Raw genomic sequence first — 57671 nt, 5'->3', positions numbered from 1 at the left:
TTCGTTTCGCCTGTTAAAAGGCGAGCATATCGGCTTGATCGGTGCTAATGGAGAAGGGAAATCAACCTTCATGAATATTATAACCGGAAAGCTGATGCCTGATGAGGGGACCGTTGAATGGTCGAAAAAAGTCCGCGTCGGCTATCTCGACCAGCATACGGTGCTGGAGCGCGGGATGACGATGCGTGATGTGTTAAAAAGCGCCTTTCAATATATGTTCGACCTCGAAGCCGAAATGACGGCAATGTACGATAAAATGGGCGAAGCCGACCCCGCTCAGCTTGAAAAGCTCCTGGAGGAAGTCGGTATCATTCAGGACATGCTGACAAACAATGATTTTTATACAATTGATGCCAAGGTGGAGGAAACCGCCCGGGGACTCGGGCTTGATGAAGTCGGTCTCGACCGTGATGTAGCTGATTTAAGCGGCGGACAGCGGACGAAAGTACTGCTGGCCAAGCTTCTGCTCGAAAAGCCGGATATTCTGCTTCTGGATGAACCGACAAACTATCTTGATGAACAGCATATCGTCTGGCTGAAGCGCTATTTGCAGGACTATGAAAATGCGTTCATTCTGATTTCGCACGATCTCCCGTTTTTAAACAGCGTCATCAATTTAATTTATCATATGGAAAATCAGGAATTGAATCGCTATGTCGGGGATTATCATCACTTCCGCGAAGTATATGAAATGAAAAAGCAGCAGCTTGAAGCAGCATACAAAAAACAGCAGCAGGAAGTCGCCCAGCTCAAGGATTTTGTCGCCCGTAACAAAGCGCGCGTATCCACGCGAAACATGGCGATGTCCCGGCAAAAAAAGCTTGATAAAATGGATATGATTGAGCTCGCCAAGGAAAAACCGAAACCGCAATTTCATTTCAAATCGGCCCGGGCAACAGGAAAGCTGATTTTTGAAACGAAAGACCTTGTTATCGGCTATGATGAGCCATTATCAAAGCCGTTACATTTACGGATGGAGCGCGGCCAAAAAATCGCCTTAACAGGAGCGAACGGAATCGGAAAGACGACGTTATTGAAAAGTCTCCTCGGGTTAAACCCGCCGCTTTCCGGTCAGGTTGAGCGCGGCGATTACCAGGAAATCGGTTATTTCGAACAGGAAGTAAAGGACCCGGACCGCACTTGTATTGAAGAGGTGTGGCAGGAATTCCCTGCGCTCAGTCAGGCAGAAGTGCGCGCCGCCCTCGCCAAATGCGGCTTAACGACAAAGCATATTGAAAGCAAGGTAGTCGTCTTGAGCGGTGGCGAGAAGGCCAAGGTCCGGCTCTGTAAGCTGATTAACCGTGAAACGAACATTCTCGTGCTCGATGAGCCGACAAACCATCTCGATATTGATGCCAAAGCCGAATTAAAACGCGCGCTCAAGGATTACAAAGGAAGCATCCTCCTCATTTGCCATGAGCCTGAATTTTACGAAGGTCTCGTAACCGATGTCTGGAACGGGGAAACATGGACGACAAAGCTTGTGTAAACAGAGCTGCAGAAAAAGAATGGGTTTCACTTTTTCTGCAGCTTTTCAACCTCCGCGATAATAAAACTCTCCGGCTTGAATCAAGCCTTTGCTTGATCCGAGCTCTTCAAGACTGTCCTCCCCGCGATAGGTCACCTGCTCATAAGGGGCTTCCATTTGATTGCGGGCCAGCTCTTCCCTTCCGCGCTTAAAGTTTTTGATCAGATCCTCCAGCTGTTCCCGCTCAATAACCGTTACTTTGGCGGCTGAAGCCAGCTTACGGCACGATTCTGTCAAGGAAGGTGCCGTTGTAATAATGAGCGCCTTATCCGCCTCATAATAAGCCTTGGCGGCAAACACCTCCTGGACAGCCGTCAATCCGAGCGGATCCGCTAAGCGCTTCGCCTGGACAACTGTTTTTTGCTCGTATGTATCGTAAAAAAGCAGGTCAGCTCCGAAATCACGGCTTTTTTTCGTCAGAAATGTTTCGTAGTCCAATGCCGTCAGCAGGACATATAAATACTCTTCAAACTCATGCCCGGTCATAAGGTCGATATCAGCGAGCGTGATCTTCGCGACATCAAACTTTCTTTTACGGCGAAGCCGCCAAAAGAGTACCCCGAGAAAAAGCAATGCGATAAGCGCGAGCACAAAAAAAAGACTCTGCATAAACCATGGGGAGAGAGCTTCCTTCATTTTTTTCGCCTCCTTCTTCCTATATTTTATGCGTTTTTCAGCAGTGATGCAAACATTCGTTTGCCAAAATCTCAGCTCATATTCTGACTAAGACTGGGCACACTACCAATAAACGCTAAAAGGAAGTGAGATTATTGGTTGGCTATTCATCACGTAAAAAAAAGGCAGCTCTTCTTCCTGTCGTGCTGTTTATTATGACATTCCTCCTTGTCCAGCTGTTTCATCTGGACTACACGATATTTGGATTAACGCTTTCTGCTCTTTTGACCTTTCTTGGCCTTCGACATATAGCGAAAAATGGAGCCCGGATCAAATTGCTTGATCCATCCGGCTCTCTGCTCGATATTGATGAGATGACAGAACAGGAATTTCAGCAGTTTCTTGTTCCCCTTTTTCAAAGTCAGGGCTATTCGGTTACCCGCCCGAAAAAAAATGAAAAACGAACTGCTGATCTTATTTTACGAAAGCGGGGCGTAAAAGCGGTTGTCCATGCCAAACGGCAAAATGGCCCGCTCGATAAGCAGGCCGTTTTAGAGGTAATGTCATTAAAGCAAAAATACAAAGCTACACGGCTCGTTATTGTGACGAACCGTTCGTTTTCCTTAGCGGCGATTAAACTCGCCCGGGCGAATAAAATAAACTTGATTGATCGGACTTCTCTCGAAGCGATGTACGACGCTTACATCGGACAAAAACAGAATCACCGCTTCATTCAACGGGTCCGCACTCTTTTTTTCCGGGAAGAGCCGGGTCAGTAAAAGGACAATGTCCTTTCCTCATTTTCCAGCAAACTAAGCAATGCTCCACTCGCCACAAGTTCGTGGCGGTTCCTCTCATTGCTTAAAGGAGTGTTTGACAACACTCCTTTACCTTCCCATCCAGCCGCCGTCGACTACGATGACTTCTCCGTGGACGTAATTGGCAGCTGGTGTTGCTAAATAGAGTACGGCTCCGGCGATGTCTTCCGGCTGGCCCCATCTTCCGGCGGGAATCCGCTCCAGAATCTGACGGCTTCTCGTTTGATCGTTGATCAGTGCTTCATTCATATCCGTCGCAATATAGCCTGGAGCCACTGCGTTGACATTGACACCCTGACTTGCCCACTCGTTTGCGAGCGATTTCGTAAACTGGGCAACGGCTCCTTTGCTGGCGGCATAAGCGGGAACGGTAAACCCTCCTTGAAACGAGAGCAACGAGGCGAGATTAATAATTTTCCCTTGCTTGCGTTCAAGCATCGCTTTGCCAAATGCCTGACATAAGAAGAAAACCGATTTTGTATTGACCGCCTGAACCAAATCCCAATCTTCTTCACTGAATTCCACTGAAGGGGCACGCCTTTGCACACCGGCGTTATTGACAAGAATATCAATATGACCGGCTTCCTTATTCACTTTGTCGACCAGCTCTTTCATGTGGCTCGTATCGCTCAGGTCATACTGGATTGAAACCGCTCGTACTCCTTTTTTCATTGCTGCTTCCACAACTTCTTCCGCCCGGCCTGATTGGCTGACGACAACAATGTTCGCCCCTGCATCGGCAAAAGCCAAAGAAATCGCCTTACCTAGTCCCCGGTTCCCCCCGGTAATTAAAGCTGTTTTTCCTTTTATATCGAACATACTCATATGAATGATTCTCCTTCCCCGGCTCGCTTTATTCAGAAAATGAAATCAGAGCTTTGACCATGTCACCGCCGGCTTTTAATTCTTTAAATAAGCGGGCAGTCTGCTCGACAGGTTCGACATTTGTAATCAGCTGCAACGCTTCTTCATGCTGATGGAGCAACGCGGCAGCAACTGTAAAATCTTTGTCCGTATAAACTCTGGCTCCTTTAAGGGTAAGCTCTTTAAAGTTTACATTTTGTAAATCGAGCGGCGTCGGCTTTTTATACGTGCCGATCAGCATAATTTCTCCCTTGACGTGAGTGACATCCACCAGCCTCTCAGCTACGGAAGGATGAGCAGCGCAATCAAACACCAAATCATTTTTAGGGATAGTCGCGGTCGCCGGATCGACTGTGTGGAAGCCGAGTCTCTCTGCAAGCTCCCGTCTGAACTGATTCACTTCCACGACGGTAACACGCTTCGCCCCGAAAAATTGCAAAACGAGCGAAATACAAAGGCCGATTGGTCCCGCTCCAAAAACAGTAACCTCGTCCCCTCCTTTAAAGCGGGACTCCCTCACAGAATGAACGGCGACAGCAAATGGCTCCACCAGTGCACCTGCCTTCAAGGACATCCCTTCAGGCAATGGAATCACCTGTTCATTCGGTACCGTCACATATTCAGCCATTCCCCCGTCCCGATCAATTCCGACAAGCCTTAGCGATTCGCAGACATGGGGAATTCCTTCACGACAAGGCTTGCATTCCCCGCAATATAAAAGAGGATTAACCGTTACCGCCCTGCCATCTGCAATCGAAGGGTGATCATAAATATGGCCGGCCAGTTCATGTCCCATAATAAGCGGCGCCGTCGCCCGCGGATGTCCCCCTCCGTAAATATTCAAATCCGTACCGCAGATCCCGCAATAAGAGACTTTCATCAAGCACCAGCCTTCTGGCACATCAGGAAGGTTTACCTGCTCAGTCGTGATCGATTCCGGTCCTTGATAAATCGCGGCCTTCATTGTTTTTGCCATCACTATCATCCTTTCTCTCTACACCCATTAAGATAACGCTTTCATAAGCATACTTTTTAATTTTACGCCTGATCAATCCCTTCGTCAACGAAACAATCGGAAAACTCTTATTTATCAGACGCTTTATCTATAAATACTGTGATTCGAATGTTTAGTTTCAGCAAAAGAAGGGATAGTAAGAACTAAGTACATTTTTTTACAAGGAGGCGCTCCCATGAGTGAACAGCACCACGTCGTCACAAAAGAAGGGAAAGTAAAGCTTAATAAGGTGGATAACGCAATTGAGCGTATGGATCAAGAACGCGTCGAAGATATTTTAGCCAGCTTTGAAGACTTTAAGGCCTATTTAAGCAAGCGGGTCGATTTAGCAAAAAAAATCGGTTTAAATGAAGAGCAGCTTGCTTTATCTGCCGAAAAAATCGGCGACTATCTCTCCAATCACGTCGAGCCACAAAACCGTGAGGAAAAATTGCTGCAGGAATTATGGAGAGCCGGCAACAAGGAAGAACGTCATATGCTCGCCCATATGCTGGTCAAGCTCGTGGATTAAAGACCAGTTAGCGTTCAGGAGCAATGGCTCCACTCGCCACAATCCCGCTGTGAGAAACCCACTCACACCGGGATTTAAAAGATCGTGGCGGCTCCTCATTGCTTAGAGGCTTGGATAAAAGGTAAAAAAACAACCTTTTATCCAAGCCTCATTTATTCACTTACATTTTCTTTCTTATATAACGCGCCGTTCTCTACATAATGATGAGCACCGTGTTTCGCCCGTTCAATATTCTCAGGTGAAAGCTGACGGATCGCTTTCGCCGGTACCCCGGCGACGAGCATTCCAGGCTCGATGACCTTTCCTTCTGTAACAAGCGCCCCGGCTGCAACCAATGCACCCTCTCCAATGACCGCGCCATTTAAAATTGTCGCGCCCATTCCGATAAGCGCTCCATCCTTCACTGTGCAACCGTGCAAGATGACGTTATGGCCGATCGTCACGTTTTCACCAACGTTCACTGGATAACCCGGATCGACATGAACGACCGTGCCGTCCTGGACATTCGACCCTTTTCCAATTGTGATCTTTTCATTGTCGCCGCGCATGACAACATTAAACCAGACAGTCGTGTCCTCCTGTAATTCAATATTTCCGATTAACTGGGCTCCTGGTGCAATATACGTGCTCGGATCAACGCTTGGATAATGTCCCTTAAGTTTATGCAGCATATGCTTACCACCTTTTCGAATTAATATGAAAACGGATTAACTCTTTACTTCTTCTTTGCCGCTGTTGATAATTCCTTTCTCTTCAAGCTCTTTAATTTGCTCCGGCGTGTAATTTAATGCTGCTAACACTTCAGCAGAGTGCTGGCCAAGAGTAGGGGCAGCTGATTTAATTTGTCCAGGCGTTTCAGAAAACTTCGATGCCGGACCAATTGTTTTCATCTTCCCAATTACCGGATGTTCCACCTCTTGAATCATATCTCTTGCTAAATAATGTTCATCTTCAACCGCCTGGGCGAAGTTATTAATCGGGCCGGCCGGCACCTTCGCTTCTTCACATTTTTTCACCCAATAATCCGTTGTGTTGACGGCAAAAATTTCTTCAATCATTTCTTCAAGCTCTTCGACATTGTCATGCCGGTCTGTATTCGTTTTGAAGCGCGGGTCTTCGATCCATTCCGGCTTTTCAATGACAAGGCGGCAAAACGCTTCCCATGTCCGTTGATTCGCGCAACCAAGCATCAAATAGCCGTCTTGTGTTTTTAATGCCTGATACGGAGCTGATACACGGTGTCTCCAGCCTGTTGGTTCTGGAAGCGTTCCGTTGGCAAAGTAAGCCGCTGCTTCCCAGATAAACCATGGTAAGCCGGACTCAACAAGTGAAACATCAACATGCTGTCCTTTACCTGTTTGCAGCTTATGAACGTAAGCAGCGAGAATCGAATAAGCCGCTGTGATACCGGCACCGATATCATATACCGCGATACCGGATTTCAATGGGCGCTTTCCAGGTTCACCGGTCATGCTCATTAAGCCTGTCATCCCCTGAGCAACTAAATCAAAGCCGCCTTTATGGGCATATGGACCACTTTGGCCATAGCCGGAAATCGAGCAATAAATAATGCCCGGATTGATTTCTTTAATCGTGTCATAATCAATTTTCAATGATTTCGTTACGCCGGGGCGGTAGTTTTCCACAATGACATCGGCTTCCTTCGCGAGCTTATAGAAGATTTCCTTTCCTTCCTGCTCTTTTAAGTTCAGACCGACGCTTTTCTTATTGCGGTTAATTTGGAAAAAGCATGTTGATTCGCCGTTCACATATGGCCCCATCTGGCGCGAATCATCTCCACCGTTTAATTTTTCAATTTTCGTTACCTCTGCTCCTAAATCGCTGAGCACCATTGTACAATAAGGTCCTGCCATAATTTGCGATGCATCTAAAATTTTCATTCCTTTTAATGCTGACATTTCTGTCACCTCCACTTTTTTTGGGAACGCTTACCTTCTTGCTATGTTTCTCTCTATCTATTAGTTCGACTCTGCCAAATCTTCTTTTTTCGTGAAAATAATCCGGCCGCGATTCATATCATTATTCACATGAGTTTCAATCGCTTCGATTGCTTTATGAACATCCCGTTCTTCAACCGCTTCAAGGATCTTCGCATGCTCTTCGGTTACTTCGCGATTGTAGGCTGTGTATTTCAGAGCATTCGCCCGATAAATGAGAAGCAGAGAACGAACATGTTCAAGCATTTGCACTAATCTTCTATTAGAACATGTATGATAGAAGACTTCATGAAACTGGGTATTCAACGTTAAAATATCCAAATGGTTTTCATTTTTCAAAGCGTTACGTGCCTGAGCCAAAATTTCTTCCGCTTTCTCTAAGCTCTCAGCTGTTATTTCGTCGACCACCATACTCATCACTTGTTTCTCTAATAATAACCGGCAGAAGTAAAGCTCTTCATAATCGGTTAAATTAATCGAAACCACTCTCGTACCTAAATGATTTTGAATAAGAAGCCCCTCTTTTTGGAGCTGCCTTAATGCTTCGCGAAGCGGTGTTCTACTAACCTGATATTCTTTAGCAAGCTTTGAAACAATTACCTTTGATCCTGGCTTCAATTCGCCTGTTAAAATCAGATGTTTAATTCTGTCATATGCCTGTTTATATAAAGGCTGCGCCAATTCAAACTGCACTTGTCATCCTCCTTCCCCAAACCACTGAACACTGGATCCAGCTTGGTTTCTATGATAAAAAATACTCTGATAACAGTCAAACTTTATCATAGAATCGAGATCAACACTGTAATCGTTATAATACTTACTAAAGTCGTAATAAATGTCGTACCGGAAACTAACTTCGCCTCTGCATTAAATTGAACAGCAAAGATTGTAGCTGCTGAGGCTGTCGGCATCGCCGCCGTTAAAATCAACACCTTCTGTAAAAGCGGATCCAGCGTAAACAATTGGGTCAACCCGAAGGCGAATAGCGGTGCGACGACAAGCTTCATAACCGTAGCAAATGAAATGTATTCCCATTGAAGGCTCTTCACTTTTATTTGTGCAAGCTGCATCCCCAAAATAACCATCACACATGGTATTGAGGCGTCAGCGACAAATGATACCATCGAAAAAATATTCTCCGGCAATTGCAAGCGAAACAACTTGACCAATGCCGCAGCGAGCACAGCATAAATCGCTGGTATCGTAAAGACGGCCTTCACCGCTAATTTCATATTCATGTTTCCGCGGGCGGCATAATAAAGGCCAACGGAATTTAAAAGAATTGAAGATAAAATATAAAAGGAAATGGCATAATCAAATGCAGTGGTTCCATACGCAAACAAAATGATCGGCGAGCCATAATTTCCGGCGTTCATAAAAGCGGTCGATAAAATCAATCCACTTTCCACCGATGACGGCAGTTTGCGTATTTTCGCATACAATTTCACCGTTACGATTGTTAATGTCAACAGCAGCAGGCTAAAGGCGATCAAATAAACGTATTGGACGGTCACTTCCGTCGTGTATAAAGTCCGAAAAACGAGACATGGCATGAATATATACACAACGAGAGTTGAAATAGCCTTCGTATCGATTTTTTTCGCCTTTTGTAAAACAAAGCCGACCGCAAACACTAACAACACTGGAACAATGACTTCAAAAAATATGCCCACCCGTTACCACTTTCTTTCTACAGTCATTCCTATCGCAAATCAGCTTTATTGCCCATCTGCTGCTGGTTTTGATTTTGTGAATAACTTCTTTATCGCTGGAGCAAATAGTGCCAGCACGGCCAACGCCAATAATGTTGCACTGATCGGTCTTGTGAAAAAGACTGAATAGTCGCCGCCCGACATCGTTAACGAACGACGGAATTCCGCTTCCCCGATCGGTCCAAGCACAACACCTAAGATGACTGTCGCCAATGGAAATTTTAATTTTTCAAGGAAGAATCCAATAATCCCAAACACAAACATAACCCAAATATCAAAAATAGAGTTTCTAACCGCGAATGTACCGATAATACAGAGCATCAGGATTAATGGCCCTAATACCGTGTAAGGTACTTTCATTACGTAAGAGAACATTTTGATAAACGGCTTGGCAAACAACAGGATTGAAAGGTTTACAATTAATAGCCCGATAAAGATCGTATAGACAAGCTCTGCCGATGACGTCAGAAGCATCGGTCCAGGCTGAAGCCCATGAAGAACAAATGCACCGAGGATAACCGCTGTCGTTGCACTTCCCGGAATCCCAAGAGCGAGCAACGGAACCATCGCTCCCATCGCCGCCGCGTTATTCGCGGATTCAGGTGCGGCAATTCCTTCCGGCACCCCTGTTCCGAACTCTTTCTTCGGACGCTTTGACCAACGAACCGCTTCACTATAGCTGAGCATCGATGCAGTCGTCGCTCCCACTCCCGGCAGAATCCCGACAAGAATACCTAAAATAGACGATCTGGCAAGAGTACTGCTAATTTGCTTAAAAATGGCCATTTCGAAGATTTTTGTTTTCACCTTTTGGAACTTTTGCTTAATCGTATGATCTTCCGCACTTTTCCGCAGCACTTCAGAAATCGCAAATAATCCAATTAGAATCGGGATTAGCTCCACTCCGGACATAAGATTGCTTGAGTCAAACGTAAAGCGGGCTGTTCCGGTCATGGAATCCATACCGATTGTGGCAATAAACAATCCAAACAATACACCAATTAATCCTCTCGTTAAATCACCGCCACTTAATGAAGCGACGACAGTCAGCCCAAGTACCGCTAAAGCAAAGAACTCAGGTGACGAGAAGTTCAAGGCAAATGTCGCTAACGGCGGCGTCAGGAAAATCAAGGCAATACAGCCGGCGACCCCACCAATGACCGAGCTTAAAATCCCGATACCGAGCGCCTGACCGGCCTTTCCTTTCTTCGTCATTGGATAACCGTCAAACACCGTCACGATCGCTTCAGGAGTTCCCGGCGTTCTAAATAAAATCGCGCTGATCAGCCCCGAGAAAACAGCTGACGCATAAATCCCCGTTAACAGCAGGAAAGCTGGCTCTGTTCCCATGCCATATGTGACAGGCAACAAAATGATAATTAGCATCGTTCCGCTAATCCCCGGCATCGCTCCACCAAGGAAACCAACAAATACAGCGACCAGCAAAACGAACAGGTTCATTGGATCAAGAACACTGACCACACCAGTCAATAATCCCTCTAGCATGAATCTCCCTCCTTATCGCTCATATCTTAATAAAGAAAATAGCTTAACTCTCTGAATATACCAACGCCTCGTGGTAATGGGATGTTCAGCGTGTTTGCAAACAAATAGATGAAACAAGCCGTCCCAAGTACCCCGGTCAAGGCCATCGAGTACCACTTTCTCATTCCGATAATAAGCGCAATTCCAATTAGCATAAATGGAGTTGTCGGTACAAATCCGATAAAGCTCAAGGATAGAATATAAAGAAACAGCGCTACTATAATAATGAGATAACGTGATTTATGCACTTCTTCCACTTCAAATTCTTCTTCTACCTTCTCAGCTTCACTTATGCTTTCTGCAGCAACGACTGAAGGGCGTTTCATCTGACGCAGTGATTTAATAAGGAGGACAATCCCCATAATCGCTAAGGCAATGAGAACGATTCTTGGCCAAAATTCCGGTCCGATAGATGTTGAGGAAGAGGCAGGAATTTGCAAAGTATAAATGAAAAAGAAAACAGAAAAGATAATCGTTGCAATCGACAACACTAAATTGCCCATAAGGTTCATACCTCCTCAAAAAGATCAAGAGGATGTCCTGAAAGGATAGTTTCAGGACAACCCTCAAAGTAATGATCGAAATGCTAGGTTACTTCTAAGAACTATTCGACTTCTACGCCTTCTAGGATTTCTGTAAAGACTTCAATGTCATTTCTTAATTTCTCTGTGTAATCCGCTGAGCCTAACCAGCCTTCACGGAGGTGTAGATAAGAATTCTCTTCATATTGCTGATATTCTTCTGAATCGTAAACCTCTTTTGCAACCTGCTCCAATTTATCGATAATTTCTTGTGGAACTTCGTTGCGAATAAGGAAACCGCGCTCAACCCCATTTGTAATATCCCATCCGTTTTCAACACTTGTTGGTATTTCAGGGAAATCTTCAATTCTTTCTTCCGCGAAGAAGATAAGCGGCTGAATTTCTCCACCTTCAACAGAAGAGATCGTCGGTCCAATTTCCTCTAACATTGCTTCAATATGTCCACCGAGTACAGCTGCGTGCATTTGACCTGCTCCCTCGAAAGGAACAAACTCTAAATCAAGACCCGTTTCACGCTCTAACAATGTGAAGACAACCTGGTCCATTGTCCCTACACCAGTACCGCCAATGCGAATTGTTCCCGGATTGGCTTCTGCCTGGGCAACAAAGTCTTCAATGCTTTCAAATGTTCCTGCTTTTGCTTGTAATGCATACGTGTCACTTTGGAAGCGAGCAAGCGCATTATAGACATTCAATTCGTTATTTGTATTAATTCCTGTTGCGACCTGGATTGGAAGAGCAGAAGTTGCCACGATTGTGTAACCATCAGCCGGAGCCTTTGCTCCCATTTCTTTCGCAATCGCACCACTTGCCCCTTCCTGGTTAATAACGTTAATATTAACACCAAGAATTTCTTCCATTTGCTTCGCTACCTGACGGGCAAAGTTGTCTGTTCCGCCACCGGCACCGTGCCCTACGAGAATTTCAATGTCTCTTTCCGGATAACCGTCAGCAGCTCCTTCAGCAGCTGCGCCATCGTCTCCCCCATCTGCCGCTTCTCCTCCGCCATCTGTTTCAGAGCTTCCACAAGCTGCAAGGCCGACGCTAAGCAATAATGCAAATAATACATACAGTAAGTTTTTCTTCATCATTTTCCCCCACCTTTTTAGTAAAATTCAAATAATTGATAACGGATACATTTTTGATCATTCAATCTGTTTATTTCGCCAATTCGCTTCTTTGCTTTCTTCCTGTGACTAGGCGCACTGCCAGCTTCATCGCCGCCTCCATCGCACCTGAATCCGCTTTCCCTTTCCCTGCAATATCAAAGGCAGTTCCGTGGGCAGGAGTCGTTAACACAACAGGTAAGCCTCCGCTAACTGTTACCCCTCTGTAAAAACCGAGCAGCTTCATTCCTGTCTGCGCCTGATCATGATACATACCGACGAGACAGTTGAACGGTTCCTTATCTCTCCGTAAAAAGAGCGTATCTGCCGGGAACGGTCCACTTACATTGATTCCCTCTGCCTGTGCCGCTTTCACTGCCGGAATAATTTCATCAATTTCTTCTCGGCCGATCATACCACCTTCACCAGCATGCGGGTTCAATGCCGACACAACGATTTTTGGATTTTCCACTCCGGCTGTCGTCATGTTTTCATGAGCAAAATTGATTACTTCTTGGACGCGCTGCTTCGTAACAAGCGAGCTGACTTTACTAATAGGAACATGTGACGTTACACGTGTCACCCAAAGGTCGTCCATGACGTTGATTTCGCCAAACCCTTTCTCGCAATCCAGCAAAGAGGCAAAATAATGAATCTCATCTTCAAAATGATGTCCGCCACGATGAAGTGCTTCTTTGTTTAACGGTGCGTACACAATTCCGTCTAAATCGCCTGCTTTAGCGAGATCCATTGCATATTTTAATGTTTCTCCTGTAACGCGACCTGAATCGATCGAAAGCTTTCCTAACTCATACGTCTCAGGATTTAAGTTTCCGAGGTCAATAAACCAAACGCGATCTTCCTCCGGCTTTACGTCAGCCATCGATTTAATTTTTGTATATTCGACCGATAGCCCAGTGACTGCCTCTCCCTGGCGATAAACTCTCTCATCACCAATTAGTACCCATGTCGCGTGATTTTTGATTTCAGCTTTCTGAAGTGCTTTAATAACAAGCTCAGAACCAATACCGGTTGCTTCTCCAAAAAGCAAGCCCATTGTTAACTTTTCTCCCATTTACGCCCCCCCTAACGTGATTTCAAATGAATAACTGCAACAGTTACAACTGCGCTATGTGAGAACCCTTTCATAATTCATTGTTGCTTTTAAAGGGTATCCTGGATCCAGCACCCAGCTAAAAAAAAGAGGTACATAAACCCGATATTCTGCATTTCGACAAATTTCTCAGCGAGTGCAAAAAAATTCACAAATTTGTAACTGACAAGTTAATAGTAAATTAAACCGTTTACATTCGTCAACATATTTTTAAAATTTTTTTAAAAAGCAGTAAACTCCGGCACCCAACTGATTTTTTAAAATATTTTAATATTGGCAGCTGAAATAACCCACTTTCTTCCTATTTAGTAAACTCATTTTTCAGATTGGAATTCTCCTTATCATTTAACCGCCATATCAGTCAGCGTTTTATAAGAATCATTTCATTCCTGACTCGCTCAATCGATTTTATTCGCCTACTAAAAAAAGGCTGGAACAGAGGAAAAAAATCCCTTCAAATCCAGCCTTCTATTATTCTATTATAACTTCATCGCCGGTCCAAAAAATTCATAATGCTTTTGTTCCTCAGCGATCCCCCAGTTCGTCATTATCTGATCGACGGCTTTCATAAAGCCAACCGGTCCGCAAAAGTAATAATCAGCGTCCTTATTTCCAATAATGGTTTGGAGCCACTCTTCATCAAGATAGCCGCTCTTATCATATTGTTGATCTTCTGCCGCAGGCCGTTCATAACAATAAAAAGCCCGAACATGCTCATGCCCGGCGGCCAGCTGATCAACTTCAGCACGCAACGCATGGTGCTTGCTGTCAATCGCCGCATGGATAAAGGTCACGTCTCTCCCCTTCTGCTCCCGCACCGCTGTTTTCAGCATGCTGACAAGCGGTGTTAAACCGACTCCTCCGCTGATCAATACTAACGGACGTGCGCTCTTTGACAGGATAAACTCACCGGCTGGAGCACTAACTAACAGGCGATCACCTTCATTGAGATGCTGATGGAGATAGGTCGAAACCTTCCCCGCCGGTTCTTGCTGATCCTCGCGCTTCACGCTGATCCGGTAATAATCCTGTCCCGGAGCATCCGACAAACTGTACTGGCGAATATGCGTATATTGTTCCCCTGGAATTTCAAGCTTCACACTAATATATTGCCCTGCCAAAAACGGTGGAAGCACCTTGCCGTCAGCCGGTTTCAAATAGAAGGAAGCAATGACCTCACTTTCCTTCACTTTTCGATCAATAACAAATGATTTGAAGTCAGGCCAGCCTCCTTGTTGTGCCTCTGCCTGCTCATACATGTCCGCCTCAACCGAAATAAAAATATCGGCGATGACCCCATAAGCGTCAGCCCACGCCTGAATAATTTCCTCCGTCGCCGCTTCCTGCAAAACGTCCTTCATCGCTTGAAGCAAGTGCTCGCCAACGATCGGATAATGCTCTGCTTTCACCCCAAGGCTTCTATGCTTATGGGCAATCTGCTGAACGACAGGTAAAATTGTTTCAAGCTGATCAATATGTAATGCCGCGGCATAGACGGCATTCGCCAAAGCGGCTTGCTGTCTGCCTTTCTTTTGATTCGCATGATTGAAAATATTCAATAGCTCCGGATGATTGGTAAACATCGTCTGATAAAAATGTGTTGTGATTTTCTCCCCATGCTCCTGTAACACTGGTACTGTTGATTTAATAACCTCAATTGTTTTCTGATCTAACATTTTAACTCCCCCTACCCCATTAGTTTATGAAGCTAGTTTCATTCTTTCACTAATGGAGGCTAAAAGCAATATTTTAAATACTTCTTTAATAATTTGGACACAAATCTTACGCATTACATGCCATTTCTCTTTTTTGATGATACCATTACTAGTGAGAGAACTTATTAGACAGAAGTTGTCCACTCCTTAGAAAGGAAAGATACTATGCGCTTAACAAATTATACTGACTACTCCTTACGCACTTTAATTTATTTGGCCGTACGCAAACAGGAAAAGCTGGCGACGATTAAAGAAATTGCCGACAGTTACCACATATCGAAAAATCATCTGATGAAGGTCGTATATGAGCTTGGAAAAGCCGGATACCTCGAAAACATTCGCGGGCGCAACGGCGGACTTCGTTTAGGAAAAAGCCCGGAAGAGATTAACATCGGTCAGGTTGTCCGGCTGATGGAAGAGGATTTTCATACGGTTGAATGCTTTGATCCGAATAAAAATCTATGCGTCATTTCACCGTCCTGCCGTTTAAAGGGGGTTCTTGGCGAAGCGATGCAGGCCTATCTTCAAGTGCTCCATAAATACACGTTAGCCGACGTCCTCGTAAATGAAGAGGAGCTATTTCAGTTACTGCGTTTTGAATAGACGAAAACAGGCAGCTGCCCCAAAAAGTATTGGCTTTTTGGGGCAGCTGCCTTACTCTGGACTGACAGCGGTTCCTTTTATGTTCAAACGATGCACAAACGTTCCTCTTTAATTGTTGTTGCCGTTATTGTTGTTATTGTTGTTGCTGTTGTTGCTGTTGGAAGGCTGGTTATTTGAGGAGGAATTTCTTCCGCCCATTTGACCGATCTCCTGAAAATGCTCTCTATCATGCTGACGGGCATTTTCTTCTCCACCCTTTTTTCCAATCTCTTGATAAAAGGAACGATCATGATTTTGGCTTGTCTGTTCGCCGCCTTTTCTGCCAATTTCCTCGAAGTGCTCTCGGTCATGCTGGCGAGCATTCGCTTCTCCACCTTTACGTCCTGCTTCCTCACGTGTCATGTTGCTAGTAGAATTGTTTGTAGCCATTTCCATCATCCTCCTTGAAAAAGTTTATTGGGTGTTACATAACTCTGTGTACCAACATTACCGAAGCACAAAACCCTAAATTTATGATTAAATTGATAATTAGTCCATTTTATCTAGTATTTGTTAATAATTATCTATTTCTTATGATATAAGTTTCCGTCTTCCTCCCTATTCAAACAAAACAATCGTAAAAGGAGGCACATTAGTTTCCTTTCTTCCAAATTATTAGTAAAATAACTACGTGAAGCTTTGCTGATAACCGTATCTTTTTAGAAGAAAGCTGCACAAATGCATTACATATTAGTAACTGCATCTGAAAACTAAAGGAGGAACAAAGATGACACACTTATTTTCCCCGTTTTCCTATAAGGGACTTACATTAAAGAACCGTATCGTCATGGCCCCGATGTGCCAATACTCGGTCGAAGCGAAGGATGGCAAGCCGAATGACTGGCATTTTACCCATTACACGTCACGGGCAGTCGGCGGAGCTGGACTGATTATCATCGAGATGACCGATGTCGAGCCGGATGGCCGCATTACTGATTATGATTTAGGGATCTGGTCTGATGAACATGTTCCGGCATATGCAAGGATTGTCGAAGCGTGTCATAAACATGGCGCAAAAATGGGTATTCAAATCGCCCATGCCGGCCGCAAAGCAGAAGACGCCAAGCTTCCGGTTTCTTCCTCAGCGATTGCCTATGATTCAACCTTCAAGGTGCCAAAAGCGTTAACAAAGGATGACATTAACGCCCTTGTGGAAAAATTCCGTCAAGCGGCCAGAAGAGCCGTTCAGGCTGGATTTGATACGATTGAGCTGCACGGCGCACACGGCTATTTGATTCATCAGTTTCATTCTCCGCTTATTAACAAACGTGATGATGAATATGGAGAGAACCTGGCAAAATTCGGCGTCGAAGTCATTCAGGCGGTAAAAAGTGAGCTGCCGGCGGAAATGCCGCTGCTCATGCGCGTTTCAGCGACTGAATTTGCAGCTGGTGGATATGATGTCAATCACATGATCGACATTTGTAAGCAATATGAAGCAGCCGGTGTCGATATTTTTCATATTAGTGCTGGCGGTGAAGCTCCGCTCGAAGTCGCCGGAATGGGCCCGCACGGCAAACCAGGTACGCACTCCGGCTACCAAGTACCGTACGCGCAGGCGTTTAAGCAGCAATTTGACCTGCCAATCATCAGTGTCGGGAAGCTGGACAGCCCGGAGCTGTCCAATGCCGTCATCGGAAACAATGATGCCGATTTAGTGGCGATTGGCCGCGGACTGCTGCGCGATCCTTATTGGCCGATTCATGCAGCCCGCACGCTCGACCATAAAACCGACATTCCGAAACAGTATTCACGAGCATTGTAGATTTCATGTAACTGGGGGAGATGCTTATCATCTGGTTAACGATTTTACTTTGTTTAATTTGGGGATTTAATTGGGTCGTTATGAAAACGGCCCTTGATTATTTTCCTCCTGTCCTTTTTTCGGCCATTCGTTTCTGTTTAGGAGCCGCTGTTCTTTTAGCTGTTTGCTACTATAAACGGATTCCCTTACCTAAAAAAGGGGACTGGAAATGGTATGCACTTTGCGGCTTGCTGCAAACCGCGTATGTCTTTACGATCAATCAGCAGGCTTTACAGTATATCGATGCCGGGATCACTAGTTTATTGTCATTTACGATGCCGTTTTGGTTCGCCTTCCTCGCTCACTTTTTTCTTGGTGAGCGCTTGACTGCGATCAAAATCACAGCACTCTTTTTAGGTATTATCGGCCTTTTTTTCGTCCTGGAAATTAATCCTCTTCAATTTGAATGGAGCGGATTCGCATTTATTACGCAGCTTCTCGTACTTTCGGGATCAGTCGCTTGGGCGATTTCCAATATTATCGTGAAAAAGATTCTTCAGCACCATAATAAGATTCAATTTACAACTTACCAGATGGCGATTGGCGCTGCTGGTCTGTTAGGCTACTCACTTCTCTTTGAAAGAGGTGAATCGATCCAATGGGGCACCCCCGCTGTTTTATCTTTGCTATTTGCCGGAGTAGTCGCCTCTGCCTTTGCGTTCGTCCTTTGGTTTTATTTACTGGAAAAGGGCGAGGGCGGCAAGGCTTCCCTGTCGCTCCTGCTCGTACCGATGATCGGCGTCCTCTGCGGATGGCTTCTGCTCGGGGAGTCCATTCATCTGATCTCAATCGTCGGAATGGTGCTGATCCTCATTGGAATCGGCCTCGTTAATATAAACGAGACTCAGCGGCTCCGTTCCCCATTTAAACTGAAAAAGAAAGCGATGTAAGACAGTGTAACCAAAAGAGGTTGGGCAAAAGGTTGTTTTTTACCTTTTTCCCAACCTCTTTAAGCAATGAGCGGAACCGCCACGATCTTTTAAAGCCCGTTGTGAGGAAGCTGCTGAAAAAGTACGATTTCCACTTTTCCAGCAGCTTTTTAGTAATGAGCGTAGCCGTTGCCTGATTTTGAAAGCCTCGCTACGAGTGGGTTTCTCGTAGCAAGGCGCGCAACACGCGGTGCCATTACACTTCTTCGAGTTACGGAAAAAGAGGTTTTTCAGTGGCCTCGTTGTGAGTGGGTTTCTCACAACGGGCTTGTGGCGTGTGAAGCCATTGCCAGTAGGTCCAAAGCTAGTTTTGTCTCAAGCTCATTTCTTCAGAGAGCTTTCACTAGACCATCACCGTTTATTGGCGCGATTGTTCCTGCTCCTCTGTTTCGTCTGCTTCAGCTTCCACCTCAATGTCTTCTTCCTCAGGCTGCACTTCAGCTTCATCCGTGAGGTCTTCGGCTTCTGTGAATTCTTCGACTACTTCTTCATAGTCGCTGTATGCCTCGGCTGCATTATTATCCTCTAGCTGAAATTTGTTTACCTCTGCTAATAGCGTTTGCGAGAGCTGCAGAAGTTCCGTTGCCGAAATATTCACTTCTTCGATCGCCTTAATTTGATTTTCACTTGAAGCCATCACTTCTTCACTTGAGGCGGCAGACTCTTCTGAAACCGCGCTAATATCCTGCATCGCCGCTACTAAATTACGTGACGACTCGGTTGCGGTCGTAAGAGCATGTCTAATCTTTTCCGTACTTTCTTCAATTCCCGTCACATGCTCAACAATATCATGGAACGAGGTTAATGTCTGATCGACTGTTGCTTGTTGACGTTGATTGTAAATTTCTAACTTCTGCGCTTCCGAAGTTGAGGCGACAATTTTTTCATTAATGGTCTTAATGACTTTCTGGATATTGTTTGTTTCTCCCTTTGTTTTCTCCGCAAGCTTGCTTACTTCATTCGCGACGACTGCAAAGCCTTTTCCTGCTTCTCCTGCCCGCGCTGCTTCGATTGCGGCATTGAGAGCAAGCAACCCTGTACTCTCAGAAATCTCCTCGATCGTCACAAGAATTTTAGCAATTTGCTGAGATTGATTCGCTACGTCTTCAACACTGTTGATTACCGTTTGAGCCAATGCCGTATACTCTCTTGACGTCTGATCAAGCTCATTGACGACTTCGATTCCAGCCTGTCCCCGCTCACTCGTTGTGTGAGCCTGAACGGCAATATCCTCAGCATGCTCGTTAATCGTATTAATTTGCGTCGTCATACCTTCAATCAAACGCGAGCCTTGCTCAATATCGCTCGACTGCTGTTGCGCTCCTGTCGCTACCTGTTCAATCGCCTTACTGACTTCATAGCTTTGCGCCGTTGTCTGTTCAGAGACAGCAGATAAAGACTCAGAGGAGGCTGACAGTTGATTGGCCGCATTCTTGACTTCGATCATTGATTTTTGCACTTGTGCCGCCATGTCATTAAAGGTGCGGGCCACTTTGCCAAGTTCATCTTTCCCGCTGTCTTCCACCCGGTAAGCGAGGTTCCCCTCCCCAATAATCTCAGCTCCGCTTTGTAACTGCTGAACCGATTTAGAAATTGAGCGCAGGACGAACATCCCGATTCCGACAAGAAGAATAAGAATAACGGCACTGACGGCTGCCATAATAATTATCAGCATGTTCATTAAGTTTTCTTTTTCCCCGACAATTCGCTCATAGCTTTCCGTCAGCACATTATTAATGTTGCCGACTTCGACATCCATTGTACCGATAATCGATTGGAACACCTGTGAGGAAGAAAGCTGGGAAATAATCAGCTGCTGAATCGAATTAAATATACCCGTATAGGAATTTAACGCATTAATCATTTCCTCCTGCTGCTCACCCGAATAACCGCCGCTTGTAATTTGCGCTGCAATTTGTTCCCGGACTTGCGAAAATTCACTGACCGGAATCTGATCAGCAATAAAGTCCTTTTCAATCATCCGTAATTCCTGGAACAGCTGTAAAGCTACCGTGTCATTTTGTTCTCTCAGCATTGTGTCAAATTGCTCTGCCGCCTCGTTCAGTTCACCGCGCTTACCGCTGTCAGGACCGTACCCGACTTCCTGCTGGTTTTGAACGAGCTCCTGAAAGCGCGTGGAATACATCGTTGAATATTGGTTCAATATTCTACTGCTTTCACTGATCGCCTCGTTGCTCATCATACTGGCAAGCTCGTCCACCGAAGCTTGCAGCTGATTGATTTCCGATTCCACTTCGGCAACATTTTCTTCATCGAAGGTTTGCAAAAATTCTGATTCATTGACCCGGGCCTGATTAGCATGCAACATGACTCTCTGACCTAAGTTTACAGCATCGACAATCTGTTCCATTTCCTCATCCATGACTAGCAGTTCATTATAAGCATAATAAACAGCCCCAAGTAATAATACAAATCCAATTACTGCAGTTAAAATAATTCCAACAAGCTTCTTACGAATACTCATACTGCCCTCCTTAGTCCTTCTCACACTAAAATGTATACTTTCCTAAAAAAACATCAGGCCAATTATGTATAACACTCCTTCATTTGGAATGGTACTATTATACCTTACCATACTGAAAATGGTTCTATAAAGAAATTTTTTCAAATTCACTTATTTTTCGTCAGTAATCTACAAGGTCTTTCCTCACAAAAAAAGGAAGAGACTGGAGCAAAAGGTTGTTTTTTACCTTTTCGCCCCAGCCCTCTAAGCAGTGACGTAGCCGCCACGCTCTCTTAAAGCTCTTTTGTCTCAAGCTCTTCCTCTTGTAAAGAAAAGCTTTCAGCTTACTTTTTTCTTCCAGAAGCCGAGAATCAGCGCCGTGATCACAGCTCCTGCAATAATCGCCACGGCATAGAGGAACCAATTTCCGTACACAAGACCGATGACAAACGCCCCGCCATGCGGCGCAGGCAATCCAATGCCGAAAAATGCCGTTAACCCGCCGGCTACCGCCGCCCCAATAATTGCTGCCGGCAGCACCCGTCCAGGATCTGCTGCGGCAAACGGAATCGCTCCTTCGGTAATAAAGGACGCTCCAAGCAGGTAGTTCGTTTTTCCTGCTTCACGCTCTTGCTCGGTAAACTTGCTTTTAAAGAAGCTCGTCGCTAACGCAATCCCGAGCGGTGGCACCATTCCTCCCGCCATAACCGCGGCATGCGGCCCAAAGTTGCCAGCGTCAATCATCGCAATACCAAAGGTAAATGCCGCCTTGTTGATCGGACCTCCCATATCAATGGCCATCATACTCGCCAAGATGACGCCGAGGAAAACGATGTTGGTCGTCCCCATACTTCCAAGCCAGCTTTCGAGCGCGGAGTTAAACGCACTGAGCGGACTAACGAGCAGCAGCATCGCCATCCCGGTTAGAAAGATATTTAACACCGGATAGAACAGAATCGTCCGGATGCCGCTGAGCGCGTCAGGCAGCCCTGCCAGCATGCTTTTGATCATCAATGCGATATAGCCGCCAAGAAAGCCGGCAATCAGCCCTCCAAGAAAACCGGCATCTCCATTAACCGCGATTAAACCGCCGACCATCCCGGCCGCAAAGCCAGGCCGGTCAGCAATACTCATTGCAATAAAGGCGGCAAGCACCGGGATCATTAAAGCAAAAGCCGTGCCACCGCCGATCGCATCAAGCATTGCCGCTAACGGATGATCTAAGTCGATATCGATCATAAAGGAGATCGCGATTAGAATTCCACCGCCGACAACGAACGGAAGCATATTGGAAACCCCATTCATCAAATGCTTGTAAAAGCCGCCGCCTCTTGTTCCTTCTTCCTTTTTTTCCTCTTGCTTCGAGCCTTGATACACAGGTGCGTTTCCAGTTAAAGCCTGCTCCAGCAATTCTTTCGGCCGCTTGATTCCGTCGGCCACGGGAACCTGAATCAGCCGCTTTCCGGCAAAGCGCTCCAGCTCGATTTTTGTATCGGCGGCGACGATGATTGCCTCCGCCTGCTCGATTTCATCAGCGGTTAAGCGGTTCTTCACCCCGCTCGAACCATTGGTTTCCACCTTGCATGAAATATTCTGCTCGTTTGCTGCCGCCTTCAAGGCATCCGCTGCCATATACGTGTGGGCAATTCCGGTTGGGCAGCCGGTGACAGCGAGTATCCGGTAGCCTTGCTGACCGGCTTCCTCGTTTTGCTCTTCCTCAACAGCCTCCTGCTCTTTCTTGTCAATCGCCCTGATGACATCATCCTCACTTTCGGCCTGAAGCAATGCCGCGCGAAAGCTTTCATCCATTAAAAAAGTCGACAAGCGCGAAAGTGTCGCCAAATGCTGCTCGTTTGCCCCGGCAGAAGCGGCGATCATAAACAGCAAATGAGTCGGCTGTCCATCAAGTGCCTCGTAATCAAGCCCGGCAGTTGAACGGCCAAACGCGATCGCCGGGGTGCGGACGGCTTCGCTCTTGGCGTGTGGAATCGCGATGCCATCGCCAAGCCCGGTTGTACTTTCGTTTTCCCTTTTCCAAATCGCCTCTTTGTAGCCCGCAGCATCTGCAAGACGGCCGGCTGAATCAAGCTTGGCAACAAGCTCATCAATCGCAGCTGCCTTATCCCCGGCTTTCATATCAATGATCATCGTATCTCTTTGTAACAGATCAGAAATTTTCACTTCACTCACCCTTCCCATATACTGGCATCAATCGTCCGCGCTAATCGTTCAACTTCCTCCAGCCGGCAAAATGTTGAGGAAAAAGCCGTGGCACTGCCGGCCGCGACCGCAAAGCAAAAGGCTTCCTTCAGGGAACGCCCCTCTTTTTGCGCTGCTAAAAATCCCGCCACTACCGAGTCTCCTGCTCCGACCGAATTTTTCACTGTGCCCTTCGGCGGAGAAGCGGCAAAAATCTGCCCGTCGGCGCCAAGAAGCGCCCCTTTCCCGGCAAAGGAGACAAGCACATAGTGAATCCCCCGTTCATGAAGCTGCCTGATATAGGGAAGCGCCTGCTCAGGAGCTGAAATCACCGTATCGAAAAGCTCGCCTAGTTCATGATGATTCGGTTTAATAAATGTCGGTTTCGCCTCCAGCACCTGTCTCAGCGGCTCTCCACTCGTATCTACAAACACTTCTGCTCCCTTAGCTTGAGCTTCGGCAGTCATCGTTTTATATATTTCAAGCGGAAGTGATTCTGGGACACTGCCCGCTAAGACGAGCGCGTCACCTGGCGAGAGAGCGGCCAGCTGCTCATACAGCCGGCTGAGAGCCCGCTCGCTGATGACTGGCGAGACGCCGTTAATTTCGGTTTCCTCGTGCCCTTTTATTTTGATATTAATCCGCGTATCTCCCTCGACCGTTGTGAAGTTCGTCCCGATGTCTTCCTGTTCGACCACGTTTTTCACATACTCCCCTGTGAAGCCGCCGATAAAGCCTAATGCTTCGCTGTGATGACCGAGCCGCTTTAACACGCGCGACACATTGATCCCTTTACCGCCCGGCTCCTTTCGGTCAGCCGCGGAACGGTTCACCAGCCCGATCTTGACCTCATCGACCCGGACAAAATAATCCAGTGCCGGATTTAATGTCACCGTATAAATCATAGAGATACCACCTCAATATTCGTCATCTGGCTGACGTCACGCTCTTCTTCGACCTTTGAACTTGTAATCAGCGTCACCTCGTCGACCGCAGCAAACTTCGCGAAAGCAACTTCGCCGAATTTCGAGTGATCCGCTACGACATATGTTTGGCGCGATCGCAGCTTGGCATATTCTTTAATAAAGGCTTCCTGCGGGTCGGGAGTCGTGCAGCCGTCCTGCTTTGTCACCCCGTTCGTTCCGAGGAATGCTTTATCAAAGCGGAACGTTTCGAGCGTTTGAATCGCCGATCGCCCGACAAAGGCTCTCGTGCCTGATTTTACTTCTCCCCCGACGACGTGAGTTTCAATTTCCAAATCAGCCAACAGTCCAATGTTCATCAGGCCGTTCGTCACCACAGCAACCTTTTTATTGTTAAGAAACGGAATCATCTCCAGTGTTGTCGTACCAGCATCGAGAAAAATACAGTCTCCTTCTTCGACGAACGCAGCTGCTCTTTCAGCAATCGCTTTCTTTTCCTGAATGTTTTTGACCGTTTTTTCAGCCAGTGTCGGCTCCTCAAGCTTTTTTTGCAAACGGGTCGCCCCGCCATGAATCCGCTTTACTTTTTTCTGCTGTTCAAGCTCGGTTAAATCCCGGCGGATCGTCGATTCGGAGCTTCCCGTTTCATCGAGCAGTTCCTGGATCGTTACCGTTTGCTTTTCCTGCAATAATTTCATTATTTTTTCGTGCCGTTCTACTGTCAGCATGTCCCTCACCTCATTGTCTTACTGTCTTCATTATACACGAAAAACGATCGTATTCAATCAAAAACGATCAACTTCAATCAAAGAAAGGGATTAATATTTTGATGTCCTTCTTTAAGAAGACTATCTTTTTAATTCTACAGAAAATCACATAAGCTATGAAATTTGGAAAATTTTAAAAAATAATTGTTTTTTTGAAATAATTTGATATATTGTAATAAGAAACAAAAATATAAAATAATAGGATTCAATTTCAATGAAAGTGTAAGAAAGAAAAAGTTTCTAATTCTTGGATTGACAGGGGCATTCCTGTCCGGTGGAGCAGTATTTGCCGAAGAGGACCAAAGTTTAAATGGTGATTTTGTTATAACAGCTGATTGTCCAGCTTCTAAGTCTACCAGTCAAAGTATAGAAGATAATTACGAAATTACCGGTACCGCATGGTCTTGCCGCTATCAGGATACTTTACCCGGTTACTATGGAACGTTAACTCACCCTGAGCGCCAAACAAAGAGTGGGACTGGACAAGCAGGATTAAGACTACATGCTACTGGTGGTAAATTTGTTCAAGCAAGAACCGTTCATCCTTCTGCTGGAAATGGACCATGGAGAAAAGATTTACTTGGTGGAAATTCGTACGCGATAGAGGCACGATATAGTCGAGGCCAAACCGGGATTGGTATGCAATTAAGATCGAACCTTTTAGAATCCAGTACTGGCGTCGTTTTCGATTGGAGAAGTAATTAAGAATTTTTCCTAAGATAAAAGATAGAGGCAAGGCTCTCTATCTTTTATCTCTGTTGTATATTAATGCTCTGTTACAACATTATAGAAGGGTGTCAAACGCGATGAATCAATATCATGTATTCGATGAAGTGAAAAATACCGTAAATCGTAATTATATTATGAAAGGAATTGGGATTATGATGATTCCTTTCATAATTTGCTTCATACAAATGAATGATTATGCTTTTGGAAATGAGTATGATTTTTTCACCTTTTTACTCGGTGAATTTGTAATGCTCTTATTTGTTGTCCCTTTACTGTTTATCTATGTCATCCCTTTTTCCCACGAAGTAAAAAATCGATATATCGTTTATACTCGGTTACGAATCCCTTTACCAATTTATTTAAAAGTTAAGTTCCAAGCTAATATAATCTTGACATTCTGCATCGTATTTCTTTTTGTTTTTGTCTGTTTTCTTTTTTGCTTTTACTTAGAGCCTCTACTGAAATTTGCTCAAATCGATGAAAGATTTTTTGAAACTGGCAACTACTATACATTATATAGTGAGAATTCGGCAGTAAGTGCTCTTACCACGTTCTTTACATATGGCTCCCTTGTATTTGGATTTGTCTACTCCATATGGATCGCGCTTAATGCCGTATTATGGGTCTCTTTCGCCTTTTTGCTTGTCTTATTGATTAAGAATCAGTATATTGCCTTAACGATGCCGTTTGTTTTTTATTTACTTCAGAACTTCCTGTTCGGCGCCTTACACCTTTATCATTTACGGTTTTATACATTCATTTTTCAATTTAACTATCTGCAGCTACCGCTCTTTCAAGCAATGACACCTTTTTTTATGTTGAGTCTTATCGTCTTACTCTTACTAGGAGTCACTAAGCAAAGAATAAAGGAGCTAACATGAAAACATTTAGACCTGTCTACCTGGAACGTCTTTCAATTAAATGGATCATTTTTTTTACCGTTTTATTCATCTTTGGGTTCACGTCGAGGAACTACATGATAGATAGCTCTCTACATAGTGATGTAGCAATCAATCAATGGGACATCCTTATACATTTTGTTGCGGACGGGGATATACTTTATTTTTTCATCTTCCCCTTTACTTTATTGTTAACTGGTCAACTCTTATTAAAGGAGTGGAACTATCTCGTTCTAGTAAGAAATAAAAGCTATCTAAAATGGATGATATATGTAAGTAATCAATTTCTTAAGAGACTGTTACTTATTGTTTTATTATGGGTCCTGATTAGTTTTATCATCACGATCAATATCCCTTATGGACCTACATGGAGTGACAATGCGCTGACAAATCAAAATCCGTATTCCCTTTTATACGCTTACCAATCTATTTCTGAACTAAGTCCACTACTTTTTTACATGCTTCAAATCGGCTTTATTTCGCTGTTCTTGTTAACTGTACATCTTATTAATACAACCCTTTTTTTACTTTTTCCCCGTTTTGGGACTATTATCTTTACGAGCCTCTTTTTTTTCGTAGCTAGTCTTTATTCATTTAAAGCTTTTTTCGGGTGGACTTGGATCAATCCCCCTGTCTATACGTTATTACTTTATATTTACTCTTACTTTGACTCCCTTCTCTTCCCGATTATGAATCATATCCTTATTATTTCAGTATGCTTTTTCGTTATATCTATTAAAGCAAAAAAATATCAAGCATTAAGCCTTTACAAGGAGATGTAAATGAATGACGATCGTAACATTAAATAAAATAAGCAAAACATTTAAAAACCACATTTTATTTACCAACGCCACAGCCAGTTTTCGTGAAAAAACAATTACCGGTATTACCGGACCAAACGGATCAGGAAAATCAGTCTTGTTTAAAATGATTTGCGGATTTATACAGCCGGATGACGGTACTATCTCAATTGATAAGCACTATCTTGAGCCAAACAGCAATTTCCCTAAAGGCTTTGGTATTATCATTGATCGGCCAGGCTTTATTGAAAACAGAACCGGCTTTGAAAACTTAAGAAGATTAGCACAGATCCAAAAGCTTATTACACCTAGTCAAATAGCAGCTTCAATGAAACAAGTAGGGTTGGATCCAAATAACAAGCAAAAAGTAAAGCATTACTCGCTAGGAATGAAACAAAAGCTGTCTCTCGTTCAAGCGATAATGGAAGACCAGGATGTCCTTCTATTAGATGAACCATTTAACGCCTTAGACCACGATAGTGTAGTAAACATTCGAGAGCTATTACGCGATTATAAAAGAAAAGGAAAAACGATTATTTTGACCAGTCACAACCAAGAAGATATTAACATTCTTTGTGACGATGTCTACAGAATTCACAACCATCAACTGCAGCTTATAAAGAAAGAAGATTGATCTTCCTTCAAGTTACCGCAAAAAAGGGCTTAAGACAAAACTGGCTTTGACATGTTGGCAATGGAAACACTTGCCACAAGCAGGTTGTGAGCCCCCTCACAACGATGCCACTGAAAAACTTTCTTTTTCGTAACTCGAAGAAGAGTAATGGTTACGCTCATTGCTTAGAGGCTGGTCAAAAGGGGTAAAAACAACCTTTTGACCAGCCTCTCAATCTGCTTCCTTCAATTCGCCACAGCCGCCTCAGTAAACTGACTGTTATACAGCTCGGCATAGAAACCGTTCTGATCGAGCAGCTCCTGATGCGTTCCCTGTTCGATAATGTCGCCGTGGTTCATGACGAGAATTCGGTCCGCGTCACGGATTGTCGAAAGCCGGTGGGCGATGACAAAGCTTGTGCGATCCTTCATCATTTCGTTCATCGCTTTCTGAATGTTCATCTCCGTCCGTGTATCGACGTTGCTTGTCGCTTCATCAAGAATCAGGATGAGCGGATCTGATAAAATCGCCCGGGCAATCGTCAACAGCTGACGTTGTCCCTGCGAAATATTGGTCGCGTCCTCGCCGAGCACCGTATCGTAGCCATCCGGCAGCGTACGGATAAAATCATCGGCATAAGCGCTTTTCGCCGCCTGAATGATGTCCTCCTCCGTCGCCCCCTCCCGGCCGTAGGCGATGTTTTCCCGAATGGTTCCATTAAACAGCCATGTGTCCTGAAGCACCATCGCAAAACGACTTCGGACTTGCTCGCGGCTCAGCTTCGCATAGTCGATTCCATCCAGTAAAATCCGCCCGCGGTCAACTTCATAGAAGCGCATCAGTAAATTAATCAGCGTTGTCTTTCCGGCTCCGGTCGGGCCGACAATCGCGACCGTTTGACCAGGCTCGACTTCAAGTGTCACATCATTAATGACAGGCTGATCCTTATCATAGCCGAAGGAAATATGATCAAAAGTGATACGCCCCTTTACTTGCTGCAAATCGGTAACCGTTTCCGTTTCCGGCTTTTCTTCCTGCTCGTCAAGCAGCGTAAAAATCCGTTCTGCTGAGGCTAAGGCCGATTGAATCATGTTGGCAATGCCGGCAGCCTGAGCCATCGGATGAGAAATTTGCTGAGTATACTGGATAAAGGCCTGCACATCGCCGATACGAATGCTGCCATTGATAACGAGAATCCCGCCGGCGATACTGACAAGCACATAGCCAAGGTTGCCGATAAACGTCATCATCGGCATCATAATTCCGGAAATAAACTGTGATTTCCAGCCTGCCGTATACAGACGGTCATTCATTTTATCAAAACGCTTAATCGCCTCTTCCTCATGACCGTAGGCTTTCACCACCTGATGGCCGGTGAACATTTCTTCGATATGGCCATTCACCGCCCCAAGCTCCGCCTGCTGATTGACAAAGTACTTTTGCGAGCGTCCGGCGATAAAGCGGATAACAAGCACACTGAGCGGCAATGTTACGCAAACGACCAACGTCAGCAGCGGATTGATGACAAGCATCATTACAATAATCCCGACAATCGTAATGACGGAGGTAATGATTTGCGTCAGCGCCTGCTGCATCGACGTATTGATATTATCAATGTCGTTCACCGCCCGGCTCAACAAGTCCCCATGCGAATGCTTGTCGAAATAACGCAGTGGAAGCCTGGAAAGCTTCTCGTTCACTTCCTTCCGCATACTGGCAATCATCCGCTGGGACACCCCAGCCATTACATATTGCTGAACGTACATAAATAAAGAAGACACAGTGTACAGAACAAGCAGCCAGAACAGAAGCTGTCCGAGAAAGGCAAAATCGACTCCGACCGACTGCACAAAGCTGTCAAACAGCGAGGAAGTCGCATCCCCGAGCAGCTTCGGACTGATCACGTTAAAGAGGGTGCCAACTAAAGCCGCGATCCCTACAAGGATCAGCTTCCCGGCCTGGGGTTTTAAATAACGGGCGAGCCGGCGTAACGTTTTCTTAAATTCCTTCGGCTTCTCCCCAGGCATTCCTGCCGCTCTGTGCCCGCTTCCAAACGGACCTCCTCCTCCACCTGACTGTCCGGCCTTCGCTGTTGTCTTTTTCTGATCGGTCATGCGCTCTCCTCCTCTGATTGCTGGGACGCGACAATTTCTTGGTAAACGCCGCAGTTTGACAGCAGTTCTTCATGCGTGCCAATCCCGGCGACCTTCCCTTCATCCAGCACAATGATTTGATCGGCGTCGACAACTGTACTCACCCGCTGGGCCACAAGCAAAATCGTCGCCTCTGCTGTCGTTTCTTTTAAAGCCTGACGCAGCTTAGCATCGGTCTTATAGTCGAGCGCGGAAAAGCTGTCATCGAACAGATAAATTTGCGGCTTGCGAGCCAGCGCCCGGGCGATAGAGAGGCGCTGCTTTTGACCGCCTGAAAGATTGGCTCCGGCCTGAGCAATTTCAGCGTGAATCCCGTTCTCGCGCTCCCGGACAAATTCACCGGCCTGGGCCGTTTCCAGTGCAGCCATCACTTCTTCATCGCTGATTTCTTCATTGCCAAAACGAATATTGGCGGCGATCGTTCCGGTAAACATCGATGCTTTCTGCGGCACGTAGCCCAGCTTATGACGCAACGTCTGCTGAGCCAGCGCCCGAATATCGACCCCATCAATTTCAATCGACCCGTTCTCCACATCATAAAAGCGCGGAATTAGCTGAAGCAACGTTGACTTACCGGCCCCGGTGCTGCCGATAATCGCCGTCGTCTCTCCCGGCTTCGCCTCAAAAGAGACTGACTCAAGCGCCGGCTTCTCGGCTCCCGGATAACGGAACGTGACATGTTTAAATGTCAGCACACCCCGTTTATCGCTGCCTTCTGCCACTTCATCCGGATCCTGAATATCCGAAGTCATTTGCAGCACTTCATTGATACGTCTCGCTGAAGCCTGTGCTCTCGGAATCATCACAAATGCCATCGAAAGCATGACGAGTGAGAAGAGAATCATCATTGCATATTGCAAAAAGGCCATTAAATTTCCGACCTGCATCTCGCCCGCATTAATCCGGATGGCCCCGAACCAGACGATCGCGATATTCGTATAGTTCATCACGATCATCATCACCGGGAACATGCTGGCAAGAATCCGGTTGACGCGGATGCCCGTATCGCGAAACTGCTGATTCGCTTCGTTAAAGCGCGCCTTTTCAAAAGAAACCCGATTAAACGCTCTGACTACCCGTGTCCCAATTAACGTTTCCCGTAACAGCAGGTTAAGCCGGTCGGTTTTTTTCTGCAATTCACTAAAAAGTGGAATCGCGCGGCGGGAAATGAGCCAGATCGCCCCGCCCAGCACCGGCAGCGCCGCAAGGAAAATGAGCGATAAAACGGCATCGCGCGATATCGCCAAAATAATCCCGCCGACGAGCATCAAAGGTGCTCTTGTCATCATCCTCAGCATCATATTGACGACATCCTGGACCTGTTTAATATCGTTTGTCGTCCGCGTAATTAAAGAAGCAGCTCCGATTTTATCGTACTCCTGCAACGAAAAATGCTCGACATGGACAAACAGCTTGCGGCGAATATCCCGTCCGAAGCCGAGGGCGACCTTCGAGGCGAAAAAGGTGACGGCGACCGTCAGCACAACAGCGAGAATCGAGCAAACAATCATCCAGACGCCAATTTGCAAAATATAGCCAATATCACCATTTACGATTCCAATGTCAACAACATCCGCCATCAGTGTCGGCAAGTAAAGCTCTAATAAAATTCCTCCAAGTGTCAGGAGCAGAACGAGTCCAACTTGCCATTTATACGGCTTTATATAGGTCAGTAAATTTTTCATGCTTTTCCCCTCATTTTATCCATGAACTGCTCTTCAATATAATTAAGAGCTTTCGTCAGTAATTCAGCCAATTTATCACTATCTTCCTTCCCAAGATAGGCCGTTAACCCTGAGAAGATACTGTAAATATTTTGCTCTATTTCCTCGGCCGCTACCCATCCTTCCTCTGTTAAATGGATTCTCACCACTCTGCCGTCCTTCGCATCCCGCTGGCGCTGAATCAAACCTTTTTCTTCTAACAGGTTGACCTGCTGGGTAACAAACGGTGACGTTACCCGCAAAGCGACGCTGAGATCGGATACTTTCAGGCCTCTCGAATTGCTTTTTTTTAATAGATAAAGGACTCTGCTTTCACTTGTTTTATGGTCAACAGATCGAATATTCGTTTCAAGCTGTTTACGGTGAAGCCGTATAAAAAGCTGGATAAGCTTTTCCGTTTCCTGATCCATTCCCTTACCCCTTTCCAGCCAAATTAATTAAGTAACTAACTTATTCAGTATTCTTTATCATACTCTTTCCGGCTTGAAAGTCAAGAATCTTTATCAGCCAAAAGGTTTACTCTTTTTCCAGAAGGGAAAACGTACATCAACAGCTGATTGGAGGTGTTGATCCCATGCCGTGGGACACAAAAGATTACCCGAGTTCATTGAAAAATCTTGACCCTGCCATCCGAAAGAAAGCGATTGAAATCGCCAATGCGATGGTCAAGGACGGCTATGAGGAAAGCCGTGCGATCCCGATTGCGACGAAGCAGGCGAAAGAATGGTATGAGAATGCAAGCAAGCAGGAGATCAAGCAGATCAAACAGGCCGGCGATCAGGAACTGCAATCCCACAAGAAGTACAGCAGCAGCCGGCCCGAGCTGATGGATAAAGGGGAACACGTCCTTGCCCATGAGGATGGCTGGGCCGTTCAGGCCGAGGATGCCAAACGACCTTCAGAAGTGTTCAGCAAAAAAGAAGAGGCGATTGACCGTGCCCGAGAAATCGCCAAAAATAAGCAAACTCATCTGATCGTCCATAAAAAGGATGGAGCTGTACAGGAAAAGACCTCCTACGAGCAGAAATAAAGACGGACGAAAAGCTAAGAGGCCGGTCAAAAGGCTCTCTGTTTTCCCTTTTGACCAACCCCTCTAGTCCGCGCTTTGATCAGATATATCAGAAGCAATCCTGCTCATAAACTCCTCTGCTGCGCTGTAGCCCTGCTGCCGCAAATACCAGTTATTCGCAGCCGCTTCAATCAATCCGGCGACATCGCGTCCGGGCTGGAGCTGTATTTCAATGGTCGGTACTTTCACGCCCATATAATCGGTAAATTCTGCTTCCTGCTCCAATTCATTGTTAAGCGCATCCTTCTCCCACTTCGTCAGGTTAATATCAAGCGCAATCCTCGTCTCCTCCTGAAACGCCTTCCGCCCATACATTCGCACAACGTTTAACAAGCCGACGCTCCGCAACGCCAAAAATTCCTTAGTTTTTTCATCATGGGTTCCTAACAGCGTCTGTGGACTGAGCTTCTTTAAGACGACGATATCATCAGCGACAAGCCGATGACCGCGTCCGATCAACGTATGAGCCGTCTCACTTTTCCCTACACCTGAATTTCCGCGCAGCAAAACACCGATCCCGGATACATTGACGCACACACCGTGAATCGACATTTCCGGCGCCATCTCCTTCACTAAATAGGCATCCAAATACGTTATGAACTCCGATGTCGTTTCAGGCTTGTTCGTGATAAGCAGGGGAATCCCCTCTTCGATACAATACTTCGTCAAATAGGTAAGCCCTTCTTCTCCCGCCGTTACAATAAAGCAGGGGGGATGATAGTGAACAATGTTTCCAATCCGGATTTTCCGTTCTTCTTTACTTAGCTTATGCAAATAATTAATTTCTTTTCTGCCGAGAATCTGTATTCGTTCTGTCGGAAAAAAATCAAAATGACCGACGAATTCCAATCCGGGCCGATGGACCCGTGACTGGGTAATCAGCTTTTCATTTAAATTCTCGCCCGCCAGCACGCGCAGCGAAAATCGCCGCACCAGATTTTCAACCGTTATCGTTTTTCCGCTCATACCCGCCTCCTCCAGCCTTCTAACCTTTGATTATACTCAATATAGAAGAAAAGGTCACCCTCCACGCATGATCGCCACGAAATCTTCATGATGCCCGCCGCAAGGCTCGCCTAGCTTTTTTTCCATTCCGTCGCCAGCATGCCGTACACGACCGTATCCACATAATGATCATACAGCCATTCCGCCTGGCGGATCGTGCCTTCTTGAACAAAGCCAAGCCTTTCCGGCACCGCTCTGCTCTTTGTATTTTCCACCGCCGCCCGAATTTCCACTTTATTCAGCTTCAGTTCAGTAAACGCATAATCCGTCAACGCCTTCGCCACTCTCGTCATAATTCCGTTCCCCTGATAATCCTTCGCTAGCCAGTAGCCGATATAGGCGGTTTGATTCGCCCGGTTAATCTGATTAAAGCCGGCCACCCCGACTGCCTGTCCGTGAAACAAAATGACGGTCTGTAAGCTTTTCCCTTCAATGAACCCTTGCAACGACATGTTGATATACGATTCCGTATCTTCGACTTTTGTCGTCGTATCAAGCCACGGAAGCCACTGGCGCAAATGCTCTCTTGAACGCTCGGTTAATTCGAAGATGTTGTCACGATCGTTGATCTCGATCAACTTCAGTGACAGCTCATCGTCAATTTTATGGATAAACAAATGATCCCCTCCTGTCAGGACATGCTTTATCGCCGAAAGTATAATAAACCTGTACGAGCTAGTCAAGGAGAACTCCGTTTTTATCGCTTTGTTAAACCAGTTCATTCCCCTTCTCATTTTCTTCAAGTAGTAGTACTATTTTGATACTGTCATAAACTGGAGGTGATCTTTTTGAACCCGCGTCTGCTCATTTTCTTTATATGCTTTTGCAGCTTTCTTCACCAGGCGATTATCCAGGGCATACGCCCGATGGTTCCTTTATTGGCAGTTGAGCTTGACGCCAGTACGTTTGAAATCGGCTTAATTGCAGCCAGCTTTTCTTTTCTGCCATTGTTTTTAGCCTTTAAGGCTGGTAAAATCATTGACCAATTTAAAGGAAGCTTCGCGATCATTCTCGGTATCTTAACGATCTCATTTTCGTTATTAATACCTTTTCTATGGCCGATGCTGCCAATGCTGTACCTCTCGCAAACCTTGTGCGGAATCGCTCATCTTTTCATCGTCATCGCTTTTCAAAACTCGCTTGGACACTATGTAGAGATCGATAAGCGTGACAAATATTTCGGCTGGCACAGCTTCTGGGTTTCAGGAGGACAGTTACTCGGTCCGTTAATCGGCGGCATCATCTCCGAAAACAGCATTTATCATACGTTCTTTATTTTTTCGATGATTTCTTTTCTTGTGACGATTCTCTGTCTGCTCGTCCTGCGTGACCGAAGCGAAAAAACGCCCGCTCAAGCCGGGCAGCCAGCGACGAAGCTGGCTCATGCTGCTGAATACAAAGCTTTTGATTTAATCAAAATTCCCGGGATGGCCAAAGCGATCTCGGCCAGTATGTTCGTCCAGTTTTCCAAGGATGTTCTTATTACATATTTTCCGCTCTTTTTACAATCAAAAGGCGCCTCAACAACACAAATCGGCGCGCTTCTCAGTGCCCAAGGCGTCGCCTCAATGGCGATCAGAAGCATTCAGGGGAAAATTTTAACATTGGGCCATCGCTATACGGTTCTCTTTGTCTCTTTATTGTGGAGCGGCCTCTGCTTTGCATTAATTCCAGCGTTTGACTCCTTCCTTTACTGGACATTGGTCTGTCTCGTTCTCGGCGCGGGGATGGGATTGGCCCAGCCGCTATCAACCGTCGCTGTGATCAATCTCTCACCGGCCGGCTACAGTGGACGCACCTTAGCGATCCGCATTACGGGAAATCGGATCGCCCAGTCGGCAAGCCCGCTATCCTTCGGCATCATCTCCCACTTAGTAGGCCTGACACCGATTTTTTTCATTTGTGGAGCCCTCCTCTTTGCCGGCTCATTTTATGTGAAATCCGCTGCTGGGAAAGAAGAAAAAGCCTAAGACATCGGCCAGCTCACCTTTGTCTTAAGCTCAAAGCATTTTTGCGCTCTAAAAAAGGTAACGCTGAGGATGAAAGAGCGCTTTTACATAGCCCTTGCCCCCATTTGTCATGTCACGGAATGCGTTTGGTCCTTCTCTTAGTGGCAATCGATGGGTAATCATCGGTTCCACCCGGATCGCGCCTGTCTTCATAAAATGGACGGTCGCCTCCCATTCCCGGCCTGGAAACGGGGAGGAGAGCGCATTCCACGAGCCATAGAGACGCAATTCATTGCGGACAATTTTCTCAAAATAAAAGCGTTCGACATTCACGTCACCGTAGGGGATTCCGAGAAAAACGACTTCTCCGCCTTTTTTCGGCAAGGCGAGCACTTGCGCCGAAGTGACCGGAGAGCCTGCCGCCTCGACTGCAAGGTCGACGCCTCGGCCGGCCGTCTTCTGATACATTTGTTCGTGGACCGGTGAGTGAGCGGCATGAATGATCACGTCAGCGCCGAGCCGCCTCGCAAGATCGAGCTTTGCTTCGTCGATGTCGATCGCAAAAACCCGCTTCGCGCCAAAAATTTTCGCCCATTGAACCGCCAGCAGGCCGATGCTGCCGCAGCCGATAATCGCGACATCCGCTCCAGCCTGGATTGTCGTTTGATAGAAGCCATGAGCAACGACCGCGGACGGTTCAATGAGAGCGGCGGTATCATAGTCAATCTCTTCCGGCAAGGAAATGACGTTCCGTTCCGGTAGCGTCACATAGGTTGCAAACGCGCCGGGATGCCGTGCCCCGAGCACTGTTAAAGCTTCACATTGCGATAGCTTCCCCTGCTGGCAGCTTGGGCAGCTTCCACAATGAAAGGCGGGACAACCCGCCACCCGGTCTCCTACTTGGACGCTTTGTACATTCGCCCCTACTTCTTTCACAATACCGGAGAATTCATGACCGAATGTCATCCCTTTGACGTATGGGCCTAGTTTTTTATACCGTGATAGATCAGAACCGCATATGCCGGCAGCCATCACTTCAATTATGACGTCATCTTCGGAATTGAGAACAGGCTCTGGCATGTTCATATAACGGATATCCTGCACGCCATATAAATTTAACGCTTCCATGCTACGTCCTCTCCTGACCTTCACTCGTTTTCTTCATTTTCGGCTTTGCGAGAACGCTATAGAGAGCAAAGCCAACGATCAGCGAGTTGAAAATCATTTGATAGTCAACGTAAAAGCTGACCAGCCCTCTTAATGGACCCAGCATAAAATCAAGCATCATCTCGACCATGTTTCATCACTCCGATCTTTTTTGCGCCTTATTGTTCCTCCGGGACTAAAAGCACTTTAATCGCTTCTCCACTTTTGATTGCCTGATAGGCGCTTTCCCACTGTGTAATCGGAAACTCGTGCGTCACAAGCGCTTTCGCATTAACCTGACCTTCATTCAGCAACGCAAGCGACGGTTCCCAGTCGGCCGGCTTCTGACTCCGGCTGCCGACAACGCGGATTTCTTTTTGAATGATTTTTTCCAAATCAAAGGAAACCTCTGCAGTCGCAAATAAACCTACCTGACCGTACTGCCCCTTTTTCCGTAAAAGATCAAGCCCCTGCTTAGCCGCCACCGCTGCCCCTGAGCATTCATAAACGACATCAGCGCCATATCCGTCCGTCAAAGAGCGGACGAGCTCTTTCACATCCTCTTCCTGCGTGTTGACGACATAGTCGATTCCGAGCTCCTTCGCCTTTTTGAGCCGGAGTTCATCATTGGTCAACCCCGTAATGATGACCCGTGCTCCTCTGCTTTTTGCGACCTGGGCCGTAAAGAGCCCGATTGGTCCTGGCCCAATGACAACGACAAGATCACCGTTTTCAATCTTCGTTTTTGCCACAGCATGATACGTGCAGGCGAGCGGCTCCGTCATCGCCGCGGATTGATAATCAACACCTTCCGGCAGATGATGCAGGCTCTCTTTTCTGGCGATCAAGTATTTGGCAAAACCGCCATCGACCTGTGTACCCAATCCTTTGCGATGCGGACAAAGATTATAATCGCCTGACTGGCAATAGCGGCATTCCCCGCAAACCTCGAATGTTGTCTCCGACGTGACGCGGTCACCCACCTTGAAATCCTTAACCCCCGCGCCGACCTCGACGATTTCTCCGGAAAACTCATGACCGAGCGTCACCGGGGTGCGTACTTTATAATGACCTTCGTACGTATGAATGTCCGAGCCGCAAATGCCGGCGTACTTCACTTCAATTTTCACCTGGTTCTCACCCGGCACTGGTTCAGGTTTTTCTTGAATATGAAGATGACCAAAGCCGTCTTCTGTTTTGACCAATGCTTTCATTCTGTCGCCTCCTAACCTGTTGCTCTTTTATCAGCTGAATAAAGCAAATAGCTTCACGATAATATAATTGATAATGTTGCCGCCCTGGTCGATGCTTGAAATCTGTCCTGCCCCTTCAGGTATGTTGAAATTGCTGTCGATCGCCATTTGCGTAAAAAGCGGCGCCACATCTGTCGCAATGTAAAGGGAGATCGCAATCATAATCGTACCGACGATAACCGAATGGACAATATTCCCGCGTGCCGCTCCGACAATAAAGGCGACAATAAACGGGATCGTCGCTAAATCACCGAATGGAAGCAGGGCATTCCCCGGCAGCACGACCGCCATAAATACCGTTATGGGTACTAAAATTAAGGCAGTTGAGATCACGGATGGATGTCCTAACGCGACAGCAGCATCCAGCCCGATATAAATTTCCCGATCGCCAAAGCGCTTATTTAACCACTCACGCGCCGATTCGGACACAGGCATTAGCCCTTCCATTAAAATTTTGACCATCCGCGGCATTAAGACCATTACCGCCGCCATCGCAATTCCGATCTCGATCACATCACCGATGCTGTATCCTGCCAGGAAGCCAATTGTCGCCCCAAGGACAAGACCGATAAACATCGATTCTCCTAAAATACCAAAGCGCTTTTCAATCGTTTCCGGATCGACATTCCACTTTTTCACTCCCGGAATCCGTTGCAGGCCTTTGACTAAAAAAATTCCCGGCGCGTACGAAATTGTACTTCCTGTTGCGATTGAAACCCCCGGCAAGTCGTAAAACTCGCCGATCATCGGCGCCGTCCAGTCGGCAATTTTCAGACAAACAATTTGGAAAAGAACGGCCGCAATCAACGCAAGCACAACCTGGTTCGTAATCGTGTAGACCATCGCCGCTGTAAAAGTATAATGCCAGAAGTTCCAAATATCGACATTCATCGTCTTCGTTGTTTTCGTCGCGAGCATAATCACATTGACCAGTAAACCAAGAGGAATAATAAATGCGGCAACAATCGAGGCCCAGGCAATCGACGATGAGGCAGGCCAGCCGATATCGATGACATTTAATTCGACTCCGAGACGGTCAACCATCCCTTGCGCCGCCGGACCTAAATTATGAACGAGTAAATCAACGACCAGAAAGATCCCAACGAAAGCGATTCCAATTGTCAGCCCCGAGCGGAATGCTTTACCCGGCTTTTGGCCAAAAATCATGCCGAGGATAAAAATCGCGACCGGCAAAATAACAGTTGCTCCTAAATCTAAGAACCCTTGAATGAAATTCACGAAGCCCTCCATCTGTCTTCCCCCTTTTTTCCGAGCAGAGCCCGGTTTCCCTGTGCAAGGGAAACCGAGTCATTTATTGAACTGAGTTTCCTACGCTTTCAGCGCTTCGAGAATCTGTTTCTTTGTCTCGTCTGTGCCAATCCCTGTCAAAAACGATCTGGCGTTAATAACCGGAAATGGATATTCTGCTTTCGTCATCGCTGTCGTGACGAGAAGATCCGCTGTATCTTTATGACTTGCCACCTCGGCAATTTTAATTTGGACTAAATCGATTGTTAAATTATGCTCTTTCGCCATCTCTTCAATCGCGTTGTTGACAACCGTTGATGTAGCGATCCCGGCTCCGCAGGCCACTAATACTTTTTTCTTTTTCATTGTTATTCACCTCCTTCATCTGATAAACAAGTTAATTGATCTGTTAAGTATGTTTTCAGCGTTGTCGGATTCATTTCCTTGACTATCTTCTGCAGCTTTTCTTCACTTTGAAGAATGCGCATTAATTGCTGCAACAGCTTAAGTTGGGAATGCGCTTCATCCATCGCCAGCATGAAGACGACCTTCACCGGCACCGTCTCCGTCGGAGCTCCCCCCATCACTCCGAATTCAACCGGATGACGCAAGACGGCCACGCTAATCGACTTCCGCCTGACATGCTCGACATCCGTATGTGGAATCGCCACGGCTACCCCGCCAGTTGGAAGCCCTGTTGAATACTCTCCTTCTCTCTTAATGACAGCATCAACATAGCTCTCTTTAACCAAGCCGTGATCGACCATATTTCTTCCCATTACTTCTAAAATATCTTCCTTCGTTTTCCCGACGAGATCTATTAAAATCGTCGATTCATTCAGCACCCATTCGCTCATGACTCATGCTCCTATCCTGATAAACTCTCTTTCTCTCAATCACTTGAATACATCTCGATCATGTCATATATTTCAGCAACGGTGTTTGCCTCGATCAGCCGCTTCCGGTCTTTTTCTGAAGCGGCCAGCTTGAATAGCTGCCTCAACGCCCGGATATGCTGCTGCTTGTCGACAGCGGCTATGACGATCATCAGCTGGACATCCTCCTCGGCTGTAAAGGCGACCGGCTTCTGTAAGCGTAGTAAGCTCATTCCAACTTCTCTGGCTCCTTCTTCGGGTGCCGCATGAGGAATCGCAAGTCCTGGTGCAATGATAATATAAGGATCGCGCACCGGATTGCGGACGAGCGCTTCGACATATCGCTCTTCCACAACTCCGCCTCGAACGAGTGGTTCTGCCGCCAGTCGCAGCGCGTCCTCCCATGATGGAGCCGAATGCCTGAGCGAAATATGCCCCGGTCGGATTAATTCACGTAAGCTGACTTTTTCATCACCGCGGTCAATCGCTGCCACCTGCTGCTGGTTTTGGAACAAATAATAGCCAAGCTCTTTTTTTAATCCTTTTTCATCCTCGATCTTCGTATAATTCCTGACGATGTCGATGACATAATCCAAGTTAATTTCATTCGGACTATAACCATGAAGATCTTGCATCACCTGTTGCTTCAGACGCTGTCTCTCTTCCCTGCCGAGAAACGTCTTCGTCAGATAGAGCGGCTTTTCCGTTTCTAGCTTCGTTTGCGAAAAGACGATATCGTAAGAAAGATGATACTCATAAAACTCCCGCATCGATAGCGAGTCGAGAAAAATAAATTCAGGGAACAACCCGCTCAATTCCTGAAACATCAGCCTCGATACAGACACCCCTTGAGGACAGACGACAATCGCCTTAACTTTCTTTTCAATGCTTTCCCCCTGCCTTGTCATCCAGGAGCCGATCAGCATCGTAATATACATCACTTCCACATCGGGCATTTTAGCGCCGATGACTTTTTCAAGCGGTCCAATACTTCTCCGCACTAAATGAAGCAGCTCTTGATATTCCTGGCTGAAGGACTCTTTTACTTCATCGATTTCCGCCAATTGATATTTGATGCGATAATACGCCGGCTTAATATGCTGCAACAGCTTTTTGAACAGCAGCTCTCGTTCTTGAAAGTACACGCATGCACTTTGCTCAAACTGTCTCAGCATATCGGCAATCGCGGCCTGCAACTGAGGAATCACCGGATCGCCCTTCACCTCAGACCAATGAATATTGGAGGTCAGCAAATGCAAGGTAATAAACAGCCGCTCCTGAATCGGCGCCTCTGAACCGGAACGAAAAATCTCTTTTGTCGCCTCGTACTCCCTCGTCTCGGCCAGCTCCTGATAGCAGTCCGGAAAAGGCTCTAACAGGCATCCATTTTCAATTCGCCTTAACACAAGGAGAAAGACATAGGGCATCACTTGAAGCTTTTCGTCAGTAAATTTAATAGCCAGTTCGCTTTCCACTTTTTCGATTTGCTTGTTCAGCTGATCAATTTCAGCTTGTTCAATAGAGGCGGTCGCCATGAACAGCTTTTTCCCGGAATGAATGCCGAAAATGAAATTCGTCACCCTGACCAGCAGCCTGCGAATATGAAGCTCGTTCCCTTCCAACAGATAGCCGGATTTACGAGAGTAACGTACACTCAGCCCATATTCACCGGCATAGTGATGCACCTGCTTCAGATCACTCAGGATCGTGTTCTTGCTATAACCAAGCTCTGAATGAAAATGAAGAAGGGAAAGCTCCTCTTTACTGCTAATGAGCATGAGCAGAATCAGGTAAACCCGCTGTTCCTCTGTTAAAAACTGAACAGTCTCCTGCTCCCCCGGAACATGCTCCCGATTTATCTTCGCAAAAACAGAGTGATCAACAACAAAATGGCCTTGTCTCGTCCTTTCGATTTCAGGAAGCTCTTCTTCCTTGAGCCAGGCATTTATTTGCTTAATCGTGTACCCCAGCTGACGTCTGGATAACTGATATTTCTTCACTAATAAAGCGCTTGTTACATTTGGATTACGTGCTAACTCATTAAGGATCTTTTGACTTCGCTCATTGAGTGCCAATCAAATCCCTCCTTGCAAAATTGATTATATCACCGAGAGGCACACAGAAGTATGCGCTTTCATCCCAAATTATGGGGCAACGATTGTACAACTTCGCGATTTACTATATCATTCAACGCCGGTAAATGGGAAAGAAACCAACTGCAACATGCTGTTGGTTTCCGTGATGATCTACTTTTAGTAAACCAAACCCGTATCCAGAATAGTCACTTTAATTTGTGGTTTAACATCGATCTTTGAAAAACCTTCTGGCCAATTTAATTTTTTCCACTCATCAAAAGGCAGTTGCTGCCTAATATACTGCCCGAAACCAACATTATCTGCTGGGATCTCTTGCATCTGTTTAATTACGCCTGTTACTAGTTCCTCCAAATGTGCAGCAATACTGCGCTCTAATGAAAAGATCTCTTCTTTGCTTGATAAGTCCCTTGAACCCTGGTATTCCAATAAATACCCACTGAATTCAATATTCATGGTAACCTGTACGTTATCAATGCTTTCTACATTCACGCCAATCTGCCGATGTGGTGATAAAAAACTAAAAAGTGTTTTTTCATCATCAAGCTTAATACTTAAATCCCCTCTCTTAAAGTCACCTGTCACTAAAAAAAGAATACGTGATGTAGTAGGATCTAAACTTTTCACAAAACGATCTTCTTGAAAGAGCGCCACCCCGTGAGAGATCATTCCTGCCTCCCCAATTAATAAGTAAGCGGCCATCGGATCAATCCCATCATCGTAATAATCACTAAAGAAACGATTCAAGCTCATATCAGGAATCGTATTTAATTTGGCTTCTTTTTTTAATAAAAAAGCGATCGATTCGTCTAATTCAGAGAAATAAGGGTACTTGTTTGTCATTAAATCGTTCGCCCGACCTTTTACAACCGAGATTCTAAGTCTTGTTCCGATGATCGGGTCTCTTTTTAACGTGTCAATAATTTGTTTTACTCCTTCTTTCGCTAATTCCTCACCAATTAAAATACTTCTAATCTGACCCGCTACTAAATTTTTATCTGTTTGTCTCGAAAGAAAAATCCACGCTTCTTTACTTGTTTCAGCAATAGTTGAAATCGTTTGCCGGGCTAATCCATTTGACTCAGCTACCGGAAATGAAACTGTGACAAGTAACTTCCCCTCATGTTCACCAGCTGTAATTCTATCGTAACCGATTGTATGAACAAACCCTAATTCTTCTACAATTTTATGATCCGCACATCCCGTGCACAGCAGTACAACAATGATCAATAACAAAATACTATGCTTCATTATATGCACGCCTCCTTTTCAACAAAAGGTAAAAGAAAAGCAGCGCGATTAAGGTTAGAGTTATGATGCTTTGTACAACAATCATGTTTTGAATCCACAGATCAAGTTCATACCTTGTATTCCATGAATATGTGACAATAAAGCTAATGGCGAACAAAAAAAACGCAGCGAGTGGAGGATGAGAGACCGGACGAATTCTCAGCAACATTTGGACAGCTACCCACATATACATCCCACTTGTTACCAATACTTTCATCATAAATAGAATAAAAATCAAACCATCAATTCGTTCAATAAATGGGAGCTGGAAATACCTCAACATCGATATAAGCGGATAAACTTGAGTGGTCAGATGATGAAAACTTGTGAAACCATAAGCAATAAACGTCACAACTAGATAAACCATCGTCGTTAACACGTGAGCGAAATAGACATACCTCATGGCTTTAGGTGTCTGCTCAATAAAATGAAAAAGAAAAAGGACCAGTTCAAACCCTAAAAAGGCAGAGAAGGTTTCAATACTCCCCCCGAATAAATCTCCTCGATATTCAAAAAAATAAGGTGTAAGATGTACCCATTCAAAGTCAGGAATAAAATAAAGCACCAACAAATCGAGCCAGACAGTTAAAAAAAACAAAAAAACTATACTTCTTACAATAGCTTGAATACTGCTGGTCACAAAAAAATAGAGAAGAACCACAAACACCACCAACAAAAGATTAACGTTAGTCGAAGGATAAAATATCATTTTGACAATCGATACATATTTTTTAGCAATGGTAAACGCACTAATTGCCCAAAATATGCTTAAAAATAAATACAGAAGTTTATGTATGATGCCTGGAAATATCCCCTCCAGTACTTCATATATCGATTTACCATCTTGCCAACGATAAATAAAATCCATAAGCACAATCAACCCTAATACAAATAGAGAGATAAGAGAAATAAGGATCCAGCCGTTTGTTCCAAAATTCAGCGCTATAATACGAGGTAGAGTAAATAAAATCACTCCCACTTGCGTCATGTAAACTAGAAAAAAAAGATGAATAGGATGAATTTTCTCTGTCATCAAATCAAAACTCCCCGCTTCGATATATGCTCCTTTACTTACTTGTCTTGTTTATTAATTAATGGAACACGAATGAACGTATCTCTCCATTTTGAAAAGGATATCGGCGCCAGTGGTACAAGGTACGACCTTTCTAAACTCGTTAATCTAGCCAAGTAAATAACAATAAAGGTAAACCCTGCAACGAAGCCAAAATTACCAAGTGTTCCTGCCAGAATAATTAGCAAAAAACGTGATACTCTTATGGAAGCACTCATAATAATATGTGGAATGACAAATGAAGCGATGGCTGAAACAGCTACTACAACTATAAGAATATTGCTGGTAAAGCCCGCCTCGACTGAAGCTGTTCCAATAACAATACCGCCCACAATTCCTATCGTTTGTCCAATTTTGTCGGGCAATCGAGCTCCCGCCTCCCTGAGCAACTCAACAATAAATTCCATAATTAACGCTTCAAATACCGGTGGAAAGGGTACTTTAGATCTCGATTCAATTAAACTTTCCAACAAAGCAACAGGTATCATTTCATAATGAAACATTGTTAGAGAAACATAAAAAGCAGTAAAAAAAAGGATAATGAAGAGAGCAATAAGCCTTAAGATTCTAGAAAGTGAGCCAAGTATCCACCGTTGATTATAGTCATCCGGAGATTGGAAGTACTCCCAAAAAGATGTTGGTGCAGAAAAGGCATAAGGGCTTCCGTCACATAGGCCGACCACTTTACCTTCCAGTAATTTAGAAACAACAACATCCGGTCTTTCTGTTGTTATATACTGCGGAAATAAAGAAAAAGGATACTCCTCTATATACTCCAGCATCATGTTAAGATCATGTATTCCTTCAACTTTTACTTTTTGGAGCCTTGTTTTTATGGACTCCACATAAGAATAAGAAGTCTTCCCTTCAAGATATAAAACATTTAATTGTGTGTTTGTTAAATCGCCAATTTTAAAACTCAGGACTTTTAATTTATTTGTTTGAAGCCTCCTGCGAATTAAAGATAAATTAACTTGAACAGACTCTACAAAAGCTTCTCTCGGCCCAACAATAACCGTTTCAATTTCAGCCGCTGTAATAGATCTTATTTCTGGAGCGAATAAATCAATTAAGTATGTGGCGGTTTCTTGATAAAAAATGGCGGCTTTCCCAGCCAAAATTCCTTCAATTAGCTTTTCTTCACTCTCACACTTTTCATATGGAGAGCTCTCCAACACTGCTCTGACTTCATTTTCACTTATATGAGAAAAAGGATGAATGATATTCTGCTCCAGTTCTTCGTTCCCAACTAAATGTCCAAAATATAAAGTAACAATTTCAAGTTCAGGAAACGAACGAATAACGAGATCATCACAACCACTAAACGCGTTTTTCAAATGATTTAACTTATTTTTGCTTCTGAACATTACGACGTTACCTCACATGTTTATGATCATGATGCTTATATTTCCCTATAACGTACTGATTTATTAACCTTTATTAAAACTATTTTCCCATCATAAAAAGCCTTCAGATGGCAATAGAAAAAAGACGAGAGGTCAATACCCTCGTCTTTCCGATAATTTCACAATCATGAATTTAAAATCAATGTCATGAATTTCGTTTATTCCACACAACTCTACCCTAGAGGTTGTTCCTTACGCATCACACTTTTCTTTCTTATCGTCTGGCTTTAGTTTCTTATAGAGCAAATTTATTTAAACCTGCTAGAGAGGTTGAAATATCCTTAAAGCACAAAGCGAATATTGCAAAAAGGGATATGTAACTTATAACAAAAGCTATAGCTGGAAAGAAAAATTCCATTCCTCCCAGCTGCACATTTTTTAACTTTCTAATCCAAGGTGTTACTCACAAGCATTATCCTTCCGTTGAAATATCCTTTTTAAGCCGGTCAATTTCGTTTAACGTATCGACTAAATGATTATGGAAGATTTGTCTTGCTACAGCGAGCAGATCCTTAATCATCGGATCGCGCAGTGAATAAATGACACGATTGCCTTCCTTTCTTCCATAAACAATATTATTTGAACGCAAGACCATCAGCTGCTGCGAGCAGGCCGAGCCCTCACTTCCAATTAGCGCTTGCAGTTCATTTACATTTTTATCTCCTTCACATAACTGCTCTAAAATCTGAATCCTTAGTGGATGTCCAAGAGCTTTAAAGAATTCAGCTTTAAATAGTTGCAGGTCCTTTTGCAATATAGCTCCTCCTTTTGGTGACGTTAAGATGTTTGCTGACTGGCACTTAGCTGCGCACACTCTTTAAACGCAAAATGCTTGCAGCCGAGGCATTTCTGTTGTTGAATATGGCGTAACGCATACGTAATCGCGTCGCCCGTATGGAGAAAGAAATGAGATTCCCCAATCTGTTGCGCTAAACCGGAGCGCTCCAATACGTCCTTTGGCTGGGCCTGAACGTTTGTTAATAAAACAAGTCTACCCTGCTTGCTAAATGTTGAAACGATGCTTTCAATCTGGTTCATTCCGGTAGCATCGAGCAGGGGAACCTTCCCCATTCTCAGAATCAGGATCGTCGGGGTCATTTTCAAAGTAGGGATAATTTTCTTCTCAAATAGTTGCGCCGACCCGAAAAACAACGGTCCTTGAATGGTAAAGATGCTCACTTGCGGACAGTCATGATGCTTCGTTACGACATCTGACTTCACTTTTCTTTCAAGTGTACCATGATCGGGTAAAACTTTGGAGACATCAAGCATTTGACTGACTCTTTTGACAAATAACAGCATCGCTAATAGCAGACCGACACTGACAGCAAGAGTTAAATCGGTAAAGACCGTCAGCAAAAACGTCACAAGCAGGACGATTGAATCACTCCCCGTTGTTTTTAACACATGGGCAAATTCCTTACGTTCACTCATATTCCAGGCGACAATCATTAAGACGGGCGCCAGACTTGCCAATGGAATGAGGGAGGCGTATTGCGCAAACAGCAGCAGGACAAGCAAGACAAAAACACTGTGAATCATACCTGACATTTTTGTTACAGCCCCGCTTTTAATATTCGTGGCCGTTCTGGCAATCGCCCCCGTCGCCGGAATGCCGCCAAACAATGGCGTAACCATATTGGCGATACCTTGCGCGCGCAGCTCTTTATTGCTGTCATGCCGCTCTCCTGTCATTCCGTCGGCCACCACGCATGATAATAATGATTCAATGCTGCCGAGTGAGGCGATTACAAGAGCCGGGCCTAATAGACTGATCAACATAGACAGGGAAACATCCGGCAGTTGCAGAGGAGGAAATCCATTTGGAATCGTTCCATATACCGTACCGACGGTGGCCACCTTATCATCAAACAGAAAAACCGCAACGAGTGTCGAGACGACAATTCCCACTAAAATACTTGGAATCTTGCGCACGACTTTCCCGGCAAACAGACTCGTAAACAGACAGATTAAGCCGATCAGCACACTATAAACGTTCAGCGTATCGAGATGAAGATATATTTCTTTCATATTTAAAAGAAACGACTCATGTTTTTCAACATCATTCAACCCAAGAAAATTGCTCACTTGTCCAGTAAAAATAATGACCGCAATTCCAGCCGTGAAACCGATCGTCACCGGCCGGGGAATGTATGTAATCAAATTACCAAGCTTACATACGCCTAACAGCAGCATCATTACTCCTGCCATAAAGCCGGCAATCAATAATTGCTCATAGCCGTACTGCAAAACAATGGCAAGTAAAATCGGAATAAACGCTCCTGTCGGGCCGGCAATTTGAAAGGTTGACCCGCCAAGCAGTGACACGATAATTCCAGCAATGATTGTCGCATACAGCCCGTATTCCGGACTAACTCCCGAAGCAATCGCAAACGCCATCCCTAAAGGAATGGAGATGACCCCGACAATGATCCCCGCCATCGCATCTTTTTGAAATGTTTCTAAAGAATAACCATGCTTCACGATAATCCTCCTCGACCTATATATTTGAATATTTGAATATTCGTATTATAACATGGTTATTCCTTCTATAGTGAACGATTTTCAACCTGAGGTGCCGGATTCTGTAGCACAAGATTCATTGGAGTAGGAACGAGATTCCGTTATTAGGTCTGTTTTATGCTTTTTCCTCAAAGAAGCGGAACCAGATTCCGTTATTCACCAAAAAAAGCGGTTAAATCACTAGTTTAAGCACCGTTAACGGAATAGCGTTCCTCCTATTTTTTATCAAGGCTGATTATAGGTTAATAGCGGAATGACGTTCCTGAAATCAATCTACTTCTAGCAGCTAAAGCCGTATTTTGCTACAATAAGATCGTTCCCCTTCATTTTCTCCCACCCGCCAACCGGCATACAAAACCCTTGTCTAGTAAAGTCAACAAAAGAGGTGATTTTGTATTGAAAAGATCACAATTGTTCGATGAAAAGTTTAGTCAATGGATGGCTGACAACCTCGCCAATGCTGGAAATTCTCGCAGACGTGAAATACTGGCGAAAGGACTTGGGCATGGTACGATGGAATTTTTACGTCATATTTGGTTTCCAGTTGTAGGACATTTTCAACATTTATACCCGGAATGGGAAGTTCGTGATTTCAACAATGGGTTTCGTTACCTTGACCTTGCCTATATGCCAGGTGGGGCCAAAGGTGGAATTGAGATTCAAGGGTACGGGCCTCACGCCAGAGACCTCGATGTCAGACGTTTTAAAGATTAATGCTGGCTACACTCATTATTGGCTCTGAATGGCTGGACATTTTTACCTATTGCCTATCTGTCAATCAGGGACGAGCCTAAGCAATGCCAACAGCTGGTGCTTTCCTTCATTGGTAAATTCATGTCAACGGACGCGCCCTCCCAATTATCCTGGCTTGAAGCCGAAGTTGTCCGTTTTGCCCGCCGTTTGCTTCGACCCTTTACCCCGCAAGAGTGTGCACAGCATCTCAGAATCAGCGATTGTTACGCCAGAGACATCCTCCATAAATTGGTCGACCTTAATCTTCTTCAAATCGCAAGTGGAAAACAACGAATTCGTTCTTACAAAATCAGCATGTAAAACTAAATTAGCATTTCGCTAACATTTCCCGCTCCTCCACACACAGCAAACCCGCGACTCCAGAAAAGAATCGCGGGGTTCCTTTTGACTATTTATTCAATAACTCGCGCCACCATAACCGAGAATTCAGCTCTCGTAATATCGCGCTGTGGCCTGAATGTACCATCCAAATATCCAGAAGTTATGTTATTGCTCGTTAAGGCCGCTATATACGGATAGGACCATGAATCTTCACTCACATCACTGAAAGAGTCGGAACTGTCTCCACTTAGTTCATAAGCTCTAACTAGAATAACGGCCATCTCCTGGCGGCTCAGTCTGCCATCCGGCTTAAATGTACCGTCCGGATATCCGGTCAAAATTCCGGCACTCTCCACCGCGCCGATATCCCCGGCTGCCCAGTGCCCTGCCGCCACATCGGCAAAGGTGCTTTCTCCAGCCTCCAGTCCTAATTCTCTTGCGATAATTCTTGCTGCTTCTGCCCGGCTGATGCTGGCATTCGGTCTAAACGTACCGTCCGGATACCCTGAAATCAACCCCAGCTCTACAAGAGAGTCAATATAATCAGCTGCCCAATGGCCTCCTACATCGGTAAAGCGAGGCTGCTCCCCTGGCTCATCAATCGGTCTCTGCTCAAGCGGTGGCGCGAATTCGGTCAGCAGCTGGGCTTGCGTCTGCTGCTCCAGTGCATACCCCATGCCAAGCACATCCCCATCATCCCAGGCGCGCCCGACCAGCTGCATTGAAATCGAATAGCCGTGCGGATTAACGCCCACTGGTACGACGACTGTCGGCAGCCCGACATTTGAAGTGAGGACACCAGTTGCCCGGTCCGCAGTTAATTGACTGGCCGCGCTGTCGTTATTGTACACATCACTGATAAAGCCCGGGTAAACGACGACGTCAACATCGTATTCATCCATCCATTCAGCGATCACTTCTTTGTAGCGCGCTCTGTATTCCATCCATTGCTCAACTTCTTCTTCCGTCATTCGCGCCCGTTCTTCGTAATCACGTTGGTTGTATAACAGCACATCAGGAGAAGAACGTACTTGTTCGCCATTTTCATATGGAAAATCTTCATGCAGTTCAATATATCGCGCCCAGCCTTCGCCATTCATATTGAGACTCGGCCGATCTCCCGCACTTGGCGGCTCGCTCATCTCAATCATCGTCGCCCCGCCTGCTTCAAGGTCAGCAAAGTGCTCGATCGTCGCTTCTCCTGTTCCATCATCAGCATAGGATGACTCGAAAGAGGAAGGAATATAGCCGATCCGCTTTCCTTCTAAGGCGTTGCGATCAAGATATTCGGTCCAATCATCCGGCTTATAGCTGTCCGCATCTGCTGTCAACATATCAAGCTCATCCGTTCCAGCTGTAACATTGAGAAGATAAGCCAAATCCGTTACCGTTCTCGCAATAGGACCGACGTAATCCTGGCCCCATGTAAGCGGCATAACGCCACGCACACTTGCCATTCCATCCGTGCCGCGGAACGTCGTCAAGCTCGATCCGACCGTCGGCGCGTACAAGGACACACCCGTCTGAGAGCCTAACGCCGCCGGAGCCATGCTCGTTGCGACAGAAACCGCAGACCCACCGCTTGATCCAAAGGACGTTTTCGATGGATAAAGGGCGTTCCACGTTTGCATCCAGCCACTTTCACTAAAGCTGCCTGAGTTTGCAAATTCGGATGTATTTGTTTTCCCGATGATCACAGCTCCCGCCTCTCGCAACTGTTCCACTTGATAGGCATCCGCTTCCGGCTCCCATCCGTCAAGCGCCCGGGAACCGCCGGTCGTCGGCATATCCTTTGTATCAATAATGTCCTTGATCGCAATCGGGATACCGAGCAACGCTCCTTCTTCTCCATTGCTGCGGGCTTGATCTGCCGCTCTTGCCTGTTCAAGTGCATCTTCTGCCACATGGATAAAGGCATGGAATCCTAATGGCCCTCCGTCATAGGCGGCAATTCGATCCAGATAAGCACGGGTAATTTCCTCCGATGTTGTCACACCCGCAGCCAAATCCCGTTGCAGCTCAGCGATTGTTTTGTTCGTCACATCATACTCAGCAGTCGTGTACATGTCTGCTTCTGCCGGAGCCTGCGGCACATCCAATCTCGTCAGCTCTGGACAGGCGGCTTCATCAAACTGTGGCAACTGCGCTAAATCCCAGTTGCCAATCGTACACAGCTCTTCCGTCGTCAAATTCGTAAAGTCCGGTTGCTCAGCCAGCTGCTCCATTGATGCCACTGTTTGCCCGGCCCCTTCTTCTCCGGCCTCCCCTGTCACAACAAATCTGGCAAGCGACTTCGTTTCTCCGGGTTCAATTTCCAATTGATGAAGAAATCCGAAAAAATTAGCCTCATGACCGGTTGTTGCCAGCGGTGTTTCAAATGGATTTCGCTGCTGGTTCCCCGTGCCTTGCAAGGCACCGGCAAACGGTTCAGGGCTTCCTAGCACGACCCCGACTGGATGATTTTCTTCATCAGGAGTTGCGACAAGCAGCCACGCATCGTCCCCATCGACTTCCAGATCACCGCTTGACGTCGCTTGAATGGCACCATGGTTGTCTCCTGTCCCATACCCGACAGAGCCGCCAAACGATACATCGACCGTCACGGACTCATCTGCTATATTCGTAAATGTATCAAAAAATCGTGCCGTATTCGCTTCCTCGTCAAAATAGATTTCACGTGTAATCAAGACATCTCCGAGATTCACAGATTGATTCGTTTCAAACGTATTATCTCCATCGAATTCCAGCCCAAAGCCGCGCATCATTTCTCCATTTAGCCGCGGTTCAGGTGAGGTCGACACTTGAACAAAAATATTCCCAAACCCTTGCATCGGCGTTCCACTTGCCCGCCGAATACTGCCTGTATCAAGATTAGGCGGAGCGGCATCGTGAAACTCCCATTCTACTCCATTATCTGATGGCAGGCTCATCAGGGCTAGCGCACTGTTCATCGGCGCTAATCCGATGATAGCCACCATCATGACAATAAGGGCGAGAAAGCGTGGCTTTCTCCTATGTACGCACCTTGCCTCGTCGGCTTCAGAGGCCGAATTTCGGGGTGATCGGATTCGTTTTTTCACGTCATTACTAGTTGGCATCATTCTCCATCTCCCTTTTCTAACTTGTTGAAAATAACTGAATCTTAGCACGATAAAAAGAATCATGTCTATCGCTCTGTCATATAAGCTAACAACTTTTTTCTAGTTTAATAGAGATGGAGACAGGTTTTTTTCACACGAAAAAGGCGGTGTAAGAACATCCGCCTTGTATAGGTTTGAAACGTTTCATTCAGGAGAGCTTCGCTAACTTTCGAATAACATTCAAAAACAGATCGTTCATGCTTTTCACCTGGTACGCCGTCTGATTAAAGCTGCCTGTAAGATAAACATCCAGTGCCGGCAAATAAAGCATGAACGAACCTCTGGCGCAGAGGATGCCCCCATACCGTGTACGTTTGCATCAACGGAAGAAATTGCTGCTTCATCAGCCCATATCCAGCTTTGCTTTTGACCTCAACTCTGATAAACACAGAAGATCGTCTAATGTACATACGGTCGGACATGTCCCTCCTCTTTTTACAGCGCTTCGACAATGTCGATTTTTCCTCCGTACGGCAATTCAGGCCAATTTGCCGTTAACGAGGTGGCTTCTTCCAGCGAATCTGCTTCGATAATGGAAATGCCAAATACGTCTCCATCATAATCAGAAACCATATCGTTCGTAACCGTTTTTCTGCCATTTCCCGCAAAACGTATCACTTCATAACCGTTCTCCTTTAGCTCATCCAGCCATTGCCATAAATCACGAATATTTTGCTCAGCCTTCTCCTCCGGAACCTGCCCTCCACGATAAATGAATAAATAGTTCAATCGTTTCAACCTCCTTTTATTTCAGTTGCTTTTTGAAACTAACTTGAATTATAATGAGTAAAAAGCTATCAGTCAAGGGGGACCTCATATGGAAAAAACGAAACGAAGCAGACGGTCGGACTGTCCGATCTCTTATTCTCTTGATCTGCTTGGCGACTCATGGTCGCTCTTAATTATTAGAGATATTGTGTTCGCAGATAAGAAAACGTTCGGGGAGTTTCTTGCCTCAGATGAAGGAATCGCCCGCAACATTCTAACCAACCGCCTGACAACTCTCACTCAAAAAGGAATTTTAACGAAGCAGCCGCACCCATCAGACAAAAGAAAAGACCTCTACCAATTAACAGAGGCCGGGCTGGATTTAATACCGATTTTACTTGATTTGTCATTATGGGGGGCTAAACATGAGCCAGCAACCTCAGAATCCCAGGCTTGGCTCGCTAACGTCCAAGCAGACAAAGACACCCTCGTCGGACTCATCCGCGAAACCTTGAAAGAGGGCGGATCCGTTTTCACTGGACCGGATAGTGTCATGAACAAACTGGAACGGCTAGGGAAAATGAAATGACAAAATCTCTCACCTTCGCAATTGAAAAGAAATGCGTAGCTCGATAATTTTTTATAATAAAATAAAACGGGAGGATGAGAGATATGGCGAATATTGAACAGCTGCAAATGATTCATGCTCCGGCTGCGCAGGTGTATCAAGCGCTAACCTCAGCGGAGGGGCTTGCTGAAGTTTGGACGAGAGAACTTCTCGTTCAGGAATATATCGGAGCAGTTAACGTATTTCAATTTGGCAAGAAAGACATAACGAAGATGGAGGTCGTCGAGCTAGTCCCCAATCAGAAAGTCGTCTGGCTCTGTGTCGATTCAGACCCTGAATGGATCGGAACAACGGTCACTTTTGAATTAGAAGAAAAACAGAATCAAACTGTTGTAACGCTCTGTCACGCCAACTGGCAGGAGGTCACTAACTTTTACCGGTTCTGCAATTATAATTGGGCGATCTTCCTGTACAGTTTAACGCGTTACTGCGAAGAAGGAGAAGGAATGCCTTATCAAGCACGAACATTCTAAATAAAAAAGAAGCAGCCTTTTCTTCCAAGAAAAAAAGTTGCTTCCTTTTCCATTTATCAATTAGAAATCTTCCATTTTAAACGACAAGCCCTCTTCCTGCAAAGCGGCTCTCAGCTTTGGAAGTGAGGAAGGGCCGATGCCGTGCAATTGCAAAATCTCTTTTTCCCGATAGCTCGCCAGCCCCGTTAACGTCGTAATGCCGGCATGCTCAAGCGCCCGCCGAGCCGGAGCCGACAGCACCGCAAGAAATCCGGACGTGGGTTTGCGTTCCTGCTCACATGTCGGGCATGTCGGACAGTCGCTGCTTTTATAATAGCGATGTCCCTGATCACATATACGCAATGTTTTAACTGAAGCCATCACAATCGCCTCCTTTTCCCCATCATAGCACAGCTAGGCTGAAAATCGCTGCTGCTTCCATATGGTCAGCGCTACTGCTCCCATCCACAGATAAACCGTTGCATAGAGAACACGCTGCAACAAGCCTCCTGGCAGGCTCATCCATTCAGGCTGATAAAAAAGCAAGATGAGCGCTCCGGTCGTTCCCACCCAGCAAATGAATGTCCACCATGCCAACAGCGGCTTGGACTTGCGAATCGCCAGACCGAGTAGCAGCAGTGCCGGAATTTGCACGACCATACCAGGAATCGAACCGAGCGTATGCAGCCAAAAATCCACATCAGCCGGAACCAGCCCCGCCGCAATGTTGCTCAGCCCGTGCACGACGAGCAGCCAGAGCGCGATATCGACCTTTTTTCCAGCCGGCCACCAGGTGCGAAGGCCGAGTGCACCAGCAATCGTTGCTATACCGGAAAGCGCGAACGACCAATTGATGAGCAAATGGTACGGCGAACAAATGTCGTTCGTCGTCAACAGATATGCATCCTCACCACAAACTGTCACTCCGAGGTCGCTCATCGGCTGATGGAAAAAATCATATGGCGCGGCCACATTCAAAATCACGACATACTCAACAAGAAAATAAGCGCTAATCAACAGCCAACCGATCCAACCAAGCATGGCGACCATCCTATGGCGGCGGTAAGTGAATATAGCGGTCAGCGCCGCTATACTGACGACTGCCATTACGAGATAAGCTGTAGGCATCCTTACCGGCTCCTCTCATTGGAATCTTTGCCTTGATCCCGTTCATAAACCACATAAGCCGCTTCGATAAAATCGAGAAAGGACGGCTCCAGTGGATAAAACTGAACCTGATTCGACTGTTCTGGCGATTTGCGAACTTCCCACAGTCTCTCTAAAAATAACGGTTCGTCACCAAACGTATCCTCCAACTTCTCAGCCATCCGCCGGATGATGCGCTGCACAGACACCGCTTCCGGCCCGTCGCCCTGTACTTTTTTTAACTGTCCAAGCAGACCGATCCATTCGAGCGAATCGGGATCGTCACGATTGACGTTTGGCAACCGCTCCCAAAGCGTGTCCTCATGTTCATTAAAATACGTTTCTCGAAAGTGCTTCTTCTGCGCTTTCTCCCGCCTGCTCAATGTAATCAATTGCTCAAGCATCTCCATACTCACTTCGCCTTCCATCACATGAGTGTGCATCAAGCCTCGTAACGAAGCTTCCATTTTATCCAGCTTGCGGCGCTCCTCCTGAACATAGCTCATTTGCTTGTTCAAGCCGGCCGACCAATTCCACTTCGGCTCGGTTAGCATATCTTGAATTTCCTGCAGCCGAAATCCAACCGCCTTCAGAAACTCGACCTGCTGCAGCTTCTTCACATCATCTTCACTGTATAAACGGTGCCCTCCCTCTGTCCGACTACTCGGCTTCACAAGTCCGATTTGATCGTAATAACGCAGCGTGCGCACTGTCATACCGGTTTGCTTCGTTAAGACCTGGATCGAAATCATTTCCTGCTCCTTTCAGTCCTATCTACAAGATCACTGCCTAAAGAACCTCGAGGTCATTATACAAGATGACGCGACGTCAGTTTCAAGCGGTATCGAAAAAAGGGGGTATCAAATTTTGACACACCCCGAAGAAGCCGCGCAGCCCCAGCACGAATTATCACTTTTTATCGATATTATTCTTTTTCTTCTTGTTTAAAACATGAAGAAAATAAAAACCCGCCAGAAAAAAAAAGGTAGGTGCAATAAAGAGTTCAAATCCTGCTGGTGGTCCTGCCACTCTTCTTCCTTCAATCATAAAATCCATACCAGAATACCTCAACTGAAATTGGACGATCTGAATAATAAAGACTAGCAGCATTCCAATTGAGAATGCGAAAAAAGCCATTACCTCTTCACGTTTCAAAACACCACATCCTCTCTCCCTTAAGCCAGAAGCATAGAACATTTATTTTTCTTTGGAAAAACGAATGGTTTCTTCATACTCTCCTTCCTTTGTCATCCATGAGACCGTAATGGCGGCATTCTGAATTTCCTCTTGAATAATCTCAATATCTCTATTATGATTGCCCCCACTGGTTCCCAATGAAAAAACCTTTTGATTTTCTTCCGAAGCTTCCAAGCTCCCAGTTGTCCTTCTGCCGAAAGACGGAGGAAAATTTATCTCATACGAGAGAGCTTCCACCGCTCCCTCTCCTTTAAAAGTGATCATGCCCGTGTATTCCAAATAATCTTCAGCTATCGAATAATCAATTGTCGCATCCCAAGACTCGCTCTCGCCCCTAACGATAAAAGCGTCTGTGTATGAACAGGCTATCAAACTAATAAACAAGCAACTTATGATGACCACTATTTTGACCTTCATTTTATCCCCATCCTCATCCTCAACCTTTTTTCTCATTATATCACTTTTCCAGTACTTCCCTTTGACATATTTGGTATTTATTCCTTCGTCTAATTTGAATGTCCCAAAGTCAGCAAAAAACCGTTCTATCCATCACATTCAAATTTTAATATATTCCTTTACAAGAATATTCCCAATATGGCATAATGTTTTCAACAACATGATTGCTTTTGACATGCATAGATGAAAATACGGAGGTAAATTTCTGAAGCAACTACAGCGTTCATCAATTAAAAATTAAAAGTTGGGGAG

The 57671-nt window shown here is 45.6% G+C and carries 54 protein-coding genes and 1 pseudogene (1 of these 55 only partly in view); 13 read left to right on the top strand and 42 right to left on the bottom strand.

Translation table 11 applies throughout. The features are described 5' to 3' along the window. On the top strand, positions 1 to 1489 hold the 3' portion of the coding sequence (locus tag M3202_RS08750; protein ID WP_251222957.1) for an ABC-F family ATP-binding cassette domain-containing protein. The gene continues 65 nt to the left of window position 1, outside the view; the window shows 1489 of its 1554 coding nt (coding positions 66-1554); the start codon falls outside the window, past its left edge; it ends in the stop codon at positions 1487 to 1489. A 45-nt stretch (positions 1490 to 1534) separates the two neighbouring features. On the opposite strand, the gene M3202_RS08745 is transcribed toward M3202_RS08750, so the two are convergent. After that, positions 1535 to 2164 carry a restriction endonuclease gene (locus M3202_RS08745; protein ID WP_251222956.1) on the bottom strand — a complete coding sequence of 210 codons (630 nt, stop codon included), beginning with the start codon at positions 2162 to 2164 and terminating at the stop codon, positions 1535 to 1537. A 134-nt stretch (positions 2165 to 2298) separates the two neighbouring features. Between M3202_RS08745 and M3202_RS08740 the strand changes: the two genes are divergently transcribed. Beyond that, positions 2299 to 2922 carry a restriction endonuclease gene (locus M3202_RS08740; protein ID WP_251222955.1) on the top strand — a complete coding sequence of 208 codons (624 nt, stop codon included), beginning with the start codon at positions 2299 to 2301 and terminating at the stop codon, positions 2920 to 2922. 108 nt (positions 2923 to 3030) lie between these two features. Here M3202_RS08740 and M3202_RS08735 read toward each other — a convergent pair whose 3' ends face one another. Together M3202_RS08735 and M3202_RS08730 are read right to left on the bottom strand one after the other, a co-directional pair. Further along, the gene (locus tag M3202_RS08735; protein WP_251222954.1) at positions 3031 to 3786 is read right to left on the bottom strand and encodes a glucose 1-dehydrogenase; all 756 of its coding nucleotides are present in this window, start codon (positions 3784 to 3786) and stop codon (positions 3031 to 3033) included. Between the two features lie 28 nt (positions 3787 to 3814). After that, positions 3815 to 4801, bottom strand: a complete 987-nt coding sequence (locus M3202_RS08730) for a zinc-dependent alcohol dehydrogenase (RefSeq protein WP_251222953.1) — start codon at positions 4799 to 4801, stop codon at positions 3815 to 3817. A 214-nt stretch (positions 4802 to 5015) separates the two neighbouring features. Here M3202_RS08730 and M3202_RS08725 point away from each other — a divergent pair, with 214 nt between their 5' ends. Next, positions 5016 to 5351: a DUF3243 domain-containing protein gene (locus tag M3202_RS08725; RefSeq protein WP_251222952.1), complete on the top strand. Its 336-nt coding sequence runs from the start codon at positions 5016 to 5018 to the stop codon at positions 5349 to 5351. A 152-nt stretch (positions 5352 to 5503) separates the two neighbouring features. Here the strand turns inward: M3202_RS08725 and M3202_RS08720 are convergent, their stop codons facing one another. The 9 genes from M3202_RS08720 to hmpA all read right to left on the bottom strand — a co-directional run bounded on the left by M3202_RS08720 (position 5504) and on the right by hmpA (position 15004). Further along, the gene (locus M3202_RS08720) at positions 5504 to 6022 is read right to left on the bottom strand and encodes a gamma carbonic anhydrase family protein (RefSeq protein ID WP_251222951.1); all 519 of its coding nucleotides are present in this window, start codon (positions 6020 to 6022) and stop codon (positions 5504 to 5506) included. A 36-nt stretch (positions 6023 to 6058) separates the two neighbouring features. Beyond that, positions 6059 to 7270, bottom strand: coding sequence for a CaiB/BaiF CoA transferase family protein (locus tag M3202_RS08715; protein WP_251222950.1), 1212 nt, complete (start codon positions 7268 to 7270; stop codon positions 6059 to 6061). Positions 7271 to 7330: 60 nt separating this feature from the next. Beyond that, positions 7331 to 8002, bottom strand: a complete 672-nt coding sequence (locus tag M3202_RS08710; protein ID WP_251222949.1) for a GntR family transcriptional regulator — start codon at positions 8000 to 8002, stop codon at positions 7331 to 7333. Between the two features lie 86 nt (positions 8003 to 8088). Continuing rightward, positions 8089 to 8982 carry an AEC family transporter gene (locus M3202_RS22560; RefSeq protein WP_251222948.1) on the bottom strand — a complete coding sequence of 298 codons (894 nt, stop codon included), beginning with the start codon at positions 8980 to 8982 and terminating at the stop codon, positions 8089 to 8091. A gap of 45 nt (positions 8983 to 9027) precedes the next feature. Then, entirely contained in the window at positions 9028 to 10527 is a 1500-nt protein-coding gene (locus M3202_RS08700; RefSeq protein WP_251222947.1) for a tripartite tricarboxylate transporter permease, read from the bottom strand. Positions 10528 to 10553: 26 nt separating this feature from the next. Beyond that, positions 10554 to 11069, bottom strand: a complete 516-nt coding sequence (locus tag M3202_RS08695) for a tripartite tricarboxylate transporter TctB family protein (protein WP_251222946.1) — start codon at positions 11067 to 11069, stop codon at positions 10554 to 10556. 101 nt (positions 11070 to 11170) lie between these two features. Further along, positions 11171 to 12196, bottom strand: coding sequence for a tripartite tricarboxylate transporter substrate binding protein (locus tag M3202_RS08690; RefSeq protein ID WP_251222945.1), 1026 nt, complete (start codon positions 12194 to 12196; stop codon positions 11171 to 11173). A gap of 70 nt (positions 12197 to 12266) precedes the next feature. Next, the gene (locus M3202_RS08685; RefSeq protein WP_251222944.1) at positions 12267 to 13289 is read right to left on the bottom strand and encodes a 4-hydroxythreonine-4-phosphate dehydrogenase PdxA; all 1023 of its coding nucleotides are present in this window, start codon (positions 13287 to 13289) and stop codon (positions 12267 to 12269) included. Positions 13290 to 13807: 518 nt separating this feature from the next. Beyond that, positions 13808 to 15004 (bottom strand): NO-inducible flavohemoprotein, encoded by a 1197-nt coding sequence (gene hmpA, locus M3202_RS08680; RefSeq protein ID WP_251222943.1) that lies wholly within the window; start codon positions 15002 to 15004, stop codon positions 13808 to 13810. A 204-nt stretch (positions 15005 to 15208) separates the two neighbouring features. On the opposite strand from hmpA, the gene M3202_RS08675 reads away from it, so the two are divergent. Continuing rightward, the gene (locus M3202_RS08675) at positions 15209 to 15646 is read left to right on the top strand and encodes an Rrf2 family transcriptional regulator (RefSeq protein WP_251222942.1); all 438 of its coding nucleotides are present in this window, start codon (positions 15209 to 15211) and stop codon (positions 15644 to 15646) included. A gap of 108 nt (positions 15647 to 15754) precedes the next feature. Here M3202_RS08675 and M3202_RS08670 read toward each other — a convergent pair whose 3' ends face one another. Further along, positions 15755 to 16075, bottom strand: coding sequence for a general stress protein (locus M3202_RS08670; RefSeq protein ID WP_285890330.1), 321 nt, complete (start codon positions 16073 to 16075; stop codon positions 15755 to 15757). 337 nt (positions 16076 to 16412) lie between these two features. Between M3202_RS08670 and M3202_RS08665 the strand changes: the two genes are divergently transcribed. Together M3202_RS08665 and M3202_RS08660 are read left to right on the top strand one after the other, a co-directional pair. Next, the gene (locus M3202_RS08665; protein ID WP_251222941.1) at positions 16413 to 17450 is read left to right on the top strand and encodes an NADH:flavin oxidoreductase/NADH oxidase; all 1038 of its coding nucleotides are present in this window, start codon (positions 16413 to 16415) and stop codon (positions 17448 to 17450) included. A 20-nt stretch (positions 17451 to 17470) separates the two neighbouring features. Next, positions 17471 to 18379, top strand: coding sequence for a DMT family transporter (locus M3202_RS08660; RefSeq protein ID WP_251222940.1), 909 nt, complete (start codon positions 17471 to 17473; stop codon positions 18377 to 18379). 397 nt (positions 18380 to 18776) lie between these two features. Here M3202_RS08660 and M3202_RS08655 read toward each other — a convergent pair whose 3' ends face one another. From M3202_RS08655 to M3202_RS08640, 4 genes are all read right to left on the bottom strand, one after another. Beyond that, on the bottom strand, positions 18777 to 20903 hold the full coding sequence (locus M3202_RS08655) for a methyl-accepting chemotaxis protein (protein WP_251222939.1): 2127 nt from the start codon (positions 20901 to 20903) through the stop codon (positions 18777 to 18779). 318 nt (positions 20904 to 21221) lie between these two features. Next, on the bottom strand, positions 21222 to 23063 hold the full coding sequence (locus tag M3202_RS08650; protein WP_251222938.1) for a PTS fructose transporter subunit IIABC: 1842 nt from the start codon (positions 23061 to 23063) through the stop codon (positions 21222 to 21224). A 5-nt stretch (positions 23064 to 23068) separates the two neighbouring features. Beyond that, entirely contained in the window at positions 23069 to 23986 is a 918-nt protein-coding gene (gene pfkB / locus M3202_RS08645) for a 1-phosphofructokinase (RefSeq protein ID WP_251222937.1), read from the bottom strand. Then, positions 23983 to 24732, bottom strand: a complete 750-nt coding sequence (locus M3202_RS08640) for a DeoR/GlpR family DNA-binding transcription regulator (RefSeq protein WP_251222936.1) — start codon at positions 24730 to 24732, stop codon at positions 23983 to 23985. The genes pfkB and M3202_RS08640 overlap by 4 nt, the downstream gene beginning before the upstream one ends. Before the next feature lie 201 nt (positions 24733 to 24933). Here M3202_RS08640 and M3202_RS08635 point away from each other — a divergent pair, with 201 nt between their 5' ends. Further along, complete coding sequence (locus M3202_RS08635; protein WP_251222935.1) at positions 24934 to 25476, top strand: hypothetical protein; 543 nt, start codon at positions 24934 to 24936, stop codon at positions 25474 to 25476. Between the two features lie 1709 nt (positions 25477 to 27185). Continuing rightward, a complete protein-coding gene (locus M3202_RS08630; RefSeq protein ID WP_251222934.1) occupies positions 27186 to 27833 on the top strand; it encodes an ABC transporter ATP-binding protein in 648 nt (215 codons plus the stop codon). A gap of 224 nt (positions 27834 to 28057) precedes the next feature. Here M3202_RS08630 and M3202_RS08625 read toward each other — a convergent pair whose 3' ends face one another. From M3202_RS08625 to M3202_RS08615, 3 genes are read right to left on the bottom strand one after another with little or no spacing between them, the layout of a single operon-like run. Beyond that, the gene (locus M3202_RS08625; RefSeq protein ID WP_432805968.1) at positions 28058 to 29926 is read right to left on the bottom strand and encodes an ABC transporter ATP-binding protein; all 1869 of its coding nucleotides are present in this window, start codon (positions 29924 to 29926) and stop codon (positions 28058 to 28060) included. Beyond that, positions 29923 to 31650: an ABC transporter ATP-binding protein gene (locus M3202_RS08620; RefSeq protein ID WP_251222933.1), complete on the bottom strand. Its 1728-nt coding sequence runs from the start codon at positions 31648 to 31650 to the stop codon at positions 29923 to 29925. Before M3202_RS08620 ends, M3202_RS08625 begins: the two co-directional genes overlap by 4 nt. Continuing rightward, positions 31647 to 32099 carry a MarR family winged helix-turn-helix transcriptional regulator gene (locus tag M3202_RS08615; protein ID WP_251195201.1) on the bottom strand — a complete coding sequence of 151 codons (453 nt, stop codon included), beginning with the start codon at positions 32097 to 32099 and terminating at the stop codon, positions 31647 to 31649. The genes M3202_RS08620 and M3202_RS08615 overlap by 4 nt, the downstream gene beginning before the upstream one ends. A 164-nt stretch (positions 32100 to 32263) precedes the next feature. Between M3202_RS08615 and M3202_RS08610 the strand changes: the two genes are divergently transcribed. Continuing rightward, positions 32264 to 32719: a DUF2188 domain-containing protein gene (locus M3202_RS08610; RefSeq protein ID WP_251222932.1), complete on the top strand. Its 456-nt coding sequence runs from the start codon at positions 32264 to 32266 to the stop codon at positions 32717 to 32719. 63 nt (positions 32720 to 32782) lie between these two features. On the opposite strand, the gene hprK is transcribed toward M3202_RS08610, so the two are convergent. Together hprK and M3202_RS08600 are read right to left on the bottom strand one after the other, a co-directional pair. Further along, positions 32783 to 33724, bottom strand: coding sequence for an HPr(Ser) kinase/phosphatase (gene hprK, locus M3202_RS08605; protein WP_251222931.1), 942 nt, complete (start codon positions 33722 to 33724; stop codon positions 32783 to 32785). 110 nt (positions 33725 to 33834) lie between these two features. Beyond that, positions 33835 to 34380, bottom strand: a complete 546-nt coding sequence (locus M3202_RS08600) for a GNAT family N-acetyltransferase (RefSeq protein WP_251222930.1) — start codon at positions 34378 to 34380, stop codon at positions 33835 to 33837. 171 nt (positions 34381 to 34551) lie between these two features. Between M3202_RS08600 and M3202_RS08595 the strand changes: the two genes are divergently transcribed. Beyond that, on the top strand, positions 34552 to 35733 hold the full coding sequence (locus tag M3202_RS08595) for an MFS transporter (RefSeq protein ID WP_251222929.1): 1182 nt from the start codon (positions 34552 to 34554) through the stop codon (positions 35731 to 35733). 48 nt (positions 35734 to 35781) lie between these two features. Here the strand turns inward: M3202_RS08595 and M3202_RS08590 are convergent, their stop codons facing one another. The 12 genes from M3202_RS08590 to M3202_RS08535 all read right to left on the bottom strand — a co-directional run bounded on the left by M3202_RS08590 (position 35782) and on the right by M3202_RS08535 (position 48579). Further along, on the bottom strand, positions 35782 to 36840 hold the full coding sequence (locus M3202_RS08590) for a galactitol-1-phosphate 5-dehydrogenase (RefSeq protein WP_251222928.1): 1059 nt from the start codon (positions 36838 to 36840) through the stop codon (positions 35782 to 35784). A 1-nt stretch (position 36841) separates the two neighbouring features. Then, positions 36842 to 37009, bottom strand: a complete 168-nt coding sequence (locus M3202_RS08585) for a hypothetical protein (RefSeq protein ID WP_251222927.1) — start codon at positions 37007 to 37009, stop codon at positions 36842 to 36844. A 28-nt stretch (positions 37010 to 37037) separates the two neighbouring features. Then, the gene (locus M3202_RS08580) at positions 37038 to 38072 is read right to left on the bottom strand and encodes a zinc-binding dehydrogenase (RefSeq protein ID WP_251222926.1); all 1035 of its coding nucleotides are present in this window, start codon (positions 38070 to 38072) and stop codon (positions 37038 to 37040) included. 30 nt (positions 38073 to 38102) lie between these two features. Continuing rightward, positions 38103 to 39362, bottom strand: coding sequence for a galactitol-specific PTS transporter subunit IIC (locus tag M3202_RS08575; protein ID WP_251222925.1), 1260 nt, complete (start codon positions 39360 to 39362; stop codon positions 38103 to 38105). A gap of 78 nt (positions 39363 to 39440) precedes the next feature. Continuing rightward, positions 39441 to 39725: a PTS sugar transporter subunit IIB gene (locus tag M3202_RS08570; protein ID WP_251222924.1), complete on the bottom strand. Its 285-nt coding sequence runs from the start codon at positions 39723 to 39725 to the stop codon at positions 39441 to 39443. A 2-nt stretch (positions 39726 to 39727) separates the two neighbouring features. Beyond that, the gene (locus tag M3202_RS08565; RefSeq protein WP_251222923.1) at positions 39728 to 40216 is read right to left on the bottom strand and encodes a PTS sugar transporter subunit IIA; all 489 of its coding nucleotides are present in this window, start codon (positions 40214 to 40216) and stop codon (positions 39728 to 39730) included. A gap of 35 nt (positions 40217 to 40251) precedes the next feature. Further along, complete coding sequence (locus M3202_RS08560; protein ID WP_251222922.1) at positions 40252 to 42309, bottom strand: BglG family transcription antiterminator; 2058 nt, start codon at positions 42307 to 42309, stop codon at positions 40252 to 40254. A 177-nt stretch (positions 42310 to 42486) separates the two neighbouring features. Next, entirely contained in the window at positions 42487 to 43578 is a 1092-nt protein-coding gene (locus tag M3202_RS08555) for a Ger(x)C family spore germination protein (protein WP_251222921.1), read from the bottom strand. Continuing rightward, positions 43568 to 44650 carry a GerAB/ArcD/ProY family transporter gene (locus M3202_RS08550; RefSeq protein WP_251222920.1) on the bottom strand — a complete coding sequence of 361 codons (1083 nt, stop codon included), beginning with the start codon at positions 44648 to 44650 and terminating at the stop codon, positions 43568 to 43570. Before M3202_RS08550 ends, M3202_RS08555 begins: the two co-directional genes overlap by 11 nt. A 38-nt stretch (positions 44651 to 44688) precedes the next feature. Beyond that, entirely contained in the window at positions 44689 to 46056 is a 1368-nt protein-coding gene (locus tag M3202_RS08545) for a spore germination protein (protein WP_251222919.1), read from the bottom strand. 451 nt (positions 46057 to 46507) lie between these two features. Then, positions 46508 to 46849: an ArsR/SmtB family transcription factor gene (locus M3202_RS08540; protein WP_251222918.1), complete on the bottom strand. Its 342-nt coding sequence runs from the start codon at positions 46847 to 46849 to the stop codon at positions 46508 to 46510. 23 nt (positions 46850 to 46872) lie between these two features. Beyond that, complete coding sequence (locus tag M3202_RS08535; RefSeq protein ID WP_349775609.1) at positions 46873 to 48579, bottom strand: SulP family inorganic anion transporter; 1707 nt, start codon at positions 48577 to 48579, stop codon at positions 46873 to 46875. A 477-nt stretch (positions 48580 to 49056) separates the two neighbouring features. Between M3202_RS08535 and M3202_RS08530 the strand changes: the two are divergent. Next, positions 49057 to 49671, top strand: a pseudogene (locus tag M3202_RS08530) (transcriptional regulator). A 92-nt stretch (positions 49672 to 49763) separates the two neighbouring features. Here the strand turns inward: M3202_RS08530 and M3202_RS08525 are convergent. The 3 genes from M3202_RS08525 to M3202_RS08515 all read right to left on the bottom strand — a co-directional run bounded on the left by M3202_RS08525 (position 49764) and on the right by M3202_RS08515 (position 53561). Continuing rightward, positions 49764 to 52793, bottom strand: a complete 3030-nt coding sequence (locus tag M3202_RS08525; RefSeq protein WP_251222917.1) for an amidase family protein — start codon at positions 52791 to 52793, stop codon at positions 49764 to 49766. Positions 52794 to 53056: 263 nt separating this feature from the next. Beyond that, positions 53057 to 53254 carry a hypothetical protein gene (locus M3202_RS08520; protein ID WP_251222916.1) on the bottom strand — a complete coding sequence of 66 codons (198 nt, stop codon included), beginning with the start codon at positions 53252 to 53254 and terminating at the stop codon, positions 53057 to 53059. A 13-nt stretch (positions 53255 to 53267) separates the two neighbouring features. Further along, positions 53268 to 53561 carry a YciI family protein gene (locus tag M3202_RS08515; RefSeq protein ID WP_251222915.1) on the bottom strand — a complete coding sequence of 98 codons (294 nt, stop codon included), beginning with the start codon at positions 53559 to 53561 and terminating at the stop codon, positions 53268 to 53270. Positions 53562 to 53649: 88 nt separating this feature from the next. On the opposite strand from M3202_RS08515, the gene M3202_RS08510 reads away from it, so the two are divergent. Further along, the gene (locus tag M3202_RS08510) at positions 53650 to 54129 is read left to right on the top strand and encodes a winged helix-turn-helix transcriptional regulator (protein WP_251222914.1); all 480 of its coding nucleotides are present in this window, start codon (positions 53650 to 53652) and stop codon (positions 54127 to 54129) included. A gap of 83 nt (positions 54130 to 54212) precedes the next feature. Next, the gene (locus M3202_RS08505) at positions 54213 to 54641 is read left to right on the top strand and encodes an SRPBCC family protein (protein WP_251222913.1); all 429 of its coding nucleotides are present in this window, start codon (positions 54213 to 54215) and stop codon (positions 54639 to 54641) included. Between the two features lie 60 nt (positions 54642 to 54701). On the opposite strand, the gene M3202_RS08500 is transcribed toward M3202_RS08505, so the two are convergent. The 5 genes from M3202_RS08500 to M3202_RS08480 form a co-directional block, all read right to left on the bottom strand. Beyond that, on the bottom strand, positions 54702 to 55001 hold the full coding sequence (locus tag M3202_RS08500; RefSeq protein WP_251222912.1) for an RNA polymerase alpha subunit C-terminal domain-containing protein: 300 nt from the start codon (positions 54999 to 55001) through the stop codon (positions 54702 to 54704). A gap of 33 nt (positions 55002 to 55034) precedes the next feature. After that, complete coding sequence (locus M3202_RS08495; protein ID WP_251222911.1) at positions 55035 to 55748, bottom strand: DUF998 domain-containing protein; 714 nt, start codon at positions 55746 to 55748, stop codon at positions 55035 to 55037. A gap of 2 nt (positions 55749 to 55750) precedes the next feature. Beyond that, positions 55751 to 56518 (bottom strand): MerR family transcriptional regulator, encoded by a 768-nt coding sequence (locus tag M3202_RS08490; RefSeq protein ID WP_251222910.1) that lies wholly within the window; start codon positions 56516 to 56518, stop codon positions 55751 to 55753. A gap of 157 nt (positions 56519 to 56675) precedes the next feature. Then, complete coding sequence (locus M3202_RS08485; protein ID WP_251222909.1) at positions 56676 to 56921, bottom strand: hypothetical protein; 246 nt, start codon at positions 56919 to 56921, stop codon at positions 56676 to 56678. A gap of 42 nt (positions 56922 to 56963) precedes the next feature. Continuing rightward, positions 56964 to 57416 carry a hypothetical protein gene (locus M3202_RS08480; protein ID WP_251222908.1) on the bottom strand — a complete coding sequence of 151 codons (453 nt, stop codon included), beginning with the start codon at positions 57414 to 57416 and terminating at the stop codon, positions 56964 to 56966. Positions 57417 to 57671: the final 255 nt, after the last annotated feature.

The sequence above is a fragment of the Halalkalibacter oceani genome (genome assembly GCF_023715605.1).
GTDB lineage: Bacteria > Bacillota > Bacilli > Bacillales > Bacillaceae_D > Halalkalibacter > Halalkalibacter oceani.
This window is presented reverse-complemented; position numbering and strand designations above follow the sequence as displayed.

Excerpts from the sequence above, each read along its gene's own strand:
- M3202_RS08745 (WP_251222956.1), bottom strand. The coding sequence starts at position 2,164 with ATGAAGGAAGCTCTCTCCCCATGGTTTATGCAGAGTCTTTTTTTTGTG.
- M3202_RS08735 (WP_251222954.1), bottom strand. The coding sequence starts at position 3,786 with ATGAGTATGTTCGATATAAAAGGAAAAACAGCTTTAATTACCGGGGGG.
- M3202_RS08730 (WP_251222953.1), bottom strand. The coding sequence starts at position 4,801 with ATGGCAAAAACAATGAAGGCCGCGATTTATCAAGGACCGGAATCGATC.
- M3202_RS08725 (WP_251222952.1), top strand. The coding sequence starts at position 5,016 with ATGAGTGAACAGCACCACGTCGTCACAAAAGAAGGGAAAGTAAAGCTT.
- M3202_RS08720 (WP_251222951.1), bottom strand. The coding sequence starts at position 6,022 with ATGCTGCATAAACTTAAGGGACATTATCCAAGCGTTGATCCGAGCACG.
- M3202_RS08715 (WP_251222950.1), bottom strand. The coding sequence starts at position 7,270 with ATGTCAGCATTAAAAGGAATGAAAATTTTAGATGCATCGCAAATTATG.
- M3202_RS08700 (WP_251222947.1), bottom strand. The coding sequence starts at position 10,527 with ATGCTAGAGGGATTATTGACTGGTGTGGTCAGTGTTCTTGATCCAATG.
- M3202_RS08695 (WP_251222946.1), bottom strand. The coding sequence starts at position 11,069 with ATGGGCAATTTAGTGTTGTCGATTGCAACGATTATCTTTTCTGTTTTC.
- M3202_RS08690 (WP_251222945.1), bottom strand. The coding sequence starts at position 12,196 with ATGAAGAAAAACTTACTGTATGTATTATTTGCATTATTGCTTAGCGTC.
- M3202_RS08685 (WP_251222944.1), bottom strand. The coding sequence starts at position 13,289 with ATGGGAGAAAAGTTAACAATGGGCTTGCTTTTTGGAGAAGCAACCGGT.
- hmpA (WP_251222943.1), bottom strand. The coding sequence starts at position 15,004 with ATGTTAGATCAGAAAACAATTGAGGTTATTAAATCAACAGTACCAGTG.
- M3202_RS08675 (WP_251222942.1), top strand. The coding sequence starts at position 15,209 with ATGCGCTTAACAAATTATACTGACTACTCCTTACGCACTTTAATTTAT.
- M3202_RS08670 (WP_285890330.1), bottom strand. The coding sequence starts at position 16,075 with ATGGCTACAAACAATTCTACTAGCAACATGACACGTGAGGAAGCAGGA.
- M3202_RS08665 (WP_251222941.1), top strand. The coding sequence starts at position 16,413 with ATGACACACTTATTTTCCCCGTTTTCCTATAAGGGACTTACATTAAAG.
- M3202_RS08660 (WP_251222940.1), top strand. The coding sequence starts at position 17,471 with ATGCTTATCATCTGGTTAACGATTTTACTTTGTTTAATTTGGGGATTT.
- M3202_RS08655 (WP_251222939.1), bottom strand. The coding sequence starts at position 20,903 with ATGAGTATTCGTAAGAAGCTTGTTGGAATTATTTTAACTGCAGTAATT.
- pfkB (WP_251222937.1), bottom strand. The coding sequence starts at position 23,986 with ATGATTTATACGGTGACATTAAATCCGGCACTGGATTATTTTGTCCGG.
- M3202_RS08640 (WP_251222936.1), bottom strand. The coding sequence starts at position 24,732 with ATGCTGACAGTAGAACGGCACGAAAAAATAATGAAATTATTGCAGGAA.
- M3202_RS08630 (WP_251222934.1), top strand. The coding sequence starts at position 27,186 with ATGACGATCGTAACATTAAATAAAATAAGCAAAACATTTAAAAACCAC.
- M3202_RS08625 (WP_432805968.1), bottom strand. The coding sequence starts at position 29,926 with ATGACCGATCAGAAAAAGACAACAGCGAAGGCCGGACAGTCAGGTGGA.
- M3202_RS08620 (WP_251222933.1), bottom strand. The coding sequence starts at position 31,650 with ATGAAAAATTTACTGACCTATATAAAGCCGTATAAATGGCAAGTTGGA.
- M3202_RS08615 (WP_251195201.1), bottom strand. The coding sequence starts at position 32,099 with ATGGATCAGGAAACGGAAAAGCTTATCCAGCTTTTTATACGGCTTCAC.
- M3202_RS08610 (WP_251222932.1), top strand. The coding sequence starts at position 32,264 with ATGCCGTGGGACACAAAAGATTACCCGAGTTCATTGAAAAATCTTGAC.
- hprK (WP_251222931.1), bottom strand. The coding sequence starts at position 33,724 with ATGAGCGGAAAAACGATAACGGTTGAAAATCTGGTGCGGCGATTTTCG.
- M3202_RS08590 (WP_251222928.1), bottom strand. The coding sequence starts at position 36,840 with ATGGAAGCGTTAAATTTATATGGCGTGCAGGATATCCGTTATATGAAC.
- M3202_RS08585 (WP_251222927.1), bottom strand. The coding sequence starts at position 37,009 with ATGGTCGAGATGATGCTTGATTTTATGCTGGGTCCATTAAGAGGGCTG.
- M3202_RS08580 (WP_251222926.1), bottom strand. The coding sequence starts at position 38,072 with ATGAAAGCATTGGTCAAAACAGAAGACGGCTTTGGTCATCTTCATATT.
- M3202_RS08575 (WP_251222925.1), bottom strand. The coding sequence starts at position 39,362 with ATGGAGGGCTTCGTGAATTTCATTCAAGGGTTCTTAGATTTAGGAGCA.
- M3202_RS08570 (WP_251222924.1), bottom strand. The coding sequence starts at position 39,725 with ATGAAAAAGAAAAAAGTATTAGTGGCCTGCGGAGCCGGGATCGCTACA.
- M3202_RS08565 (WP_251222923.1), bottom strand. The coding sequence starts at position 40,216 with ATGAGCGAATGGGTGCTGAATGAATCGACGATTTTAATAGATCTCGTC.
- M3202_RS08555 (WP_251222921.1), bottom strand. The coding sequence starts at position 43,578 with ATGAAGCATAGTATTTTGTTATTGATCATTGTTGTACTGCTGTGCACG.
- M3202_RS08550 (WP_251222920.1), bottom strand. The coding sequence starts at position 44,650 with ATGACAGAGAAAATTCATCCTATTCATCTTTTTTTTCTAGTTTACATG.
- M3202_RS08545 (WP_251222919.1), bottom strand. The coding sequence starts at position 46,056 with ATGTTCAGAAGCAAAAATAAGTTAAATCATTTGAAAAACGCGTTTAGT.
- M3202_RS08525 (WP_251222917.1), bottom strand. The coding sequence starts at position 52,793 with ATGATGCCAACTAGTAATGACGTGAAAAAACGAATCCGATCACCCCGA.
- M3202_RS08520 (WP_251222916.1), bottom strand. The coding sequence starts at position 53,254 with ATGTCCGACCGTATGTACATTAGACGATCTTCTGTGTTTATCAGAGTT.
- M3202_RS08510 (WP_251222914.1), top strand. The coding sequence starts at position 53,650 with ATGGAAAAAACGAAACGAAGCAGACGGTCGGACTGTCCGATCTCTTAT.
- M3202_RS08505 (WP_251222913.1), top strand. The coding sequence starts at position 54,213 with ATGGCGAATATTGAACAGCTGCAAATGATTCATGCTCCGGCTGCGCAG.
- M3202_RS08500 (WP_251222912.1), bottom strand. The coding sequence starts at position 55,001 with ATGGCTTCAGTTAAAACATTGCGTATATGTGATCAGGGACATCGCTAT.
- M3202_RS08495 (WP_251222911.1), bottom strand. The coding sequence starts at position 55,748 with ATGCCTACAGCTTATCTCGTAATGGCAGTCGTCAGTATAGCGGCGCTG.
- M3202_RS08490 (WP_251222910.1), bottom strand. The coding sequence starts at position 56,518 with ATGATTTCGATCCAGGTCTTAACGAAGCAAACCGGTATGACAGTGCGC.
- M3202_RS08480 (WP_251222908.1), bottom strand. The coding sequence starts at position 57,416 with ATGAGAAAAAAGGTTGAGGATGAGGATGGGGATAAAATGAAGGTCAAA.